Below are 57,671 nucleotides of genomic sequence, written 5' to 3'. Positions count from 1 at the left end.
GAACCATCGCCGATTACACCAATCTCAAGAAACGGCTGCTGCTGCTGTTTGCCTACATCGGCGCGGCGGCGACCATGCTGCTCTTTTTGGTACACGCCGATATGCCGGTTTTAGGGACCAATGGCGCAGTGCTGTTGGGCAGCCTGCTCTTCATCACGGCCAACCTCTCCTTTGGCGCAGCGATCGTCTTCTACAACGCCTATCTACCCGACATTGCTTCGCCGGACAAGCGCGACGAAGTGAGTTCACGCGGGTGGGCGATGGGCTATTTGGGCGGCGGTTTACTGCTGCTGCTGAACCTGATTCTGCTGCAGGTGATGGATGATCTGGCCCTGGCCGTGCGCATCAGTCTGGCCAGCGCCGGTTTGTGGTGGTTGGTGTTTACCTACTTGTTCCCGCAGAAGCGGCTTATCCGGCGCGAAGCGGCGCGCCGTCTACCGGCGGGCACCAATATGCTGCGACATGGCGTGCAGCAAGTGTGGCAAACCCTGCGCGAGATGTGGCACACCTACCCCATGACGCTGCGTTATCTGGTGGCTTACCTGATCTATAACGACGGCATTCAGACAGTCATCGTCGTTTCGTCCACGTTTGCGGCTATTGAGTTGGGCATGGCCAGCGATTCGCTGCTGCTGCTGGTGCTGATGATTCAGTTTGTGGCCTTTGGCGGGGCGCTGCTGTTTGGTTGGCTGGCGACGCGCATCGGGGCCAAACGGTCCATTATGCTTAGCCTGTTCATCTGGTCGGGCATTGTTATTTACGCCTATGCCCTGGTTTACACGGAGACGCAGTTGTTTGTGGCCGGGGTGGTGATTGCCATTGTCCTGGGTGGGTCGCAGGCGCTTAGCCGTTCGCTCTTTTCGCAGATGATTCCGGCGGAGAAAGAAGCGCAATATTTTGGCTTTTATGAGATTAGCGAACGGGGTACATCGTGGATTGGGCCGCTGGCTTTTGCTGCGGCCGTGCAAATCACCGGTTCACAACGCATTGCCATTGTGCTGCTGATTGTCTTTTTTGTGGTGGGGCTGATTCTGCTCAGCGGCGTCAACGTGCGCAAGGCAATGTTGGATTCTGGTAATGACCCGGCGGGAGTGGTGTTGTAAGCGGTGACGATTGGCGATTGATCATTCCCATTGTTGGCCGCGTTCTTTTTTGACCTGGCTGCGCTGCTTTTTCTCGGCGAGGCGTTTTTCGACGGCGGCGCGATGGGGTTTGGTGACGCGGCGGCGTTTTGGCTCTTTGAGGGCGTCAGCCAGCAGCAGTTGCAGACGGCCGATAGCAATCTCCCGGTTTTGATGCTGGCTGCGGGTGTCCTGGACGTGAATTGGCAGCACGCCATCTTTATCGAGGCGCTGGGCTAACCGGGTGAGCAGGCGGGCGCGGGTGGCGTCGTCCAGGCTGGGGGATTGGGCGACGTCGAACAGCAGCGTCACCCGCGTTTCGGAACGGTTGACATGCTGGCCGCCTGGCCCGCTGCTGGTGGAAAAACGAAATTGCAGCTCGGCCGCCGGAATACTTAAACGCTCGTTGATGATGAGCAGGTTTTCGTCCATTATTCCCTAACCTGGATAAGCCAGAACCAAAAAGGGTTATCAAAGATTACACAGATTTCACAGATTGAAGATAAAAATCTGCGTAATCCTTCGCCAGACGCAGGACAAGTTCTGGGCAATCTTTGACTATATTCTTGTTGGCTGTACAAGAATTTGATTCGTGAAGTACTAAAGGTAATTCACTCTGTGGTAATTGGCAAGCGCCACATTCAAAGTATAAGAGTCACTATCCAGCCCTGCTGGGATTGCGCTGCGGAGAACAGGGATAATTTACAGGTTCAATCTCCGTGCCCTCCGTGCCTCCGTGGTGAATGGTGACGCAGAAGCTATGACGCAACTGGCCGATAAGCATGTACTCATCTTCTTTTTGGATGGGGTGGGATTGGGCGCCGCAGACGCGGCGGTGAATCCGTTTGTCACGGCCGTTCTCCCCTACCTCACCACCCTCTTTGGCCCAGACTGGTACCTGGCCGGTCCAGGCGAGACCATCCTCACCAACAAGGCCAGTCTGATTCCCACAGACGCCAATCTGGGGCGGCCTGGCCGACCGCAAAGCGCCACCGGCCAGGCCGCCATCCTTACCGGGCGCAACGTGCCGCAGCTAATCGGCGAACATTATGGTCCCAAACCCAATACGGCCGTTGCCGCCATCATCCACCAGGGCACACTATTCCACGAAGTGGTGCAGGCCGGGGGCCAGGCCGCCCTGCTGACTCCCTACCCGCCTGGCTTTTTTGCCGACGTAGACAGCGGTCGGCGGCTGCTGTCGGCTGTGCCGCTGGCGGCCGTTAGCGCCGGGCTGCCCTTAATGACGGCCGACGATCTGGTACACGGCCGGGCCATCAGCCCTGATTTTACCGCTCAGGGTTGGCGTGACCACCTGGGCTACCCCGACGTGCCTTTGTTGAGCCTGGCGCAGGCTGGGGCGCGGCTGGCCGCCCTGGCCCAAACGCGCCACTTTAGTTTTTTCGAGCATTGGCCCACCGATGTGCGCGGGCATCGCGGCACGTTGGCCGAGGCGGTGGCCCACCTGGAGATGGTAGACGCCGTGTTGGGCAGCCTGCTAGACGCCTGGGACGAGGAACACGGGCTGCTCATCGTCACCAGCGACCACGGCAACATCGAAGACAAAAGCAGCCGCAGCCACACGCGCAACCCGGCGCTGACGATTTTGGCCGGGGCGGGGCAGGCGGAATTGGCCGGCCGCATTCATGACCTGACAGATGTGGCAACGGCCGTTCGCGTTACGTTGGGTTTACCGCTAAAATAGAGATGGTTAGGAGCCGTGAACCATGCAGACAATCAAGGGGATTTGATCACCATGAGTATTACATCTGAGCAATATCGCAATGCGCTGCGCCATTTTCCGGCCGGCGTCACCATTGTCACCATCAAAGCACCGGGCCACAATACGCCGCACGGCCTGACGGTTTCGGCCTTTGCCTCCATTTCGCCGGAGCCGCCGATTATCATGGTGGCGATTGATCATCGCACCCTGGGGCGGGAAATGTTGCAAATTGAGGGCGCGGTGTTTGCCGTTAACATCTTGCCGCAGGATAAAACCGAGCTGTCTAATCGGTTTGCCTGGATTAAGGATGAGGATCGGTTTGCCGAGGGGAATTGGGGCACGGCCGTTACCGGCGCACCAGTTTTGCAAGATGCCTTAGCCTGGCTAGACTGCACCATCAACAACCGCTATGAAGCGGGAACCCACACCATCTACCTGGGTCTGGTCCAGGCCAGCAGTACCCCCCGCCTGGATGAGGCGCCATTGATCTATTGGAACCGGGGCTATCGCCGCCTGGCTTTAGAAAATCCAGGCGATTAGCGCCAGACCGGAAGGGTTTCGCCAAACGCTTGGGGCCTTTACAGTTCAGCGCGGGTCTAGCAGTTCGTCTATGTGCAGCCAGATGACCCGCGCATAAATAAAAACGGGGACGGCCAACAGCACGGCCAGCGTGCCCAGCAAGGCAAACAGGGTCATGGGTGGCAATTTCTGCCAATAAAGAAAAAAGCTCAACGGCCCCAGCACCACAAAATAGATCACATAGCCGACAAACACAGACATCATCCAATACCCTTGCTCCCGCTCGAACTGAATGCCGCAGTGGGGGCAAGTCTCGTTCATACGCAAGAAACGGCGATATACCGGCCCCTGGCGGCAGTGAGAACAACGTAAACGTAAGATAGAAAGAAACCAGTTCATGGATAGTTGTTAGTGGATAGTTGGGAGTAGTTAGTGGGGAGATGTTAAGGGGTCGTCGGTGGGGTCTTGGAGGCCGGCGGCCATGAGGTAGCCAATGGCGCGTTCGGTGAGGGGGTATTGGTTGACAAGCTGCCAGAAGCGACGGCCGTGATTGGCTTCTTCCAGATGGGCTAATTCATGGACAATCACGTAGTCGCGCACCCAGCCGGGCATCTCGGCCAGGCGGTCGCTCAGGCGGATGGTTCCGGTGGTCGGCGTGCAGCTGCCATACCGCTTGTGCTGGTTGCTAACATAACGTATGGACTGCCAGCGGAGACGGCCGTTAAAATACAACTGGTTTAACTGCTGCGCCCGCTGCGCCAACGCCGCGTCGCTCTGCGGGCTGGGGCGCAGCCGGCCAGCCAGTTGGCGGCGAAACTTCTCGATAATTGGGGCCAACGTCGCTTCATCCAGTCCGGCCGGCGCGCGCACCACCAACACCCCATTCTTCAACTCCGCGCTGACCGTCTTTTGTCGTTTGGCGCTGTATACCACCTTCACCGGCCAATCCGGCGCATTTGTGTCTGCTTGTGTAGCCATAAGGCACAAAGTATATGCCAACTACGCCTCTTCCGCGAAAAACGGTTAGAAGCGTGATAGAGAACGTATGGACAGGTCCCAAAACGCTGTGCCCTCCCCGTTGGCTTTGTTATACTGGCAAAAATAGTTGACCAATCGTTGAACCATATACAGTAGCAGCAGGGGCGTATGGCTATACGCACCTACTTGCAAATCGAAGGACACAACTTATGGACGATCAACTGCTCGATTTTCAGGAGATTCCTGTCGCCGCCAATATGGTGATGATTACCGGCTGGCGGCAGTGGGCCGACGCCGGTACGATTTCCTCGGAACTACCTGCCTACCTGATCCAAAAAACAGGTGCGCGCAAAATCGGCGAGCTGCGACCTGAAGGCTTTTACTTGTTTCAGATACCGGGAACCCACCATTTGTTACGGCCGTCGGTACAAATTGAGGACGGCGTGGTACAAGAATTGGAACAAAAGCGCAACGAGTTTTACTACAGCGGCGACGAACAACAAGGGCTGATCATCTTTCTGGGCGACGAACCGCACCTGAACGTGGAACGGTATGGCGAGGCATTGTTCAACGCCGCCGCCGCCCTAGGCGTGCGCCGCATCGCCGGCGTAGCCGGCGTCTTTGGCCCCACCCCATATGACAAAGACCGCCAGGTATCCTGCATCTACAGCCTGCCAGAGATGCGCGACGAACTGGAAGGGTACGCCGTGCGTTTCTCCAACTATGGGGGCGGTTCCAGCATAGATTCCTACCTGGTGGCGATGGCCGGCCGCAAAGGCATTGCCTATCTCACCTTTTACGCCTTTGTGCCTGCCTACGACTTCTCCCAATCCGCCTTGCAGCCGCGTGGCATTCAGATCGAGCGTGATTACCGTGCCTGGTTCAACGTGATGCAGCGGTTGAACCACATGCTAAACCTGGGGCTAGATTTGAAAGAACTGGAGAAAAACAGCATCGAAATGATGACGGCCGTTGACGCCAAAATTGAGGAACTAATCGAAGAACTGCCCGAGTTTAACATCCGCGACTACCTGGATAAGCTCGACGCCGACTTTGACGAGCTGTCCTTTGTGCCGCTGGACGACCTGTGGGAACAAGAACTGCGCGATATTTTTAAAGATATGGATGAATAACCGGTAAAAAACGGACGGATTTCAGAAACCCATCCGCTCTTTGCTGCGAAAGGTTTTTGCGATGAAATTACGAACCATCTTCTGGCTGGCGCTGCTCGCGGGTGGCATCGGCCTTTACCAACCGGCGCTGGCGCAAACGGCCGTTCCCCCCGCCAATTATCGCCAACTGCCCGACCTGCCCGTTTTTGCCGCTGAACCCTACGGCCAATGGGCCGGTTCCGGCGGCGATTCCACCCTGGAAGTGATCGGCGAAGGCGGCTATGCCGCCCTGCCGGTGGACGAAACCGAGCGTTACAACGACCTGCCCTCCTACCGCGTCCGCGTCAGCGGCGAATATGGCTGGTGGGCCTTCATCCTGGCCGGAAACAATTGGGAGTCTTACAGCCTGTCCCCCTACTACGCCAACGGCGCGTTGGAGTTTTACGTCAAGGGAGCCAGCGGCGGCGAAGATTTTCAGGTGTCCATCAGCGACATCGTACACGGCCGTGATCCCCTCAACGTCACCTCCGACCAAATCACCATCTCCAGCCTGCTCACCGTCACCGACCAGTGGCAGCGCGTGCGCATCCCCCTGACTACCCTGCTGCCCTATCCCGATGGCTTCAACCTGGACCAGATCAACACCATTGATTTTTCCGGCGTAGACGGCCGCAGCCAAACCTTCTGGCTCAGCGACATCAAATTCACCTCGCCCGACGCCGAACCGGGCCACCCGCCCATCAAAGTCAACCAGTTGGGCTATTTGCCTGACGCACCTAAAATCGCCCTCGTCACGGGCTTTGCCGAAGAGTTGGCCGCCCAGCCCGGCGACGCCTTTCAGGTGCGCGACCTGTTGGGCAGCCGGGTGGTCTACGAAGGGCAGCTTACCCTGCAAACCGATTATGACCCGGTGGTCTCGGGCGAACGGCTGCTGGCGGCCGATTTCAGCCCGCTGACCACGCCTGGCAGCTATTACATCACCCTGGCCGCCGAACGGGCCGAAGATTCGCCCCCCTTCACCATTGGCGTCGCTGATTACGGCCGTCTCCTGGCCGACGCCCAACGTTACTTCTACTTGCAGCGTTCTGGCCTGGCTCTGGAACCACAATACGCGGGCCAATTTGCCCGCGGCGCCGGTCATTTGCAAGACGCGGCCGCCGAATTTCGCTCTGGCGCCCAGTCGGCGCGCAACGTGTCTGGCGGCTGGTACGACGCCGGCGATTTTGGCAAATATGTGAACGCAGGGGCAACTGCCGTGTCTGACCTGCTCTGGGCTTACGAACTCTTCCCCAATCAGTTCCCCGACGGCCAGCTCAACATCCCCGAAAGCGGCAACGGCCTGCCCGATTTGCTCGACGAAGTGCGCTGGGAGTTGGACTGGCTGCTGAAAATGCAAGACCGCAACTCCGGCGGTTTTTACCACATGGTCCAGCCCACCGAAGACGGCGTGATCACCGCGGCGCGAGGCGGGCGCTACATCGAAGATATGCGCGACGATTTGGTGAACGTGCGGCCGACCAGCACCAGCGGCAGCGCCGTGGCTGCCCTGGCCCACGCCGCCCTGGTCTATGCGCCCTACGACGCCGCCTATGCTGCCATCTTGCAGTCGGCGGCCGAGTTTGGCTGGCAATATCTGGTGGCTAACCCGGCCGGCGTGCCGGCCGTGCCCGGCCCGTACAGCGACGACGACGACCGCGACGACCGCTTTTGGGCTGCCGCCGCTCTCTACCGCCTCACCGGCGATGCGCTTTACCATGACCACATCAAAGAAGTCTACCGCGACGTGCCGACGTTTTTTACATCCGAGACAGACAACGCTTACGGCGTCAGCATCATGGACATGATAGGCTGGCTGACTTATGCCCACAGCGCCAACCCTGACCCAGAGGTGATGGCCTATTTTGCCAACATGTTCACCGGCTGGTCGGCGCGTATGGTGGAACGGTGGCAGGCGTCGCCCTGGAAGCTGGCGATGTTGGATGAAGACTTTTACTGGGGCAGCAACTACGTCACCCTGACCACGCCGTTGGTGATGTTGGTGGGGGCGCGGGCGTTAGGGCTGGAGGAGGAGACGGCCGTCTCCATCTCTCTGGACGCGCTCAATTATCTCCTGGGGACCAATCCACTGCGCTTTAGCTATGTGTCTGGCTATGGCCTGGACAGCCTGCGCAACCCCTTTTCACAGCAGTGGAGCAACGATGGTCTGCCCGACGTGCCGCCCGGCATCCTCTCCGGCGGCTCCAACGCTTACACCAATCCGCTGCTCTATTCCAACTTCGCCGCCAAGAAGTTCGTAGACAGCCAGGCGGCCTGGTCCACCAACGAACACACCGTTTACTGGAACTCGGCGTTGGTTTTCCACGCGGCGCTGGCGGCGCAGTTGGGCAACCCGGAAGGCATCGCCCCGGCGCGGCCGGCCGGCAGTGTGCAGGCAACGGCCGTCGCCGCCATCCCCACCACCTCTGCCGCGACGGCCGTGCCTCAGACGAATGCAGGGAATACGGCCGTTCCCCCGGCTGAAACCACCGCCGCGCCAACAGCCACAAGCAACAGCGTCGTCCTCTACGCGCTCATTGGGCTAATCGCTCTGGCGCTGATCAGTCTGACAGCTCTGCTCGTCGCCATAAGCTACCTGCGGCGCATCCTGGCCCGGCTGCCCGGTCCACCCACCGGATAAGCGGCTATGAAACCATTGCCCAAACTGCTGCTCGTTACGGCCGTCCTGGTCATCAGCGTCGGCTGCGACCAGGTGACCAAAAGCGCTGCCCGAACCTATCTGGCCGAAACGCCAACCATCTCGCTGTTCGGCGACCTGTTTCGTTTCTACTACACCGAAAATGCCGGGGCATTTCTCGGTCTGGGGGCTAATCTGCCGGATGTGGTGCGCGTTTGGGGATTGGTTGGTTTCACCGGAGCGGCGCTGCTGGGGATGCTGTTGTACATCCTGCTGACCCGCGACCTCAAACCGGCCGAACTTCTCGGCTGGTCGCTGGTGATTGGCGGTGGGTTTGGCAACCTGATTGATCGGGCGCTTTATCAGGGTTGGGTGGTGGATTTCATGAATGTGGGTGTGGGGCGGCTGCGCACCGGCATCTTCAACGTCGCCGATGTGGCGATTATGGTGGGGTTGGGCATTGTACTGGCGACGCAGTTGTCTGGACATTTATCGTTGACCAATTCCAGCCCAACGCCCCCACCGGCGTGATTATCTGTTCTGTTTTACGAAACCAATCAACAATGCTCCGCCCGCTGTCTCGCCCGGCACAGGTGTTTATCGGGCGAGATGGTGTGAGAAGATGTCTGGCAAAGGTTCATAATCTGACATTTTTGTCACCTTGTCACCTTACCACTCCTTAATCGCGCCGGCCGCCCAAAATCGCCACGTAATACAACAATTGCCCAATGGCCGACACAGCCGCCGCCACGTAAGTCAGCGCCGCCGCATCCAGTACCTTGTTGACGCCTTGCATCTCTTCATCAAACAGGATGCCATTGCTAACCAACAACTTCTTGGCCCGCTTGCTGGCGTCGAATTCCACCGGCAGCGTGACCAGCGTGAAGAAAACAGCCACGCCAAACAACAGCACACCGAGCAAAGAAATGTAATAGCCAATCTCCGTGCCACGAACCAGGACATCCAGGAACAGACCAGCCATAAAAATCAGCGGCGCCAGGCCGCTGCCGAAGCTGGCCGCCGGAACCAGGGCGCTGCGCAGGTTAAGGGCAGCATATCCGCTGGCGTCTTGCAGGGCGTGGCCCATTTCGTGGGCGGCTACACCGGCGGCGGCGACGCTGGGTTCATCATGGACAACCTGACTCAGACGCAGCACCTTGCTGCGCGGGTCATAATGGTCGCTTAAGGAACCGGCGACACGCTCGATTTTGACATCGTAGAGGCCCTGAGCGTCTAACAAAGCGCGGGCAACCTGCGCCCCGGTGACGTTGCGGTGGGTACGGACTTTTGAATATTTGTTGAAGGCTCCCTTCACTCTGGATTGGGCAAAAAGCCCTAAAACCAGACCAGGCAGGGCGAAGACCCAGAAAAGTGGGCTAAAAAAGATAGGCATTTCTTTTTCTAATCTCCGTTCTTTGGCAACTGCTTAGCACGGGGGCACGGAGGTACTGAGGCTGGACGTGCAAATACTCCGTTTTCCTTCGGCTGCGCTCAGGACAAGCCCCCGTTTAGATTGGACCAATCTTAGAGATTGGTCCAATCTAGGCCGTGTAATTTCTAGATGATCACTTAGTAGTTATGTTTTTTGCGAGCAGGAACCGGTACTCGCGCCTTCTTGGCTTTTGCTTCGGCGAGTTGTTTCGCCCGACGCAGTAAAATGATGCCGGTGATGCCGGTTGGGAGTAAGATTAGCCAGAGTTCAGGGTGTAAGAGTACCATTATAAGCTCCTTGCAGGTATAAATTGAACCTGGCTAGATTCTTACATATTCAAGGGTAGGTCGTCAAGGGGACGGCCGTCTTTCCAATACATATCTTATTTTCATCATCAGGGTCATCATTACCCACTCATATTTTGGAGGCATACAGCAATGGCAGCACATCTAAACTTACCACGCAGCTTAGGCAGTGGCTTAATACTGCGCTGGGCAACCCCGGCCGATACCGAAGAACTGGCCGCCTTTAACCTACACATTCACAGCGACAACCCGGAAGAACCGGAGGAATTTCTGGTTCATTGGGTTCGGGATTTGATGCGCGGCGACCATCCTACCACCCAGGCCAGCGATTTTACGGTGGTGGTGGATGAAAACGCCAATGACAAAATCGTCTCCAGCCTGAACTTAATTGGGCAGACCTGGACCTATGAGGGCATTCCTTTTGGCGTCGGCCGGCCGGAACTGGTGGGGACCGATGAGGCGTATCGGCGGCGCGGGCTGGTGCGGGCGCAGTTTGAGGCGATACACGCCCTCAGCGCGGCGCGGGGGCACATCGTCCAGGCGATCACCGGCATTCCCTGGTATTACCGTCAGTTTGGCTATGAGATGACCGTAAATCTGGGCGGCGGGCGGCTGTATCATTTGAATCTGGATAAAACGCCAGAAGCGGCCGACAAGGAGCCGTATCAGGTGCGGCCGGCGGTGGCCGAAGATATGCCGGTATTAGCGGCTCTATACGAAGAGTTTTGCGCTGGCAGTTTGCTGGCGCGGCCACGAGATGAGCAGTTGTGGCAGTACGAGATGTTTACGGCGCACCGCGAGTCGGAGTATGCGCGGCATGTGTATATGGTGGAAACGGCCGTTACCCCGCCGCAGCCCGTCGCCTATATCGAATACGGCACCCACAACGACAGCTTTGTACTGCGCGAGATAAGCGTGCAGGCCGGCCACTCCTGGCGCGCCGTGGGGCTGTTTCTTATTCGCTATTTCAGCCGCGAGGCGCTGCGCCTGAACCTGGAACGCCAGAAACCGTTACGAAAAATTGTCTTTCGCTTTGGCAGCGCCCACCGCATTTACGACGCCCTGCCGCGTGAACTGCCATCCAGCTATCCGTCCTACGCCTGGTATATTCGCACGCCAGACCTGCCCGGCTTTTTGCGCCACATCACGCCGGTCCTGGAAAGGCGCCTGGCCGCCAGCGTGATGGCCGGCCATACCGGCGAGGTGAAGGTGACGTTGTATCGAGAGCGCCTGACGTTGGGCTTCGAGAACGGCCGTCTCACCACCATCGGCAGCTACGAATCCAAACGAGTCGAAGAAGGCGACGCTGCCTTCCCGGAACACACCTTCTTGCACATGCTCTTCGGCCATCGCAGCCTGGAAGAGCTGCGCCACGTGTCTGTGGACTGTTGGGCCAACGAAGAAGCCACCGTGCTGCTGCCGATATTGTTCCCCAAACGGCCGTCTTATCTGGTTGAGTTAGGTTAAGAAGATTGGTTGGGTGGGTTGGCCGGTTTGCCGACCAACCCACCCAACCAAAGCAACTACCATGCACAACCCCATCCTCACTTTCATCCAGCAAAATGGCGCGTTTATTCTGGATGGTGGGCTGGCGACCGAGCTGGAAGCGTGGGGCTGCGACCTGAGCGGCGCTCTCTGGTCGGCGCGGCTGCTGCGCACCGACCCGGACATCATCCGGCGGGTCCACCTGGCCTATTTTCACGCCGGGGCAGATTGCGCCATCAGCGCCAGCTACCAGGCGAGCATCCCCGGTTTTATGGCCCAGGGCATGGCCGAAGATGAGGCGGCGCGTCTGCTGCGGCTCTCTGTCGAACTGGCGGTGTTGGGGCGGGAGGCGTTTTGGGCGGATGAGGGAAACCGGGTGGGGCGGATACGGCCGTTAATCGCCGCCAGCATTGGTCCCTATGGCGCCTACCTGGCCGATGGCTCTGAATACCGGGGCGACTATGACCTGGACGAAGCCGGTTTATACGAATGGCACAAAGAACGGTGGCGCTTACTTGCCAGCACCGAGGCCGATTTGCTCGCCTGCGAGACGCTGCCCTCACTGGTCGAGGCCAGGGCGCTGGCCCAACTCTTGCAAGAGACGCCGGGGCGGATGGCCTGGTTCAGCTTTAGCTGCCGCGATGGGCAGCATATCAGCGACGGCACGCCCATTGCCGAATGCGCCGCTTATCTGGAGCGGCTGCCACAGGTGGCCGCTGTCGGCGTCAACTGCACGTCTCCCCGCTTCATCCCCGACCTGATCCGCGAACTGTTCGCCGTGACACGGAAGCCCATTGTGGTCTATCCCAATTCCGGCGAAACCTATGACTCGGCCACCGGGCAATGGCTAGGCGAATCGGTTCCAGCCGAGTTTGGCACGTTTAGCAAGGAGTGGCGCAAATTGGGGGCGTCTTGTTTGGGTGGCTGCTGCCGCACGCGCCCGGCGCACATTCGGCAAATTCGGGACCGGTTTCGGGTGACGTATGTGGGGTGAACTGGCGGCGATTGGCACGGCCGTTTGTTGGTCGTTAACGGCCGTATTTTTCAGCTACAGCGGCCGAATTGTCGGCTCCGGCGTGGTCAACCGCAGCCGCCTGCTGTTTGCCCTGTTCTTCCTGTCCATCGCCCATTACCTGCTAGAGGGCGCTTTTTTCCCCACTGGCGTGGAACTATTTCGCTGGCAGTGGTTGGCGCTGAGCGCCGTGTTGGGTCTGGCGTTGGGCGATACCTTTCTTTTTCATGCCTACGTCCTGGTGGGGCCGCGCTTGTCCATGCTGATGATGTCCAGCGTGCCCATTTTCAGCCTGCTGTTTGGCTGGCTCTTATTCGGCGAAGTGGTCAGCCTGGCCGAGCTGGTGGGCGTGCTGCTGGCGGTGGGCGGCATGGCCTGGGTGGTTACAGAAAAGCATACCGGGCTGACAGTGGTAGAAAACAAGCAGTATTGGCGCGGGCTGGGCTTCGCCCTGGCCGGGGCGTTGGGCCAGGTCGCCAATCTGGTCACCGCCCGCTATGGACTGGTGGGCGGTTTCCCGACCATTTCAGCGACGATGATTCGCATTTTGGTGGCGGCCGTGCTGCTGTGGGGGGTGGCCGCTTTTCGCGGCGAAATCCGGTCTACACTGGGTCAATGGCGCAACCGGCAGGCATTACCGGCGATGATCGGCGGGTCGTTTGTGGGGCCATTTTTAGGCATCTGGCTGTCGCTGACGGCCGTGCAGTTAACCCGCCTGGGCATTGCCTCCACTCTCATGGCCCTGCCGCCGGTGCTGCTCATTCCGGTGGAATACCTTGTCTATCGCCGGCCGGTGAGTGCGCGGGGCATGGTGGGAACGGCCGTTGCCTTCATCGGCGTCGCCCTCATTTTTTCCAGCGTTGGGTAGAGCAGCCAGTCGCGGGGCTGCCAGCGACTTTTTGGCTGCACAGACGTACAGTTTAACGATATAATGAGGCCATCAAAGACGCAGCACATCCCCAACGTGAAGCAAATTGGCGGATCATGTATCTGGTATTCAGGTCGTTTTATAAGCAACCATCGGTGTACCGCACTCCTGCCTTAGGAGACGGCCGACCGTTGCCCAAAGGAGATAACAAGCATGGATTTACTAACCGGTTTTTTGCCTATTTTGTGCATCCTCATCGTCGGTCTGGTTGTGCTGTTTGGCGCTTCCATTCGGGTGGTGCAGGAGTATGAGCGCGGCGTTATTTTCCGGCTTGGCCGGGTGATGGGCGCGCGCGGCCCTGGCCTGTTCCTGCTAATCCCCTTTATCGAGCGCATGATCAAGGTGGATTTACGCACCATCACCCTGGACGTGCCGGCGCAAGAGGCCATCACCACCGACAATGTTACCGTCAAGGTGAACGCTGTGGTTTATTTCCGGGTGGTGGACCCCACAGCGGCGGTGGTGCAAATTGAAGATTATCGTCGGGCGACGTGGCTGATTGCCCAAACGAGCCTGCGCAACGTCATCGGCCAATCTATGATGGACCAACTGCTGCAAGACCGTGAATCCATCAACCAGCAGCTGCAGCACATCATAGACGAGGCGACCGAGCCGTGGGGTATCAAGGTGAGCATCGTTGAGATTAAGGACGTGGAACTCAATTCGCAGATGATCCGGGCGATGGCGCGTCAGGCGGAAGCGGAACGGGAACGCCGCGCCAAGGTCATCCACGCTGAAGGTGAATTGCAGGCGTCGCAGCAGTTGGCCGAGGCGGCCCGCGTGATGGGGCAGGAGCCAGGCGCGATGACACTGCGTTATTTGCAAACGTTGTTGGAAATTGGCGTGGAGCAGAACACCACCACCATCTTCCCGGTTCCGGTGGAGATGTTGTCGTTGTTCATGCCCAAGAATGAAGACAAGAACAAGTAAGGCTTAAACGGCCAGACAACGGCCGTTCCCAACCTACCGTCACCAGATTGGTCCAATCTCGGAGATTGGACCAATCTTTGGTCGTTGCCATCCCCACCACCTGGATAAATCGAGTAAGTTGTGCGGGGGAACGGCCGTTTCCACCCCACCACCAACCACTAACCGTGAAGGGATGACGACCGTTCCCCACCAACCACGAACAGGGAGCGAGAAACGGCCGTTCCCCAACACCAACCGCTAGCAAGGAACGGGCAACGGCCGTTCACCCCCCTGCTGTGGCCGGTCTTCCAGACCGAGCCACACCACCTTGGCCCACCGGAACCTCTTTGCTCACAACACCACCTCCGTCAATATCACATCCGTCTCGCCCGGCGGGTCCAGCAACCAATAGGCTGCCGACGAAAATCGCCAGGCCGTTGCTTCCCGCACCAGCCCCTTGCGCACCGGGTTGTCATGGATATACCGCACTTTTGTCTGCCAGAATTCGGCCGTCCAAGCTGCAAGGTGAACGGCCGTTCCCTCCTCATCACCTGGATAATTTTCGTAAGCAGCGGGCAGAACGGCCGTTCCCTCTCCATCTCCTGCCCCTGCTCCGGCGCGGTCTTCCTCTGACTGCTGTGGCAGGTCTCCAGACCTAGCCACACCCCACTTGCCATACTCCAACCCACCAGCCAAATGATCCCGGTATTGAATCACGCTCATCCCCATCACCAAACCACCTCAGATAACACTACATCCGTCTCCCCTGGCGGCTCACCCAGCCAATACCCCGCCGACGAAAACCGCCACGCCACCACATCCGTCACCAATCCCTTTCGCCGTGGGTTATCATGCAAATACGTCACCTTCGTCTGCCAAAACCCCGCCGACCAAATCGCCACCGGATGCTTGCTTTGCTGCCAAAACTGCCGCGCTCTATCCGTGCGCTGAGTCTGCCGAATCGTTTGTCCAAATGCGGCTGGCATCCGCTTTTCACAAACATCAGCCAGCATACGCCCCGTGTACTGACGCATATCCCGCAGCGTTTGCTTTAAACGCTCATTATTAAAATCGGCATCAAACACAATAAGATGCACATGCGTGGGCATAATCACAAACGCATTGATACATAAATGTTTGTATTGGTGACAATAGTTGAGGCTGTTTGTCATGATGAAACATGTTTCTTCCATGATAAAAACAGGCAGCCACTCAACCACCGTAAACGTGAGATAATAAATCCCTGCCCCCTCAACAATCTGGTACGTTTCCATGGCGTGATTTTAAACTAACTGGGAGCGCAAAGCGAAACGCCGTTGATAATGTCATGCGGCGACTAACGCCAGAAAGCAGCCCCATGGGTTGGAGATTGGCAAGCGGGGTGTGGCTAGGTCTGGAGACCTGCCACAGCGACCAGTGGGGCGCCGCTGGCATTGCCGGTGAAGGTTCGCTGCACGGTGGTTGTGCCGTTGAAGTTGGCCGGGTTTTGCCAGAGCAGGGTTTCGCCATTGTCATGCATCGCTACAATCCGCCCTCCTTGCCCCAAAGAGGCAGCCAGCGCTCCGGTCACCTGCCCCGTAAACTGGTACACGCCCCCGGCCATGACGGGGAACGCCGCGCTGCAAGCGGTCAGCGTCACGTTGGTCAGCCATCTTCCACGTCATTGTCCACGCTGGCGGCAATGCCCACGCGCAGGCTGGCGTCCGTCACGGCCGTGCGTAAATGTTACCCTTCATGGTGTAAGTATGGTTTCCATCATCTCGGGTGTTTTAAAAGGCGAGAACATCAGTATGCCAAAACTTTGTCGATCATACCCGACATAAGCCAGAGCCCGAATAGATGGGGAATATCCCCCTAACCAAGCACCATAAGAATTACTTGGATAATAGGGTATTTGTGCAGCAATGATCGTTTCATTGCCTGATTCACTTGCCGTGTCTATGTGGTATAACGTTACTTCCTGCATATTTGTGGGTTCCCCATATGGATCTACCGGATAATAGCCTCCATCAAGTACATATAACCCGCTACTATTGGCAGACCACTGAAACAACCCAATATGGTCTGAGATTTGTTGACTTTCTAGACTCTCCAGAGCAAGTACAAACAAATGGTAATTGTTTTTGTCAAAGGATTCATAAACAGTTGAGCCAATATAGGCCAATCTTGTTCCATCCGGGCTGAACTGGGGAAATAAGCCGTTCAGTCGGAACAAGTCATGACCAGTAAGCGCACTGAACTCGGTTTCATACGAGCCATCAGCGCGGACTAAATAATGTGTCATCTGACCTGGCATACCGGGAAAATGAACGCTGAGAAGGATCCAGCGACCATCTGACGACCATTGAGCGTGGGAAGGGGTATCAACAGGGGTCTCTAGCTTGACTAGGTCTGTACCATTAATATTTCCCAACCATGTGTCACCTCCATTAGAACTTAACGGGGAAAATATAATCCGATCACGGGTTGATGATTCCAGCAATATCGAGTGTCCCGAACAATCGGGTTGCGTTTCCAGGGGTTCCTGTTTAGTTGGACAAAGGTTTAATTGATGTCTGATCTCCTGAGTTACTCTGCTAGCCACTGGACGAACCGACTCCTTATCACCCGTTTCTATGTTATAACGCCACCAAGCCCAATCTTTAGGTTCGGCAGAACGAACATCGGGTCGCGTTAGCGCATAAACAAGCCTCGTTCCATTTATCTCCCAAGCAACGTATCGAAGCTCTATATTCATTGAAAGCGGTTCTAATTCTAAATAGCGATAAGGAGGAGTGAGCGCCATGGTTCTTGTCGGCGTGATAAATGGTTCTGAAGGTAGCGTTGAGGTTGGTGTTTGAGCAACCAACGTCGTCGCAGCAACCGTCGGATTAGTCAAATTGGCTGATAAAGATGCATCAGTTGTTGGTGTTCTGATTGATGTAGAGGAAACTTCGGTTGGTAAAGATGACGGAACGACCTCAACTTCAGGAATAGGTGTACTCATTCCTTGGTTGCTTCCACATCCGCAGCTGATGAACACTAGAACAATTAGTAAAAGATAGAACATGTTACTCCATTTTCTCATGATGACCTCTTTTTACTCAATCCAGTATCTAGGCAAAGTACCAATCCAATATTTACCGAATTCACCATTCTGCTTCGACGTATAACCGTAAAAGCTCCATTCGTTGTAAAAATTCCTATACCCCCCTGCTGTGGCCGGTCTTCCAGACCGAGCCACACCACCTTGGCCCACCGGAACCTCTTTGCTCACAACACCACCTCCGTCAATATCACATCCGTCTCGCCCGGCGGGTCCAGCAACCAATAGGCTGCCGACGAAAATCGCCAGGCCGTTGCTTCCCGCACCAGCCCCTTGCGCACCGGGTTGTCATGGATATACCGCACTTTTGTCTGCCAGAATTCGGCCGTCCAAATGGCCACGGGGTGTTTGCTCTGTTGCCAGAACTGCCGGGCGCGGTCGGTGCGGGCTGTGCCTTGCATCACCTGGGCAAAGGCAGCCGGTAAATGCTTTTCACTGTAATCAGCCAGTTGTCGCCCGGTGAATTGGCGCATATCGCGTATGGTGTGGCGCAGTCGTTCGTTGTCAAAGTCAGCGTCAAACAGCATGACGTGGGCATGGGTGGGCATGAGGACAAAAGCGTTGACGCGCAACGATTTGTGGTGGTGGCAGTAATTCAGGCTGTCGGTGAGGATTTTGCACGGTTCTTCGGCCACAAAGACGGGCAGCCATTCGATGACGGTGAAGGTGAGGTAGTAGAGGACGGCCCCCTCCTGAATCTGGTACGTTTCCATGCCGCGAATTGTACGCCAGGGAGTAAGGCCGCGCGAAAAATCGTGCCGCAACTGATGAAAAACGGGCTGGTGACTGGCAAGCAAATGCGGCGCGGTGGGGACACCGGCCGCAGCGACCGGGGAAGAACTCGCCACAGCTGGGGAGTCAATCAGGGTTGACTAGAATACTTGATTCGCCTAAGGGTGTGTAAATGATATTTACAATCGTAGCCAGCTTTGATTTTGAGTCATTTTATTGACATAAAAATTAAAACTCGGATGCTATCACCAATATTTTGCTTTGAAAGGTTGCTGCTTAGATTGACATAATAAAATTATTTTGTTTGATTTTACCCAGAAATCCATGAATCTGCTCCCACAAAATATGAATTACACACCCATTGCCTAACGTGTATTCGCTTTTGCATCATATGCTTCCACTGTTTAATGAATGTGTTTCTCTTGCTCTGTCAAATCAGTCGGATATGATTGTCGTGTTATCTGTATGATCATACTCGTAATTTGAATCCCAATTGCGAGTATGATCAATTTTCAAACACGCTCTGAGAGAACTCGAAGCCATATTTTTATTGACACAAAACGGTGCGTACGACATGGCTTTACTTTCGTCTTTCCAAGTGCTTTAAAGTGTTTTCGTTTAGTACAAGTTGATTCTCATGAGTTTTGTCAGTCAATCAACTGCTAAGGTAGTGTACTCATTGCCCCGACCACTTCTGATTTTTGTTGGTTTGCTGCTGTTCACCGGTCTGGCCTGCTCTTTACTACAAGGGCCGCAGCAGCCGGTGATCCCTACTCCACCCCCACCCCCTTTGGCTCTGCCAACGGCCGTCGGCGTTTCCGTTTTTGCGGGCGACTTACCGGCCAATGTCATTGTCAATCCGGTGAGCAATGTTGTGCCGGGGCGCGACCCGGAAATTCAGGCGCTGCTAGACGCGGTATCGCCGCAGCAGTTGGTAGGCTACGTGCAGACGTTGGAAGGATTTGGCACGCGCAACACGTTCAGCCTGACAGACCGGCCCGATTTTGGCATTGGCGCGGCGCGGTTGTGGATTTATAACGAATTTTTGCGGGTGGGTAACGGCCGTCTCCAGGTTGAATTCGACAGTTTCCCGCTGACCCTGGACGGCCTGACCACCGACCAGCAGAACGTCATCGCCACCCTGCCCGGCAGCGGCGCCGCACCGGGAGCCATCATCCTGGTGGCCCATTACGATTCCCGCGCCATTAATCCCAACGACGGCAGCAGCCGCGCCCCAGGGGCCAACGACAACGGCTCCGGCGTGGCCGCCATGTTAGAAATCGCCCGCCTGCTTAGTTCACAAACCTGGAACCAGGACATCATCTTCATCGCCTTTGCCGCCGAAGAGCAGGGGCGGCACGGCAGCCGCCACTACGTCACCAATCGGCTGGTAGACCGCGCCGGGGTAGACGCCGTGCTGGACCTGGACATTGTCGGCGGCCGGCCGGGCATCCCTCAGTCGGTGCGCGTTTTTTCGCCCGGCCCGGATACGTCTCTGCCACGGCAGTTGGGGCGTTACCTGGATTTTGTGGGGGGATTGTATTTGCCCACGTTTGATGTGACGCTGGTGGACGCCGTGGACCGCGAAGGGCGGTACAGCGACCACATCTCCTTTCTGGAAGTGGGCATTCCGGCGCTGCGCCTGACCGAATCCATTGAGGACCCTAACCGCAACCACACCGCGCTGGATACGTCTGAAGCGCTGGATTACAGCTATTTGCGCCAGATCAGCCAACTGAGTCTGGCCGCCATCGCCAACATGGCCGGCGCGCCACCGCAGCCGGCCCCACCGGCCGTATCGCCGCTGGCCGAGCCAGGGGCGTTTGTCCTGAGTTGGCCGGTGGACCCATTGGCCGATGGGTATGTGCTGTCGTTCCGGCCGGTAGGCACAGCCGATTATGCGCCGTTCCGCTTTGTGGCGGCCAGAGATGCGGGGCAGGTCGCCATCACCGACCTGGTTCCGGGCACAACCTATGCCTTGAGTATGGCGGCGTTGACGGCAAACGGCCGTGTCTCCCTCTTCTCCCCCGAAGTTCTGCTGCAACCTTAGACCCGAAGGGCTTCAGAAAACCCTTCGGGCCTGCAAACGATTAGGTTAGCTGCCGGTTTCGTACAAAATGGCGACCGAGGTAACGCCATTGCTGTCGCTAATGGTCACGCTGACAGCGCCGCTGCTGCCGTCAAAGGTCAGGCTGGCCGCGCTGTCGGTGATGAAGGATTGCCCCTCGGCATAGGTATATCCAGCGTCGGCCATCGCTTCCTGATAAAAAGCGATGACATCAGCAGGGGGCAGCGTCGTCGAATAGCCAATGACGCCGGGGAAATTGATCACGTCTGTGGCATTTTCAACCACCGGGAAGGGCAGTTCCGCGTCCGGTCCCTGGCCTTCACAGCCGGCCGGCGGGATAATCTCAAAGGGCTGGTTGATGTCTGTCACGTTGAATTCCATGCGCATGACGGCATCTTTAATCTCTTCAAAGCCCTCCATAAACAGAGCATCCCCGTTCATATCGGCCGCCAGACGCACCAGATACCCACCATCTTTGGCAATAAATAGGTCGCCGTTCGCCGCCATCAACCCCTGGGCGTCCTCGGTGGTGATGTCGGACTCGTCGAAGGTGTAGTGCAAGACCCGAATGCCGTTGATGGTGTCTTCGCCGACCAACGTCAGGTCATCCAGGCTGCGGAACATCGTTTCCGGGTTGAATTCTTGGGCCAGGTCGTTCTGCAGCAAGTCTTCTTCTTCGGCGGGAAAAGCGACGCAGCCCATTTCTGGAAAGACCATGTAGCTGGTACTGCCGATTTGCACAATTTCGATGGAAGAAGCCTCTTCCATGCCAGGAATGCCGTCGCCAGATACCGAAATTGAAGAGGCCTGGGGATCATTGGTGAAGGCCATCTGCATCGTCATCGTCTTACTCGTCGGCGTGCCGCTCTCGTCGGTCCCGCTGACGGTCATCACCATTTCGTAACGATAGCTGCTCAGCGCTTCCATTTTGTTGCCGAAGTTGAGATCGGCGAAGGCAACGCTGGCTTGTTCCGGCTCAGAGGTGGCGGTGGGCACAGCCGTTGGCGGCACAGCCGTTGGCGGCGCGGCCGTTGGCGGCGCGGCCGTTGGCGGCGCACTTTCATTGCTTTCGGTGACGGGGGCTGTTTCCGCGACGGCCGTCGCCGCCGGTTCTTCGCCACCGCCACAGGCAGCCAAAGCCAGACTCATGATCACTACCAATATAAGAAGCCAATGGATACGTTTCATACAAAAATATCTCCTTTACAATAGACAATATCGGGTCTCTCAGATTTGTCGGGTCCTATACAACCAAAAGTGCAGAGAGCGCTGCGTCTCTCTGCACTTTGTAAACATGGACAACTGTACGGTATCAGACCGAATAGGTTTCGTCAATTGCCAAGATGATGGGGCGGGCGGAGGTTTGGCCGGCGACGGCGTTGCCCCAGGCATGAACATCTATGGCGATGGGCGGCCAGGTGTTGTAGTGGCACGGAATGACTACTTTGGGTTTCAGGAGATGAATGGCTTCAAGCGAATCTTCCGGCCCCATGGTGAAATTGTCGCCCACCGGCAGCACGGCCACATCCAGCCCCATCTTGCCGATCAGCGCCATGTCGGAGAAGAGCGCGGTGTCCCCGGCGATGTAGATGTTTTTGCCCTCAGCGCTGATGACGTAGCCGCCGGGGTTGCCACCGTAGCTGCCATCAGGCAGGCCAGAACTGTGCTGGGCATAGGTCATTCTGACGCGGCCAAAGGGGAAATTCCAGCCGCCGCCGGTGTTCATGGCGTGGTTGTTGCCGTGCCCCTGGGCGGCCAACCAGTTACAAATCTCAAAATTGGCGACCACCATCGCGCCGGTGCGCTTCGCCAGCGGCAGCGTGTCGGCGATGTGGTCGCCGTGGCCGTGGGTTTGCAGGATGAAATCGGCGGCCACATCGCCGACTTTGGTCTGGGCTGCAGGGCTGTTACCGGCGAAAAATGGGTCTACGACAACGGCCGTACCGCCGATATTCAACGAGAATGTGGCATGACCATGCCAGGTGATGGTAATGGACATGAAAAACCTCCTTGTGTTGATGGGGAATTGGAAATGATAGACAACTGCGCGGCCTGTGCCGCGTCGGCTTTTTTCAGTATAAGCGGAGGCGGCGATCACGTCAATGATTTCAGGGTGGCGGCGAAGGGGAAACGGCCGTTTCCCCTCCACCCACCACCGATGCTTAATTTCTCGTCACGGCCGGCAGATAGGCAAAATCGCTGGCCGAATCATCGTTGAGAATACGGCCGGTGCTGCTGGCCGTCCCCATCGTCACCGGGTTGGAATTGCTCAGGAGGACGTTGAAGGTTTCATCGGCTTCAAATAGGGTATCGCCGTATACCGTAACGGCGATGGTTTTGGCCGTCTGCCCGGCGCTAAACGTCAGCGAACCAGACGCCGACGCATAATCTACCCCGGCTGTCGCCGGGTTAAGGCTGCCATTCGCGCTGGCATAATTGACGGTAACGGCAAAAGCGGCCGGGGTAGACAGGCTGACATTAAACACGGCCGTCACGCTGCCCACATCTCCCTCCAACACCGATGGGCCGGAGGCGATGCTTAACTGCGCCGTGTCGTCGTCCTGAATGGTCCCCACCGCCTGGCCGTCGGCGATGGCTGCGCCGCTGGCGCTGCTCAGGTTGAAGGTGAAGGTCTCGCTGTTCCCCTCGTCCACCACATCGCCCAGGATGGGGACCTGGACGGTTTTGCTGGTCTGGCCGGGAGTGAAGGTGAGCGTGCCGCTGACGGCCGTATAATCGCTGCCTGCCTGGGCCGTGCCATCAGCCGTCGCATAATCCACCGTAACGGTTGATGCGCTGGCCGATGAGAGCGAAACAGTGAAGGTGGCGCTGCTGGTTCCACTGTTGCCTTCGGGCACAGACCTGTCGGCCACGCCCAGTCCGGCGGGGGCCTGATCCACGCCCAGGCGCAGCAGCGTGACCGAATAGGGGGCAAAGGAATAAGCCAGCGGATTGCTCAGATTGCTCAAGACCGTAGAGGGGGCGTTGGACAGGCTGTTGTTGGGGTTGCCCACGCCGTTAAACGTGACGCTCTGGCTGCCCAACGACGTGGCTGCGGCCACATCGGCCAGCCCACTGCTGATTTGCGTCGTACCATCCACCTGGATGGTGGCGGCGATGGCATTGCCCGTTTTGTTGATGGCTAACAGCGACACCGTCGCGTCGTCTATGCGTCCGGCGTAGACACTGAGGGTGGTGGCGGCGTTGTAAGACGACGCCACCGGCAGCAGCGTGCCGCCAAAGCGCGACCAGAGCGGAAAGACGTAATACTGTGGGCTGCGGTCATAGGTTTCGGCGTCTAACAGGCCGTAATCGGTGCCATTGGCAGGACGGCCGTTGGCCAGGTCCCATTGATTCGCCATGTCAAATTCATACGTCGCCATCTGGCCCAGGGTATCGGCCATAAACAACATGTTGACGGCGCGGGTCATCCATTGGCCGTTGTCCATTTCCTGAACCGAGAAGAGATTGTGTTCGGTGATGGCGACGGGGATGGCACGGCCGTTGGCGTACTGGGCCAGGGCGTCATCATAATCCTCCCGAATCCAGTCCCAACCCGACTGCGGTTGGGCCAGCGCATCCTGGTAGGAACCAGGCGGCTCATAATAAGCGTATTGATGGATGACGTAAAAATCCAGCACGTCACTCGCCTCGTCAATGACTTCATTGCCCCAATTGGTCCAGCCATCCTGCGGGGCAACGCCGACCGCGCCCACCTGAATGGTGGGGTCTACCAACCGCATGGCGCTGCGAAATTCCAGGTAGCCCTCGTGCCGATTGGAACCAGAGCCGATGCCGTTAATATATTCACGGCCGTCGCACGTCCACACATCCTCCCAACCCCACGGCAGGCAATCTTTGCCCGACTGCCCGCCATAAATCTCGTTGCCCACTTCCCAGTAGGTGATGGGATGCGGCGCGGGATTGCCATGGCTGCTGCGAAGCTGCGCCCATTGGCCCACTGTGCCCCAATTGCGCCCCTTCACATCCACACCGATCACTCTGGTATCGTTGACAGAACCGTTGAAAAAGGCCACCAGCGCGGCCGCTTCTTTGGCCGTACCGTTGGGATTGACGGTATACATCAGGTCTGCGCCGGTGGCTTGGCTAAAGTTAATGAAGTCGGTCGGCGTCAGGACGCCCCAATCCCAGGGGCATTCGTTGTTCTCTTCACAGTTGGACCAATCGTAATAATTGCTCCAACTGCCGCCAGGAACCCGCACCATCGTGATGCCGGCGGCGATGGTGCGAGCGATAAAAGTGCTGTTTTCACTGCGCCAGGCGCCCAACCAGGCCGGTAAATTTGTGCCTAACACATATGGGTTGATGGGCGCGCCATTGGCGGCGGCGTTGATGGTGATGTTGGCGGTGGGCTGTGTGGGGGTGTCTGGCTGATGGGGATTTGTATAGGATGGCGCAGCCTGTGAATTGAGGACAACGACGCTAAACAGCGCCAGTAACACAAACGAAACAATGGCAGAACGTTTCCGGTGCATGGGTATACCTCCATAGTCTGGCTAAATTAAGGGCGTGGCTCGGTGGGGATTCGGCCTGAGGTTCGGAGAAAGGCGAGGGGAGTGATGAGAACAAGACGGCCGTGTGGCGCAGTGAGTCTAAGTCACAACAGCCGGTATTCTAGCAGAAGAATCAGCCTACCCAGCGCCAATAGGACTATTGGCCTACGGTAATCTTAAACAGAGATGAGGAAGATTTGTCCAGTCTAAAGTATCTTCTCAATATCTTGGGGTCATCGGTAGCATAGAAGTGAAAGCCGGGTTTACCCGGCGTTGTTTTATAGACCGGCGCTTTAGCGCTGGTCGTCGCCGGTGGTCCGCTGCGCCTGGAGCTAAAGCCCCAGGCTAAAAAACGACGCTCCGTAAACGGGGCTAAAGACGACCGTGGCGGCTCTCGTAGGCTCCCCCAATTTATTGGAATGTTACAATCTAAACGTGTAAAAATTATTTAAATCTCGTTTCTAACCTGGACAAGCCAGAACCAAGAAGGGTTGTCAAAGATTACGCAGATTTCGGCATGGTTCATTCCAGGCGATATTGTGCTTTACAAATTTGGCAAGAAAGCGCGTCATGCTGAGGTCCCCCGAAGCATCCCCCTCCTCTGGCGGGAGCGGGATGCTTCGCTCCGAAGACTCCGCTCAGCATGACAACGCAGCGCAAATTTGTAAAGAAGATGTCTTGCTTGATGAACCATGCCCAGATTTCACAGATTGAAGATAAAGATCTGCGTAATCTTTGACAATACTCTTGTTCGCTGCGCAAACAAGTTGGCTCGTAAGGTACTCATCGGGCTGGTTATGGCTCCAGCCGCAGCAGGGTAATGGAATAAGGAGGGAAGGTATAGCTAAACGGGTTGCTCAATTCGGCCAAGGGGGTAGAGGGCGCGTCGGACAGGTCATCGGCGGGATCGCTGACGCCGTTAAATGTCACAATCTGGCTGTCCAGCGCCGGGGCGACGGCTACGTCGGCCAATCCGCTGCGAAAGGCTGGCGGGCCGCCGTTGACGGCGACATCGGTGGTGATCGGTTCGCCGGTTTTGTTGATGACCAGCAGGGAGAAACGGCCGTCACCCATCAGCCCACCATAGGCGCTCAACGTCGTATCAGCCGCGAAGGAAGAATTGACGGGCAGCAGCCGCGAACCAAACCGCGCCCACAGCGGAAAGACATAATACTGCGGCGACCGCGCCAGGGTGTCTACATTCATCAGCCCGTAATCTGTGCCATTGCCCGCCTGCCCGTTGGCTAAATCCCACTGGTTCGCCAGGCTAAACCCATGCGTCGCCATCTGGCCGATGGTATCGGCCATAAACAACATGTTGACGGCGCGGGTCATCCACTGCGCGTTATCCTGGTCTTGAACCGAGAACAAATTGTATTCGGTGACGGCGATAGGCAGGCGACGGCCGTTGGCATACCGGTCAAACGCCCGCTGCACGTCGGCCATCATCGGCTGCCAGACCGCCTGGGGTTGGGCCAGAGCCGCCTCATAACTGCGCGGCGGCTCAAAATAGGCGTATTGGTGGATGATGTAAAAGTCCATCACCGCGCCGGCCTCTTCGATGACCTCATTGCCCCAATTGCTCCAATCGCTCTGCACCGGCACGCCCACCGCGCCCACTTTGATGGAGCGGTCCACGGCGCGCATCGCTTCGCGGAATTCCAGGAAACCAGCCTGCCGCTCGGCGCCGCTGCCGAGGCCCTGGATGTATTCACGGCCGTCACAAGTCCATACATCTTCCCAGCCCCAGGACAGACACTCTGTGCCCTCTTTCCCGCCGTACACTTCGTTGCCAAACTCCCAATAGGTGATGGACAGCGGCTCCGGGTTGCCGTTGTCGCGGCGGAGCTGTGCCCACTGCCCCACCGTGCCCCAATCACGGCCGCGCACATCGGGACCAATCACCGTCTCATCGTCGGCTGCGCCGTTAAAAAAAGCCACCAGCGCCGCCGCTTCTTGCGGCGTGCCGTTAGGATTCACAATATACATCGCCGGGACGCCCGCCGCTCGGACAAAGTTGATGAAGTCGGTGGGCCGCAAAACACCCCAGTCCCAGGGGCATAGGTTGTCTATCTCGCAGGCGGCCCAATCGTAATAATTGCTCCAACTGCCGCCGGGAATGCGCATCAGGCTGACGCCAGAGGCGATGGTACGGTTGATAAAAGCGGGGTCTTCGACGCGCCCGGTTCCCAGCCAGGCCGGCAGATTGCTCCCCAGCAGGCGGGCGTCGAAGGGATGGAAATCGTCGGTTAGTTCGATGGTCAGGCCGTCAGCGACGGGTGGGGGTGGCAGGGGCGTGGGCACGGCCGTTTCTGGCGGGCTGGTGGGTTGGCTGGTTGGGGCGGCGCTGGCGGGGTTGGGAACGGCCGTAACCTCCGGCGCGCCACCACAAGCCACCAACACAATTAATCCACATAACAGGCTGAACAAAGAGATGAATTTGCACATAGGGCAGATTATACGCCAGGCGCCGAACAAACGGAAACCGGGCGCCGGGCGAATCGCTTGTTACCACCTGAGGCGCATGATAAAATGCGCTGACTTTAACAGGGCGCGATGAATTGCGCCCTGATTCGTGAGGAAGGAAATTATGCTCAAAACACATTCATGTGGCGAACTACGCGCCGAACAAATTGGACAAACCGTTACCCTGGCCGGTTGGGTTAACCGCCGCCGCGACATGGGCGGCGTTATTTTTATTGACTTGCGCGACCGCGACGGCAAAACGCAGGTCGTTGTCAATTCCGGCCGTTCCCAGGAAGCCTTCAACGTGGCCGAACAGGTACGCGGCGAATACGTGCTGCAAATTACCGGCGAAGTCTCCCACCGGCCGGCCGGGCTGGAAAACCCCGGCCTCGTCACCGGCGACATCGAAGTGCTGGCCGACAGCGTGACCATCCTCAATCCGGCCAAAACGCCCCCCTTCCTCATTGACCGCGACGAAGTGGTAGACGAAACCCTGCGCCTGAAATTCCGCTACCTCGATTTGCGCCGCGAAAAAATGCAGCGCAACCTGATGATCCGCCACCGCGCCGTCAAGTTCATCCGCGATTATCTGGACGAACGTGGCTTCATTGAGATTGAAACCCCTATCCTGTTCAAATCCACGCCGGAGGGAGCGCGCGACTATCTGGTTCCCAGCCGCGTGCATCCCGGCAAATTTTACGCCCTGCCGCAAAGCCCGCAGCAGCTTAAGCAGCTCCTCATGGTCGCCGGCTACGAGCGCTATTTCCAGATCGCCCGCTGTTTCCGCGATGAAGACCTGCGCGCCGACCGCCAGCCGGAGTTCACCCAGTTAGACATGGAAATGAGCTTTGTGGAGCGCGACGACATCTTGGACCTGATCGAAGGGCTGATGGTGGGCATGGTCAAACACACCAGCCTGGTTCCCCTAGCCCACGACGTTTTCCCGCGCCTCAGCCACTGCGAGGCGATGGAACGCTTCGGCACAGACCGCCCAGACATTCGCTATGGCCTGGAACTGGTAGACGTGTCCGACATTGCCGGGGCCAGCGCCTTCAAGGTCTTCGCCGAAAATGTGGCCGCCGGTCATCCGGTGAAGGCGATTTGCGTGCCGGGCGCGGGCAGCTACAGCCGCAAAGACATTGGCGAATTAGAAGAGATCGCCAAAGCCAACGGCGCGAAGGGGCTGGCGACGATGGCCCTGGACCCGGACAGCGGCGAGATGAAGGGCTTTATCACCAAGTTCTTCACCGTAGACCAACTGGTCGCCCTGACGGAGCGGCTGAACGCCCAACCGGGCGACTTGCTGCTGTTTGCCAGCGACCAGAAGTATGTGGTTTACAGTGTGTTAGGCGCGCTGCGCGACGAGTTGGGCACGCGCCTGGGCCTGAAGAACAGCAATACCCTGGCTTTTTGTTGGGTGATTGATTTTCCGCTCTTTGAGGAGCATCTGGAGGATGGGCATTACGCGCCCAGCCACCACATGTTCACTGCGCCCAAACGAGAACAGATTCCGCTGTTGGATACAAACCCTGGCGCGGTGTTGAGCGAGCAGTATGACCTGGTGTGTAATGGCTTTGAAGTGGCTGGCGGAAGTATTAGAATCCATGAACGGCCGTTACAACGCAAAATCATGGAACTCATCGGTTTCTCCTTTGAGGAAGCGATGGACCAGTTCGGCCACATGCTGGAAGCGTTTGAGTATGGCGCGCCGCCCCACGGCGGCATCGCCCCTGGCATAGACCGCCTGGTAGCCCTGATGGCCGGCGAACCCAACATCCGCGAAGTGATGGCCTTCCCCAAAACCGCCCAGGCCACCGACCTGATGTCGGACACGCCTTCGACAGTGGCGCAAAAACAGCTAGACGAGCTGCAAATTGCCCTGGCGCTGCGGGACAAACCGAAGGGCTAGAGCGAGAGCGAGAGCGAGAGGAAAGGCCCGGCAAACATAATCTGCCGGGCCTTTTTTGGTCCTGTTTTCAGGCGAAAAGTCAGGCGGATCAGGCAAATATCTCTTGGACGGGGACGGAAAAGCCGGGCAGAAGTTTTTCGCAGTCCAGATTGTCGTTGATGGTCAGGGTGCGCACGGCCGTAAGGGAATGATAGATGGTGATGGTGCGCGTGGTGGGGTAGACAATCCACACAACCTGCACGCCGTTTTCCAGGTAGTCCAGCAATTTGCCCTCAATTTCCGCCAGCGTTTCGCTGGGCGACACAACTTCCACCGCCAGGTCTGGCGGCCCATCAAAAAAGCCGGTGGGCGGCGTCGCCGCGCTCAACCGCTCTGCCCGCACAAAGGCCACGTCTGGCGCGCGCACGGTGTCTGGCTGGCGCTTGAGGACGAAGCCAGTTTCGGCAGCGTACACCCTGCCGAGTTTTTGTCGGCGGGTAAACTGCCCAAGCATGATCAAAATTGTGGCTGCAATTTCTCCGTGCATCTGTCCTGCTGGTGACATGGCAACAAATTCCCCCTCAATGAGTTCGCCGCGACTGGCTTCGGGCGAAAGTTGGGCCAGTTGTTCGGCCGTCATGGTGCGTTTTTTGCTTTTTTCCGCCAACATGCGTCTTTACCTCCCGGCGTTTGCCTGTCCTGCATTGTAGTGGGGCAGGCACAGGTGTGTCAAATTTTGCAGATAGGGCCTTAATGTTTAGTTTTCTGTAATGGTCATAGGTTAGTCAAACTCATCAAGTTAAGGACATCGCCTCGCATTGTCATTCTGAGCAGAGTCTGCGGAGCGAAGAATCCCTATCGGTTGACGGGAAAGGGATTCTTCCTCGAAGACTCGTCAGAATGACAACGATTCTACTAACGCTTGATCATTACAGAATCTTTAGTTTTCGGTCTCTGGTTTGAGAGTGAGGGCAATGAGCCAGGCCAGGGTGATGAGGAGCGCGGAAACAAGAAACGTCTCGGCCAGGACAGCGACGGTGACTTGGGTGAGGCCATCCACGATGGCTTGCTGGTAGCCGGGGTCGGTCAGCGGCAGGTCGGGCAGGGTGATCTGGCGGCGCAGCACGTCGAAGCGGCGCAGGCCCCAGGCTGTCAGGGCGGACAGACCCACGCTCATGCCCATGAGCCGCATCACAATGACCAAACTGGAGGCGATGCCGCGCTGGTCGGGTGGGGCGGCGTTGATGACGGCCGTGCCCACCGGCGCGATCACTAGCCCAAACCCCATGCCCAAAATGACCAACTGCCAGGCCATTTGCCCGTATGGGGTGTGGACGCCAACGGCCGTTGCCTGCCAACTGCTGCCCATCAACGCAAAAGCCACGGCGCACAATACCAAGCCGGCCAATGTCACCGGCCGATAGCTCCAGCGTTCAGTCAGACGGCCGCCCACGTAGGCCAGCAGGGCCATCGCCAACGTCATGCCGCTGAGCAGCCCCCCGCTGATCAGGGCCGCTTCGGCCACGTCTATCGCCAGCACGTTGATGATCAGCGGCACATTGACCATAACAATGATCAGCACACTGCCGATGAGGAAGTTGATGCCGACAGCCGGACTGAAATTGCGGCGACGGAAAAGGGAGAGGGGAAGAAGGGGAGAGGGGGAGCGGGGGAGAGCGGGAGAGAGGTGCGTTTCGCTGAAGAGAAAGAGGGCAAAGCTGAGGGCGGCGACCAGGAAGTAGGGCCAGGTGGGGGTCGGCGGATTGGCGTTCAGACTGGCGAAACCACCGGCGCTGCCCACGTCGCCGCTGTTGAGCAGGCCCAGGTTCAGGCTGAGCAGGGCGATGGAGAGGGTGACGACGCCCCACCAATCCATGCGCTCTTGGCGCACCGGGCGGGGCAAGTCGGCCAGCGCCCACCAGGCGGCGGCCATACCCAACAGCGCCAGGGGGATGTTCAGGTAAAACTGCCACTGCCAGCTCAAATAGCGGATGAGCAGCGCGCCGTACAGCGGCCCCCACACCCAACCGGCCGTGTCTATGGCGCCCAATGTCCCTAACGCCGCGGCGCGCTTTTCCTGCCGATATACATCACCGATTACGGCCATAGCCACCGGGACCATGGCGCCGCCGCCAACGGCCGTTAACACCCGCCCCGCCAAAAAGCTGTTAAAACTGCCCGCCAACGGGACCCAAATCGAACCGACCAGAAACAAGGCCAGCGCGCCGACATACACCACCCGCCGCCCCACAATGTCGCTCAGCCGCCCTACAAAAGGCATCACGACGACATAGGCGATGAGGTAGGCGTTGACAATCCAAGCGGCCTGGTCCAGCCCGGCCGGCAGTGGGATTCCCAGGTCGAATACGATCTGCCGCAGCATGGTGGAGACCACCGTCAGATCATCGGCGGCCACAAAGACGCCAAAGGCGACGACGGCGAGGATGGCGGTGGGGGAGGGTTTGCGGCGCATGGGTGAGGTGGGATGATTAGTTGGTTAGTCAGTTGGTTGGTTGGTTAAGTGATCATCTAGAAATTACATGGCCCAGATTGGACCAATCTAAAAAACAGGAAGTTATTCTTGGACCATTACTAACCAACTCTCTTCCTACAAGAAAAAGTCTTTGAGCGCCGCCGACAGGTCGGCGACGAGGTGATGCCAGGGGGTTTCGGGGGCGCGGATGAGGGTGAGGGCACGGCCGTTTAACGTCAGGTGGGCAATACCATCAATCGCCGATAGAGCCTGGGCCAACGGCGAACCTTCTTCCATTTCCTCCAGAGAAGCATAGGTTTCCATCACCCCGTCGGTAAGGCTCTGATTGGTGGTGACAAAAAGGGAACGGCCGTCATCGCCAAATTCCGTTTCAATCTCAATATACTCTGACATAGTCTTCTCGTGTGTACTTATCTATTTCGTAAGCCGTGTTCCGTAATCCGTAATCCGTTTACGGATTACGGGTCAAGGCTTACCATTATAACATCCCTACACACGGCCGTAACGGTCAAATTGCGATGCCTATTTGGGCATGTTATAATCCCTGCACGATTGTGAAGGTGCGATACAGTGCAAAAGCGTGTCGCGCCTGAGGCTAGAAGTAACGCGGCCCCCAAAAGGTACCCAATGCCACTAGAGCTATGGGGTGCGGCAGGCGAGATAGCCCTGGCACTGCCCAACCACCCACTCGAATACCTTTTGCTGCTCATTTATGTCGGGTTACTGGCGTATATCCTATACGCTTACCACAACGAAAGCCGCAAATTCGACCGACGGGAATGGAGCCTATTTGTCCTGCTGTCGGTCGCCGGATTCCTCACCAGCCAGTTGTTTCCCATCCGTCTGGCATTTGAAAACCAGTTGGCCCCGGCCGCCGTCGCCCAGAACCCGATGACGGTGCTGGTTCCATTTGCGGCCGTTCCCCTTCTCCTGGCTGCCGCCAGCCTGAATCCCCTGGCGGCGCTGGGCGTGGGACTGTTCACCGGGCTGGGCACGGCATTGGGCCAAACCCACCAGTTGTATGCTGTGTTTCATGGGGGATTCACGGCCGTCATCGCCACCTTCTTCTTGCGACAACATTACCAGGGCCGCCTGTTTCGTTGGCTGCGTCTGCCGGTAATGGCCGGACCACTCAGCCTGCTGCCGATGGCCGTACCGGTTGGTCTGGCAGCGTTTGTCGGCGCGGTGGGCGTAGTCAGCACGTTAACGGCCGTAGACCTGGCCATTTCCACCGCTACCGCCCATCTGCTGCCCCTGCTGCTGCAAGGGCTGCTGGGCGGGGTTATCGTCATGCTCATTTTGCTCGGCGTGCCCCAACTTGTTGCCCCAAGCCGCCCGCTCATTCCCACCCCCTGGCAGCGCAGCCTCCGTTATCGGCTGCTGACCAATTTTGTCCTGTTTGTTGGCCTGGTACTTATCTTGATGGTGTTTGTCGTCTACAACGTCGCCGTCAACGTCTCCACCCGCCTGGTGGTCAATCAGATGGCTCACGACGCCCAAACCGTCTCGACCCAAATCCCCAATTTTCGCGCCAATCTACAAAATCTGCTCACCCTCTACAACGACGATGAGCAGCTATTGGCGACCGATACAGCCGAATCCCAGAAAGTATTACAGCAGTTATTCCGCGTCAATCCCTTTTACCGCCGCATCTTGCTGGTGAACCAGGACCAAACCATCTCCGCCTTTTACCCGGAAGACGTGACCCAGGTAGCGCTGTCTGATCGGGAAAAGGTGGCAATCGCCGCCGCCCTCAACAGCAACCGGGCTGAAACCACCACCGCCCCCTCCGCCAACGATGAGTACGTGCTGAGTTTTGTCGCCCCGGTGTTAGCGGCCAACGGCGAACCGGTGGCGGCGCTGGTGGGGCGTGTGCCCTATTTATCGTTGAATGGGCTGATTGTGGGCATGGAAGGCGCTGTGGGGCGCGGAACCGGTTTCATTCTGGACGAAAACGAGCAAATTGTAGCCCACGCCGACGCCCGGCAGCTTTTGCAGACCTGGCGGCTGCCGGAAGAGATCGGCCGCGAAATTATCACCGGCGAGACCACGCCCGGCGTAGCCTACCAGGGACGTGAAGGGCAAACCAATGCCCGCGAACTGGTCTATTTTGTGCGCGGCGAGAGCCATCCCTGGACGGTGGTGATGACGGCGCCGTATGAGACGGTGCTGGAACTGGCGGTGAGCATTGGCGTGCCGCTGGCGATGGTGATGGTGTTGATTACGGCCGTCTTTTACGCCATCTTCGCCCTGATAGGCCGCGACATCACCCGGCCGATCACCGAACTGGTCAACGCCTCGGAGACACTGGCCGCCGGCGGCGCCTGGCGGCCAGAAACAGTGGAGCAGCGCGACGACGAAATCGGCCAGCTTACCAAAGCGTTCGCCCACATGCAGCGCTCCATCCGCCAACGACTGAATGAACTGTCGCTGCTGCTGGGCGTCAGCCACGATGTGTCGGCCAGCATAGACATGAACCAGGGGATGCCGGCCATCTTGCGCGGCGCGGTGCGCGGGACCGGCGCCGCCGGAGCGCGCGCCGTAATTACCAGCCCCACCGGCGGTTATCCGGTGACGTATGGCGAAGGGGCCGCCGCCAGCGAGATGGCCAGTTTGGATAGGCTGATTCGCAAGGCGCTGCGGCACAAGTCCGAACTACTGCTGGAGACGCCCCAGGAAATTCGGGCCGCGCTGCAACTAGATGAAACGGTCAATCTGCCGGTGACGGCGCTATTGGCGCTGCCGTTGGCGGCCAAAGAACGCTTTCAGGGGGTCGTGTGGCTGGGCTATCGTTCACCCCACGCCTTTGATTCGACGGAGCATAATTTGCTCAAAACGTTGGCCGGGCAGGCGGCCGTGTTGGTGGACAATGCCCGCCTCTATGCAACGGCCGAAAGCGGTCGGCGGCGTCTATCGGCGGTTCTGGAAAGCACTGCCGATGCGGTGATTGTGACCGACCGCACGCAGCGGATTGTGCTGATAAACCGGGCGACGGAGCAGCTTTTTAACCTGAAGACCAGCGAGGTTTACGGCCGTCCGGCGGCCGACGTATTAACCATCACGCCGCTGATTGAAGCGCTGACCAGCCCCAACGAACAGCAGCCCAACCGGGAAATTCCACTGGATGACGGCCGTGTCTTCTACACCAGCACCTCCACCATCATCGGCAGCGACAGCCAGATAATGGGGCGCGTCGCCGTGCTGCACGACATCAGCCACCTGAAAGAAATAGACGCCATGAAGTCCGACTTCGTCAGCACCGTCTCCCATGATCTGCGCAGTCCACTCACTTTCATGCGCGGCTACGCCACCATGCTGCCAATGGTTGGCGAGCTAAACGAGAAGCAGCAAGATTATGTGGACAAAATCATGGGCGGCATAGACCAGATGGCCAAGCTGGTCAACGACTTGCTGGACCTGGGCCGGATTGAATCGGGCGTAAAGCTGCGCAACCAGGCCATCGAAGTGGAGCCGCTGCTGGCCGACCTGTCCACAGAATTCTGGCAGCACGCCCACCTCAGCGGCATTAAACTAGAAATCGGTGTCCAGCCGGCAGAACTGGTACTCATCGCCGATAAACCCCTGCTGCGCCAGGCATTGACTAATTTGCTGACCAACGCCATCAAATACGCCCCAGGCAGCGGCCCGCTGAAGCTCTGCGCCGAACGCAAAAACAGCGAGGTCATCTTCAGCGTCACCGATCACGGCCCCGGCATCCCAGAACAAGACCAGATGCGTCTCTTTGAGCGTTTTTACCGGGTGAAAGAACGGGGCACAGAACGAGTAAAAGGGTCTGGCCTGGGCCTGGCAATCGTCAAATCTATTGCCGAACGGCACGGCGGCCGGGCCTGGGTTCAAAGCAAACGCGGCGAAGGCAGCACCTTTTACCTCGCCATTCCGCTCAATCTGAACGGGTACGACGAGTAAGATACGCGCGACCTTCGATTCCATTTCCCACAATCCTCAAACCTTCTCTCGCCCACTACCGGGCAAATCATCGCCAGACTTCGACAAGTAATGTCACAAATACAGAGCTGATTATTGACATGATAGAACGGGTGTGCTATAAAACATATGTTCTAATTATTCGGTCATCGGCGTAATCTGGCAGCGATAATAGAACAAATTGCACACTGTGATGAAGGAGAAGACAGACAAGACCGACCCTGGAGAAGGCGCTTGCTGTCATGGAGGAAGAATAATGCAAAACACACATGCGCGCAGTTCGTCTAACCCTTTTGGCCTGAGCTTGGACCAACAAAGGCTGCGCCTACCGCGTAAAGCAATGATCGGCGTTATCTTGATTGTGGCGCTGCTGGCGTTTGAGATTTTCAATTTTGATACGACCCGCTATGCGCTGCAAAATTTATTGGGTGAGGTGCAGTTCATTGGCCTGCAATGGGCGGCCATCCTGGCGGTTGCTTTCTGCGCCATTGACTTCGCCGGGCTGGTACGACTGTTCACGCCAGAGCAGGGCAGCGCCGAACCGAAAGAGGTGTGGTACCTAATGGGCGCCTGGTTGTTGGGCGCAACCATGAACGCCGTCATGACCTGGTGGGCCGTTTCGTTGACGCTGCTGAATCATGATTTTGGCAACGAAGTGTTGAGCCGGGGACAACTGCTGAAATACGTGCCTATTTTTGTGGCCGTGTTGGTATGGCTAACGCGCATTTTGTTTATCGGCGCGTTTACGGTGGCCGGCGAACACATTTTTGACTTTGGCAGCGCCGGGCAGACGGCGGCGAAGGCTGCGCCCTCGGCTCAGGTTCCCGCGCCGCGTCCGCTGCGGGCGGGCGGGCAGCCGGTACAGGCGGCTCCACCGCGACCACGCATGGCGACCAAACCGGCACAGGCCGCGCCGCGACCGACCGAGGTCCCGACATTTCTGGATGAATATGAACCGGTTCCGGCGCAGCCCACACGAGTGAATCCGGCGGTAAACAATGGCGGTGGAAATTCGCGTGTGCGCCAACGCCCGCCCGCGCCCAACCCGGGAATGCGCCGGGTGCCTATGAGCGGCGTCCAGGCACGGAGCCAGAATCAGCGTTAACGAGGTTGGCGATTTTATTAGTCGCTCTACATAGTCCGTACAGACGTGGCAGGTTTCCATGAGCCTGCCACGTCTTATCCGAGGAGGTTGCCGAAATGACTGTTTACGAGATCGTTGAAACGCCATTTACATCTGATTACGAGGGCGATGCGGGCTATGGCTATGACCCATTTATTGAAGCCCATTATGAATGGCAGAACCAGCGATTTGTTTACGGCCGTTCTCCCCTCGAACAGCCCTTTCTCATGGTTCCTATCTTGGTAGTCACGGTATTGGCGTTGATGGCGCTGTTTGTTTTTCCACGGCTGTTGGCCGGAATTGTGGTGGAAGCGAGTCCGGTGGTGACTGGTGAGACGTTGGGGGAAACGGCCGTTTCTACCACCCAAACCGAAGCGGTCGCCGACGCGCCCGCGGCCGCAGCTTCCGGCGCAATCGCCTCCCTATTTTCGCCGGAAATTCAGCATTGGGCGCCACAGATTGTCGCCTGGTCGGCCGAATTTGGGCTGGACCCAGACATCACGGCTACCATTATGCAAATTGAGTCCTGCGGCGATCCCAATGCCGTCTCCAGCGCCGGGGCGCAGGGCCTGTTCCAGGTGATGCCCTTCCACTTTACGGCCGGCGAAGTAATGCAAAACCCAGACACCAACGCCTTTCGTGGCCTGAAGTTCTACGCCACCATGCTGCAACATACCGGCGGCGACGTTTATCTCTCCTTTGCCGGCTATAATGGCGGCTACCGCGCCTCCGACAACCCATACGACAGTTGGCCGAACGAAACCAAACGTTATTTCTATTGGGCCAAAGGCATTTATGACGACGCCAAAGCGGGCAAACCCGACAGCGAACGTCTGAACGAATGGATGGCGGCCGGCGGCAGCGGCCTCTGCCGTCAGGCGTCTGCCCGGCTTGGCCTTTAGCTGCTGCTTCGTCCTCCCTCTCCATCGGAACGCCAAAAAAGTGTAATGGTCACGATTTGGTTGGAAGCACTGTCATTCTGACGAGTCTTCGAGGAAGAATCCCCTTTCTGCCGACAAATAGGGATTCTTCGCTCCGAAGACTCCGCTCAGAATGACACTGACCAAATCGTGACCATTACATGAACGCCAAAAAGCCTACTCACGTAGGCTTTTTGGCGTTCTGCCGTGCCAATTAGCCATCATTCGCTATACTACAGGGGAACTGTTTGTGCAGCTCAAAAACAGTTCCTCGTACTTCCCATTGACGATTTTTAGGTTTTATTAAAGAGGCGACGATGACATACAAAATTCTGATTTCCGACAAATTGGGCCAGGCTGGTCTGGATCGGCTGGCGGCTCTGAGTGACATTTCTTACGACATGATAGTGGGCATGAGTAAAGAAGAACTTATCGCCACAATTCCCGACTACGATGCGCTGATCATCCGCAGCGACACACGGCCGGACGCCGACGTGATTGCCGCCGGAAAGAAGCTCAAGGTAATTGGCCGGGCGGGCATTGGCGTAGACAACGTAGATGTGGACGCGGCTACCGCCCAGGGCGTGTTGGTCATGAACACACCACGGTCTAACAGTGTGGCCACGGCTGAGCAAACAATGGCCCTCATGCTGGCGATCAGCCGCCACACGGTGACCGCTCATAATTCTGTGGCCGCGGGCAAGTGGGAGCGCGCCCAGTTCATGGGCATGGAACTAGATAGCAAGACATTGGGCGTGATTGGCCTGGGCTACATCGGCCGGTTGGTGGCCCGGCGCGCGCTGGCGTTTGGCATGAAGATCGTGGCTTACGACCCCTACGTGTCTGGGGAACTGGAGGTGCAGATGGTGTCGCTGCCAGATTTGCTGGCCCAGGCGGACATTATCACCCTGCACAGCGTGGTGACACCGGAAACGCGCAACATCATCAATGCCGAGGCCATCGCCCAGATGAAGGATGGTGTGGTGATTGTCAATGTGGCGCGCGGCAAGTTGATTGACGAGCAGGCGTTGGCCGACGCTTTGCAAAGTGGCAAAGTAGCCGCGGCGGCGTTAGACGTCTACCAGCAAGAGCCGCCCACAGACAGCCCGCTCATTGGTTTACCCAATGTGATTCACACGCCGCATTTGGGTGCCAGTTCCAAAGAGGCGCAGCGGCGTGTGGGGGTGGAAATTGTGGAGCAGGTGGTAGATGCGCTGCGGGGCAAAGAATTACGCAATGTCGTGAACCCGCTGCCGGCGTAGTACCCGTAAGCGGTAATCCGTTATCGCTAGTCCGTAGGGCGCTACCTCTGGAAAACGCCATCGCATAACGGGATACGGACTTCGGCCTACGGATAGTGGGCATCGGTCCAACCATACCTTTCACCGAAGGTTGCCAGCAGTTGCAAGACGCAAAAGGAGACGCACATGGCGGTTATTTCTCAGTATGTGGCCAAAGGAACTTACGCCGGCCAAAAAGTTGTCGTGAAAGCCAAGAAATTTATCTGGATTCCGGTGGGTCAGGGAATGATCAAGAGTTATTCTGAATTTGATGTGGACATTGCTGGAACGTTGAGCTTTCTTGGGTATAACGGCGACCTCAACATTCAATTGGAACTGCTAGATAAAGATCCGGCGGCCCCATCAGGGAGCTGCGCCTTGCAGCTTAATTCGCACCGGGACCCGGCAGCCGGTTATGTGGCAAATAATGGGGTACTGAAGGTAACGGCCGTTCTCAGCGGCAAAAAACAAACCATCAGCATCCTCCGCAGCGACAATGGCACGCAAACTGAATGCAAATTAGTTGGTCATGTCAACCAGACGGTCCACCTGGACCCGGCAACTTAATCGGCAGCAACAAACCGGCCAGGTTTTCAAAAACCTGGCCGGTCTAATTTTAACCCAGCGCCGCCATGCCCAGGGCCATCGCCCCTAACACCCCGGCACGATTGCCGAGCCCCGGCGGCACAATATAGGAATCCACCTGCTGCAAAACAACCGGCGACTGCACGTAGCCGTTCAGATATTCAATGGTCTTTTGCCGCACCAGGGGAAACAACTGCGGCTGCTCCATCACCCCGCCGCCCATGATAATGCGCTGCGGCGACAGCGTGCAGATGAAGCTGCGCAGGGCCAACGCCAGGTAATGGGCTTCCAGCGCCCAGGCGGGATGGTCGGCCGGCAGTTCAAAGGCTGGCTGCCCCCACCGGTCGCCGATGGCTGGGCCAGCGGCCATGCCTTCCAGACAGTCGCCGTGATACGGGCAGCGCCCTATGTATGGGTCTTGCGCCCAATCGTGGGGCAGGCTGATGTGGCCGAGTTCGGGGTGAATAAGGCCATGCAGAAGACGGCCGTTCACCATCACCCCACCGCCTATGCCCGTGCCAATCGTTAGATAGATAAAGGTGTCCACGCCCTGCGCCGCGCCCCAGCGATGTTCGCCCAGGGCCGCGCCGTTGACGTCTGTATCAAAGCCCACCAACACACCCAGCCCCCCCTGAATCGCCCCCACCACGTCGGTGTTGGCCCAACCCGGTTTGGGTGTGGTCGTAATGTGGCCGAAGGTGGGTGAGTGGGGATTGGGGTCCAGCGGGCCAAAAGCGGCGATGCCAACAGCGGCGATACGGCCGTTAATCTCTTCCTGCTCCTGAAAAAAGGCTATCGCCTGCCCCAACGTCTCTGCTGGCGTCGTCGTCGGAAAACGATGCTCAGCGCGGATGTCGTCTGGTCCTGTGCCTACGGCGCACACAAATTTTGTGCCGCCCGCTTCAATGCCGCCAAACAATGCAGCCATGGCTTCCTCTCCAAAGGTTGCACCACGAAGACACCGAAGACACAGAGATAAGATAGAGGCCCGACAGGTTTCCGAAAACCTGTCGGGCCTGATTCACGAACGCCAAGACTCGCTGTACTCTGCCTGCCTCCGTGGTGGTAAACGGCTATTTACCGTTTTACGGCTTCTGAATAACCGGCAGGTAGAGCGTGTACGTTGTCACTGTCACCGTGGCGCTGGCGCTGGCCGATGCGCTGACTGTCGCGTCGTTGTAGGCGGTCCACACGGCCGTGTTCGTCGTCGTCCGGTGATGGTGGCGCTGTGGTTAACCCGGCCGCCACCGTGTCTACGCTCGCTCCCGGCGCCAGGTTGTAGGCCAGGCTGCTGAAGAGTACACAACTGGTCGTCTTCCAGGTCGTGCAGCGCCAAAGCTTCGTCGCCGGTGTTGGTGACGGTGTAGCAGTAGTACACCACCGTGTCCGCCTCTACCTCAATGGCGTTACCCGTCGCGCAGACGCCGGGGTTGTGCCCACCGTCTTGCTCAGGCTGATGCCCAGGTTGATGACGTTGACCGTGGCGCTGTCGTTGGCTGACCGTTGTCGCGCCGCCGTCCGTGGCTACCCACACGGCCGTGTTCGTCACCGTCGCCGTTACCACCGCATCGGCCGTAATCATCGTCCATCGCCCGGCGCCAGGTCATAGGCAAAGTCTGGTCCCAGCACCGTGCCCAATTGACTGTCGTTCAGCGTGTGCAGCGGCAGCGTGATGGTTCCCGTGTTTTCGACCACGTAGAAGTAAGTCACCGTCACCCCGCTCGTCACCGTGATGACGTCGGTCGTCGGGTACACCTGCGGGTCCGTGCCCACTGTCTTGGTCAGCGCAATACTCGCCGCGCCGCCGGCGAGCGTGCGACTGCACCATCACATCATCCACATCCCAACCGGGGCGGCTGACGGAGTATCCGTACCCAGACGCATACGGAACTGCGCCGTCTGTCCGGCGTAAGCGCTCACATCGGCAATGGTCTGGTAGTACGGCTGCGGGTTTGTGCCGCACCAGCCGCTTAACCCACCAACGGATTGCTAAAGCCGCTGGAAATCGTCAGGTGTAACCACCCCGCCAGCAGGCTGCTGTCTGGCACTTGCGTCCAGGTCGTGCCGCCATTGGTCGTCACTTCAGAATACCGCCATCATAACAAGCCGTTGCCCCCGTTTGCCTCCAGGTTGGGCGCGTGCCAGAACTTCAACACCACCGGGTCTTCTCCGGCGGGCGGCACCACTGGCGGCGAGATGAGCCGCTGGTCACTCACCGCCGCCGGGGCGTTGCCGTGGTAATTGGGACGCGCCACTGTGCGGATTGCTCGCCGCAATAGCCCACGTATTGCCTGTTCCTTCGGATGTCAGCCGGATGCGCCGCTCTCAAAGCCATAGTCGTAGAGAACGTTGGCGACGCTGCCGGGACCGCAGTCGCCGGGCGCGGCAACGGTGGTGAAGTAGAAGACAGCCGAGTAACTGCCGCTGCCACAGGTGTTGCTGCCCTGGACGCGCCAAGTAAGTGCTGCTGGTGTTCAAGGTTGCGCCGGCCGTGTGGCTGGTTCCGTTGACGTTGGCCGTGTAGACGATGTTGTTGAAGTTAACATCGGTGTCTACCTCCAGGAGGTAGCTGGTGGCGCCTGCATCGCTCCAGGTGAAGGTGGGGCAGCCGGCGTTGATGGTCCCGTTGCCAGGCGCGGTCAGACTGGGGGCAGCCGGTGCATTGGTAAACAAGTTCAACTGCACCGTCGTCGTATGCGTACTGGTGGGGGCCACGCCGACCACATCTATGGCGTAGCTGCCAGCCACCGCCGCCCCGGTATTGCCGATGGTCAGCACGCTGTTTCCTGGCGGCGTCACTGGATTGACGCTAAAGCCAGTTGTCGTTCCGGCCGGATTACCGCTGGCGCTTAGCGCAACCGGGTCCACAAAGCCGAGGATAGAGCCAACGCTGACGTTGTAAACGGCGTCGTTGGGCGCGCAAACATTCTGGCTGGACGGCGTCGCAGTTAGGGAGAAATCGGTCCCCAAAGCGCAGTTGGAGCAGACCAAAGCAAAACTCTGGTCGGTGGGGTCGCCATTGTAGAGGATAGCGTCGCCAGCGATGTTGGCGGCGTTGATGGTGATGGTGGCGCTGCCGGCCGGATTCTGGACATAGACGTTTTCCAGGTTGTTGCGGGTATCGGCTGCGCCACCGGTGGCCGACCAGCCGCCGCTGAATACGTTACCCAGGTAGGTATTGGCCCCATTGACTACGCTGAGGTTCAGGTTATTCACCAGAGCCGGGTTGGCGCCGACCGCGCCGGGAGCGTCGGACCAGGCCAGGGTGATGCGCAGCGGTTGACTGGGGTCGGGCACACCCACGTCAATGCTCCACTGCTCGCCGGTGTTGCTAAAGATGGTGGGCTGGTCAAAATAAATGACCATAGCCGTGGGACTGATGATGTTGGTGACATTGACGCGCCCCCACCCTTCGTTGGCGTTGGGGATGTCGGCCGTGCCCATATCTACTGCGCCGTTGACCAGCAGGGCTTTGGCCATGTCTGGGCTGGGGTCTGCCCCGGCATTAAAGTTACGCCACCATTCCGTCACCAGAACCACCGCGCCGGCGGCATGGGGGGAAGCCATGCTGGTTCCAGAACAAAAAGCATACAAGTTATTGGTTCCAGGGATAGCCGTCGAGCAGCTGCCGCCCAGATCATTTCTGGCTGAGGCAATTTGCTCGCCGGGGGCGGTGATGGTGGGGACCCAACGGCCGTCCGCAGCCGGACCACGACTGCTAAAACTGGAAATCGTGTTGATATTGCCAGCGCGAAAATTCACGCTGCTGGCGGTAATGATCAGGTTTTTGGCTTCTTTGGGCGCTGTCAGCGTGTTGGCCCCTGGGCCGGAGTTTCCGGCCGAAAAGACCTCGATGAAGGGTTCAGCCACGTTTGCCGTGTCAAAATTGCCATCCAGGACCATGATGTCGTGGGTGCGTTCCGAGGCCTGGTAGCCGTGATTGGTGCCTTCACCGGTGGTCCAGGAATTGTTGCCACCGATTGCGCCGCCCAGAACCGCTCGTTTGCTGTGTTCTTGCCAGCCACCGGCCGGAGGCCAGGCGGCCGCCGACAGGGAGTTCATGGCGAAGATGCTGTAACCGGGGGCGACGCCCAGGCCGTACAGGAAACCATTGGCGTCGGCAAATCCGGCCGCGGCCGTACCGCCGACGATACCGGCCACATGTGTGCCATGCCCGCCGCCGGCGCAATCGCTGCCTGGCTGCCCGGCGAAGCTGCACGCGCCAGGGAAGTCATAACCGCCAACGATATTTGGCCCCAGGTCTGGGTGATCGTAATCTACGCCGGTGTCTACGATGGCCCAGACAACCCCCGCGCCAGTGACGCCCAGGTTGGACAGATGGGCTGTGTAACCGGTCACAGGAGTGCCGCCGGGGTGGTTACCCGCCTGAATCTGGGAGGACATTTCGTCATCTAAAATGGGGGTCGGGCTGAGATGCCCCAGCCAAAGGACGGTATTGAGTTGGGTGACGGCCGTTACTGCTTCGGCCGGCAGTTTCACCACCGCGTTGTAGAAGGCTTTGTCTGGCTGCGATGGGTACGATTGCAATATCTGTCCGCCCAGATCGGTAATGGCGTCCAGGGTGGCTTCGAGACGGCCGTCGTTGTAGAACATCACATCCACGTTTTCGATCAGCCCACTCATTTGCGCCAGCGCCGGGTCTGGTTTATACGCCGGATGAATCACCCCTTGCCAGCGCACAAACGACTGGTTGGCAAAAGCGGCCGCCTCGGCTTCTGTGGCCCAGGTTAGGAACGCATTGCTGGGGTAATACTGCAATACCGGCAGCCCGGCGGCTGTCATGGCGTCCAGCCAGACATCGTTGGCCGGACCGACAAATTGCACCAGGCGCAAAGCTGGCCCTGTTGTGGTGGCGCGCTGCCCCGCGTCCAGCGTCGGCTCACCATCGGTAATGGGGTCGAAGGTGTAGGCTACCACCTGCACCTGCCCGGCGTCCGGGACAGACGTGAACGCGACGCCGCTGGACGCCAGCCGATCATAGTCGGCCTGGTTGAGTTCTAACCATTGGAACGAGCCATATTCTACGGCTACTAAGGGGTTTAAACCCAAACGAGCGGCTGTCGGAACTTGCGCTGCGGGGATGGTTACAAAATACCCTCCTGGCGCACTGCTAACCGTCGCCGACGCCTGAGACGAAGGCGCACCGGAAACCAAAAGCAGCAAAGCCACCATAATGGCCGCAACCAACCAGATTTTACGTAAATTCATGTTACCTCCTAAAAATATGCTTGCTGATAGATGAGACCCTGAGGGTTTGGGAAGCCCTCAGGGTCTGTACTTACCGTTTTATGGCTTCATAAAAACCGGCAGGTAGAACGTGTACGTTGTCACTGTCACCGTGGCGCTGGCGCTGGCCGATGCGCTGACTGTCGCGTCGTTGTAGGCGGTCCACACGGCCGTATTCGTCGTCGTCCCGGTGATGGTGGCGCTGATGGTTAACCCGGCCGCCACCGTGTCTACGCTCGCTCCCGGCGCCAGGTTGTAGGCCAGGCTGCTGAAGAGTACACCCAACTGGTCGTCTTCCAGGTCGTGCAGCGCCAAAGCTTCGTCGCCGGTGTTGGTGACGGTGTAGCAGTAGTACACCACCGTGTCCGCCTCTACCTCAATGGCGTTACCCGTCGCGCAGACGCCGGGGGTTGTGCCCACCGTCTTGCTCAGGCTGATGCCCAGGTTGATGACGTTGACCGTGGCGCTGTCGTTGGCCACAGCCGTTGTCGCGCCGCCGTCCGTGGCTACCCACACGGCCGTGTTCGTCACCGTCGCCGTTACCACCGCATCGGCCGTAATCGTCACCAACTCGCCCGGCGCCAGGTCATAGGCAAAGTCTGGTCCCAGCACCGTGCCCAATTGACTGTCGTTCAGCGTGTGCAGCGGCAGCGTGATGGTTCCCGTGTTTTCGACCACGTAGAAGTAAGTCACCGTCACCCCGCTCGTCACCGTGATGACGTCGGTCGTCGGGTACACCAGCGGGTCTGTGCCCACTGTCTTGGTCAGCGCAATACTCGCCGCGCCGCCGGCGGGCGTGCACGACTGCACCATCACATCATCCACATCCCAACCGGGGCGGCTGACGAAGGTATCCGTACCCAGACGCATACGGAACTGCGCCGTCTGTCCGGCGTAAGCGCTCACATCGGCAATGGTCTGGTAGTACGGCTGCGGGTTTGTGCCGCACCAGCCGCTTAACCCACCCAACGGATTGCTAAAGCCGCTGGAAATCGTCCCGGTGTAACCACCCGCCAGCAGGCTGCTGTCTGGCACTTGCGTCCAGGTCGTGCCGCCATTGGTCGTCACTTCCAGAATACCGCCATCATAACAAGCCGTTGCCCCGTTTGCCTCCAGGTTGGGCGCGTGCCAGAACTTCAACACCACTGGGTCTTCTCCGGCAGGCAGCACCACTGGCGGCGAGATGAGCCGCTGGTCACTCACCGCCGCCGGGGCGTTGCCGTGGTAGTGGGACGCGCCACTGTGCGGATTGCTCGCCGCAATAGCCCACGTATTGCCTGTTCCTTCGGATGTCCAGCCGGATGCGCCGCTCTCAAAGCCATAGTCGTAGAGAACGTTGGCGACGCTGCCGGGACCGCAGTCGCCGGGCGCGGCAACAGTGGTGAAGTAGAAGACAGCCGAGTAACTGCCGCTGCCACAGGTGTTGCTGCCCTGGACGCGCCAGAAGTAAGTGCTGCTGGTGTTCAAGGTTGCGCCGGCCGTGTGGCTGGTTCCGTTGACGTTGGCCGTGTAGACGATGTTGTTGAAGTTAACATCGGTGGCTACCTCCAGGAGGTAGCTGGTGGCGCCTGCATCGCTCCAGGTGAAGGTGGGGGCAGCCGGCACGTTGATGGTCCCGTTGCCAGGCGCGGTCAGACTGGGGGCAGCCGGTGCATTGGTAAACAGGTTCAACTGCACCGTCGTCGTATGCGTACTGGTGGGGGCCACGCCGACCACATCTATGGCGTAGCTGCCAGCCACCGCCGCCCCGGTATTGCCGATGGTCAGGGTGCTGGTATAGGGCGCTGGCTGTCCGTTTAGGCTGAAGGTAGCTGTCGTTCCGGCCGGATTGCCGCTGGCGCTCAGCGTAACCGGGTCGGTATAAGACTGCACTTGCCCAACCGTCACATTGTAAACGGCATCGGTCGCCGCACAAACGTCTTGCGATGCTGGGGTGGCCGACAAAGTGAAATCTTCCGTGCCACAGGCATCGAATTTAAACGCGCCAATGCGTGTTTTCCATTGACTGGCGTCGTTCCATTGGCCGGTAAACCAGAAGGTACAATCGTCAATGGGGTCAACGGACATGGCAGAATAATCGCCATACCGGTTGCTGCCATTGTTTGCCGAGCCATTCACCAGGGTGTATTCGCCCTGCGGCATAGTCCCCAATGGATCGGTGACCAGACGGCCGGTGTAACGGATGGAGGGGTAAATTGTCTGGCTGGAAACATTATAGCCCAGGGCAATGTTGCCGGAACCGTCCATAGCAATGCCGCCCATCCAACGATTGTCGCTGGTAGTGGGGGCATACGTGCCTTCCTGGTGCAGCGCCCAGGCGCCGGCGCCAACCTTACGCAGCTCGAACCAGCGAATGCCACCGATATTGCTGCCAATGTCGGTGACAAAGTTGCCCACCAATGTTTGGTGGTCGCCAAAGTTACGGTAGGCCAGCCGGTTCATGATAACCTCACGCAGCGGGTCCAGCGACGAGGTGGCCCCCTGAGCGACGCCCGGCATGCCCATGCAGTAGAACGAGGTCAGACCGCAAAGGGTAGAGTCGAATTCGGCCGTGAGGATGTCGGCGATTTTGGTGAAGGTGGAGCTGGCCGGGGTGGTCCAATTCACCGAGAAGGCCCAGACCTCCAGAATATCGTTGGTTGGATATCCGGGCACGCTGTGCGCTTCTGTGTCAACATGGCGCATGATGTAGTTGGGCGTACCGGCCGGTGGCGGGGTCATGCCATCCAGGTCGGCCGGGGTGAGCGCCTCAAAACTAAAACCAGCCAGGCCGGGCGCGGTGAAGCGCTGCGAGGTGGCCGGCGCGCCGGTTAACATGGCCGCCCGATTGAGGGCATAAATGGATGGGCTGCTCTCGTTGGCCGTGGCGTAATAGGCGTCGGACCAGACGCCATACTTGGGATAGTCGGGAAAACTGGGGGTGGTGAATTGATAGGAATAATATGTGCCTGTGGGGTCTGGTGTGGTAGAGATATAGATGCACAACGAGTTGCCAGAACCAAATTCACTCAGGAACCAACGGTCGGCCAATTGATCGTACAGCACGATAGGGTCGCCACTGCCGGTGGCGCAACCAGGCAGCGAAGTCAGAGCAAAGGATTGGATGAGTGCCCCGGTGGTTTTGTTGTAGATGCTCACCGGTGTCCCGCTGCCATTGACCATCTGGATGTAATGGTCTTTGCCGACATCCCCGACGGTATCGGGTGGGTTGGCGCCGGTGAAGATTCGGCCGTTGAAATTGAATATGGGTGTGTCAAAGCCCTCAGCTGATGCTTCAGGGGCGGCTTCTTGCAGGCCCAACAGCGGATCAGGCCCACTGGGAGGATCGAAATTTGGATTGCCCGGATTAAGGGTGAGCCGAGGGTTGACTTCACGTTCGAGATAATATTCTAAGGTTAATGGAGGCAAATCTCGGACAGGGCCGGTGAGGGTAGGGATTACCGGATCGCTCACGATGACAGTTGGTGTGTCGTCGCCCTTCTGCGCCGCCGCCGAGGAACCGGCAGGCCCGCGCTGCGCGCCGCTTCCTGTCTGTGCGCTGCCTGAAGGGGATAGGGTAAGCACCCAAACGAGCAGCGAGACGGCCAGAATCCCGCTTGCAATTTTCCAGACTGTTTTCATCTTATTTCTCCTTGTTGTTTGGGGGTGCAACTCGCGTGTAGATGAAAACCAGCAGGCAAAGATGTGGGGTCTTTGAGAATTCTAATACCCGTAAGCGGTAATCCGTTATCAGTAATCCGTAGGGTGCTAACTCTGGAAAATGTCATCGGATAACGGGATACGGACTTCGGCCTACGGATAGTAATGACATAGGGAAGAGGCGCTGAGGAGGCGGATTGGGTTGAAGTCGCAAATGTCAAATTCTGAATCTTAACGAACCGGTAGGGCTTGTGCCAGGTAAACAACTACACTGCGAAGAGACGTGTCACATTTTAACTGCTTTTCACGATTCGCCAATAAACTTGTTTACGAAGTGAGCTTTGTCGTTTGGAGCGATTCAGAAGCGCCAGGCATCTGCATGATGACGCCCAATTGTCAGTTTTCTGGTTGCAGCCAGAGGGATTGGTAGGGTTCCAGAAGCAAGTCGGTGGCGGGATAGACGAACTGCGCCGTTAGCTGGTCGCGCAGAGCGCCGCTGAAACCGAGGTCGTGCAGGCGGTAGGCGGGCACGGTTTGCGGCTGGCGGCTGAAATTACCTAGAATTAGCAATTTGCCGCGTGGGCTTTGGCGCAGGAGACCAAAGATGTGGATGTTGTGGGTCCAGACGGGCAGGGCAGCGGCCTGGGCGTGAAGGGCGGGGGTTTGTTGGCGCGTGTGGATAAGATGGCGGAGGGATTGGAAGAGACGGCCGTTCACGCTCAACCAATCTTGTCGTTTTTCCGCCAGTTCCCAATCCATGGTCGGCCGATGCAGCCAACGGTTGTCCGTCGCCAGGTCGGGGTCTTCCAGGTAGCGCGGGTCGTTCAGCAGGCCGATTTCATCACCCATGTAGAGCAAGGGGAGGCCGCCAAAGGCCAACATCAAGCTGTGGAGCAGCAAAATGCGGCGTACTGCCAGGTCTAGTTCGGCCCAATCTTGCTTTTCCAGGGCCACTTCCAGGCCGGCCAGCGAAGCGCACGAGCCGCTGATGCGCCGGTCGTTGGTGCGCGGATTAAATTGGAAGGTAGCGCCGCGAGCGAAGGTGTTGGGAAAACGGCCGCTGTAAAAATCGCTCAAAAAAGAACGGTGCAGGTAGCCGTTCAGGCCCACGGCCGCGGCGTTTTCTTCGGTCACAGCCCAGCCAATGTCGTCGTGGCAGCGCACATAAGCCAGCCAGGACGCGCCGGAGGGGATGGCTGGCATTTGCTGCAAAGCGTGGGTCATCAGGGCCACCTGCCCCTCGGCCAGACTGCTCCACAACATGACCATAAAGACATTATGGTAAGCAATTTCGCACTCTTTGTTGGTCGCTTCACCCAGACCCAAATAGGGCATAAGCTGCGGCGGCGGCACGATGGCCTCCGCTTTCAGCAGCAGGCCGGGGGCGGCAATGCGGCTGAGGGCGCGGAAGGCCTGCAAAATGGCATGGGCTTCGGGTTGATTTTCGCAGTCCGTGCCCAGGCGCTTCCACATAAAGGCCACCGCGTCCAGGCGCAGCACCTCGACGCCCTGATTCGCCAGGAAGAGCATAATGTCCAGCAGTTCGCCAAAGACAGCCGGATTGGCGTAGTTGAGGTCCCACTGAAATTCGTTGAAGGTGGTCCAGACCCATTTGTCAAACGTTTCGTAATAGGTAAAGCTGCCCGATTTAAATTCAGGGAAAATTTCGCGCACGGTGCGTTCGTATTGATCGGGCAGCAGGCGGTCGGGGAACATGAGGTAGTAATTTTGGTAAGTGGGGTCGCCGGCGGCCGCTTTTTGCGCCCATTCATGCTCTTTGGCGGTGTGGTTACAGACCAGGTCTATGCACAGGCTGATGTTTTCCTGGCGCAGGTGGGCGGCCAGTTCAGACAAATCGGCCATTGCGCCCAGATCGTCGCGCACGGCGCGGTAATCCATCACGGCGTAGCCGCCGTCGCTGGCGCCGGGGCGCGGTTTGAGCAAGGGCATGAGGTGGAGGTAGGTGATACCGAGTTCTTTGAGGTAGGGGATTTTGTCGGCGACGCCGCGCAGGGTTCCGGCGAAGCGGTCGGCGTAAGCGACGTAACCCATCATGCCGGACTGCTGGAACCAATCGGGTTGGTGCACACGCTTCAGGTCTAGCTGGCGCAGTTCGGCCGGGCGGTTGGCGTAGGCGTGGGCGGCGAGGCTGATGAATTTTTCTAGCCACTCGTCGAAGTTGGGGAGATGGGCGTAGAGTTGGCGTAACGGCCGTTCCACATCCCCTAACTGCTGCTCTAACCGCAGGCGAAAAATATCCTGCTCCAAGGGTTCCAGGTCGCGCAGTGGGCCTTGTTGTAAATCATGGAAGAGTAATTTGCTATTCATTGTCGGTTAACCGGTGTAGAAATTGCGAAAAATTGGTCAAATCAGCCAATGAGCCGCATAGGGCTTCAAGATTAGCTCACCTGTCGGTATTGTATCAATGTTAGCCAGCAAATCTTGTCGTTCACGGTGCAGGGTGAAGGTTTGCGACTGGTCGCTGAGGTTGAAGAGGCAGAGAACGCCTTCGCTTTGATCGGGCATAAAGCGGCGATAGGCAAGAACGGCGCTATTATCTGTTTCGACCCATTCCATCTCCCCCCGCCGCAGCGCTGCCTGGTTTTGCCGGGCACGAATCAGATAGCGCGTCAGATTCAGGTAGGAATCGGGGGCGGTTTCCTGGGCGGCCACGTTTACGTGCGGATGTTCGGCGTGGACGGGGAAATAGGTTTTGTCGGCCGTAGAAAAGCCAGCATTTTTACTGGCGTCCCACTGCATCGGCGTGCGGCAGCCATGACGGTCTGGCAGCCAGATATTTTCGCCCATGCCAATCTCATCGCCGTAATAGATAATGGGCGTGCCCGGCAGCGACAAAAACAGCGCGTGCAGCAAAAACCATTTGCGTTTGTCATAGTCCAGCAGCGGCAGCAGCCGCCGTCGAATGCCCATATTCAGCCGCATCCGCGGCTCTGGCGCATATTGTTCCCACATCCACTGGCGCACTTCCGGCGTCACCATCTCCAACGTCAATTCATCGTGATTACGGAGAAAGGTCATCCATTGGGTTCCGGCCGGTTTAGGCGGTGTGTCGTTAAGAATGTCTACGATGGGCGTCCTGTCGCCAGCCTTCACCGCCTGATACAGGCGGGGCATAATCGGGAAATGGAAACAAACCTGAAATTCCGGCTCAGTCTCTGTGCCAAAGTAAGGCAGCAAATCTTGCGGCCATTGGTTGGCCTCAGCAATAAGCAGCGTGCCGGGGTATTCTGTGTCCACCATGTGGCGGAGTTTGCGCAAAAATTGGTGCGTTTCCGGCAGATTTTCGCAGTTGGTCCCCTCGCGTTCGTACAGGTAAGGAATGGCGTCTACGCGAAAGCCATCAATGCCCATGTCCAGCCAGAAGCGCAGGGCGTTGAACATTTCATTATGAACCTGCGGGTTGTCGTAATTGAGGTCTGGCTGGCTGCTGTAAAACCGGTGCCAGAAATACTGCCCGGCCACCGCGTCATACGTCCAGTTAGAGGGTTCTGTGTCCAAAAAAATGATGCGGGCATCGGCATACTCCGCGCCTTTATCACTCCAGACATAATAGTCGCGGTAAGGAGAATTTTTATCCCGCCGCGCCGCCTGAAACCAGGGATGTTGATCAGACGTGTGGTTCATGACCATGTCTGTCACCACTTTCAGGCCGCGAGCATGGGCCGCATCCAGAAAGGCTTTGAAATCAGCCAGCGTGCCGTAGTCGGGATGAATGCCCAGGTAATCAGCCACGTCATAGCCATCATCCAGCAGCGGCGAGGGATACATAGGCATCACCCAGATGCAGTCCACCCCCAACGATTGGATGTGGTCCAGCTTTTCAATGGCCCCGCGAAAATCGCCATTGCCATCGCCGCTGCTGTCGCGGTAAGCGCGAATGTATAGTTCGTAAAATACAGCGTCTTGATACCAATCGGTTGGTTTGTCTGCGGGCATGGTCCAGGTCTCCTGAAAAAGAATGTAATACGAAGGGGCAAAGGAACGTAAGCAACAAAGGATTCAGAAAAAGAAACCCTGGGAGTTTGGCTGTTTTGTGACGACCAAATTCCCAAGGTTTCTGTAAATACACACCACGACGATAAAGCAAAGTAAAAACTCTGTGTTCTCTCTGTCTCCGTGGTGATTTTCCGTCAGATTTACCCTTTCACAGAACCGGCCATTAACCCGCGCACAAAGTAACGTTGCAGCGAGAAGAACACAATCAGCGGCAGAATCATAGACACAAACGCTCCGGCCGTTAACAAATGCCATTCACTACCCCGCGAACCGACGATGGCCGCCATACGCTGGGTCACCAGCTCAAACTCTGGGTTGCCACCTAAGAAGATCAAAGCCACCAGGTAGTCATTCCACACCCACAGAAATTGGAAGATGGCAAAAGAGGCCAAAGCCGGAACTGAAAGCGGCAGCACCAACCGGATAAATACCGTAAAGTGCGACGCGCCATCAATAAAAGCAGACTCAAGCATTTCGCGTGGCAGTTGGCTGATGTAGTTGTAGAGCAAATAAATTGCCAAAGCCAGACCAAAACCGGTATGCGCCAACCAAATTGCTAGAAACGTGCCATTGAGCTGCAATTTGGTGTAATCACGCAAAATGGGCAGCAAAGCAATCTGGAGTGGAACCACCAGCAAGGCGACCACAGTAATGAACATCACGCGCCGCCCGGGGAAATTCATCCAGGCAAAGCCGTATGCGGCAAAAGCGGCAATCAGAATAGGAATAACGGTCGAAGGAACGGCAACAGCCAGACTATTCAAGAAGGCCCGTGTCATATTGTCACCAGGGACGACCGATACGGTGCCATCAGGCCTGGTGAACTCGAAACTCTGGCCGCCCAAGACCTGCCGATAGTTGTCCAAAGAGAAATTCCAATCCACCGACCAGCCAGGTTTTTGGACTTCAATTCGCCCTAAACGACGGTTGCCAATCCAAATAACGCGTGTGTCGCCATTTTGCACACCATTCCGCAGTTCCTCAAACGTGCCGCGCACACCCTCAATGTCCATCACGCCGCTGGGATCTAAATTCAGTTCAGTGGGGCTGAATGTGGCTACAGTTTCCCAGGTTCGATGCGGCAGCACATTCCACCAGGGCGTGTTAGAAATGGCATCCCGATTACGAAAGGAGGAGACAAATATCCCCAGAGTTGGAACGGTCCAGGCAATCACTAGAATGAAGAGCGTCCCATTTACAAAAAGGCTGCCTAACTGTCGCTGTCTTTTGGCGCTACGCATCTTAAAATGCCTCCTGTTCCCTGAACTGTTTCAGGTTGTAAAACATCACCGGAATAACGGCAATTAGCAGCACAATGGCGATGGCCGAACCAAAGCCAGAATTGCGGTTGGTAAAGGACTGCCTGTAGAACTGGGTGGCAATCACGTGCGTGCCAAATTGCCCCCCAGTCATCACCCAAACGACGTCGAATATCTTCAGAGTAAAGATGACCACAGTGGTCCAGACCGTGATAATGGTTCCCTGAATGTAGGGGATCATAATCCGGAAGAAGATTTGGAATTCGTTGGCCCCGTCTACCCGACTGGCTTCCATTAACTCTTCAGGGATGCCTTTCAGCGCGGCCGAGAACAACACCATCGCATATCCGGCTTGCAGCCAGATGACGATGACGATGAGGAACAGGTTGTTCCAGGGGCTAATGTCTACCCATTGCGCCCAGGCGCGGGGCAGGCCTCCCAAAGAAACGACGATAGAATTAAGCAAACCGATTTGTTGTTGATTGATGGGGCGATATTCATAAATGAAATTCCAGATGATGCTGGCCCCAACAAAAGAGATAGCCATCGGCAGGAAGATGAGTGATTTGGCTAATTTTTCAAAACGGCTGCGGTCAGCCAATACCGCGATGACAAGACCAAACACAACCGAGAATGTGCTGCCGAAGATGATCCACATCAGGTTGTTACGAAAGGCTTCAATCATCAACCGCTCGGTGAATACGGCCAAATAGTTGCTAAGACCCACAAAAGCGTCACTGGTCAGTTGTTGTATCGGGTTTAGACCTTCTGGTGGACCATTGCGGCTGAAAAGGCTGATCCAAAACGTGCGCACAGTGGGAATCGCCAGATACCAGGCCAAAATCGCCATCGCCGGGCCAACAAAGACAAAGGGTTGGAGCCTGGCCGTCCAATCGTCTGGTAATTTTTCAACCAGATTGTTGAAGACCCAGTACAGAAGCGCAACGCCGCCCACACCCCAAACAATGGCTACCAGAACCACAAGACCTCGTGGCGCGTCGCTGTCCCGTAGAAACAAGAAACCCAGGTAAAGGACGTAAAAAGCGATTAATGGAATACTGACAGCCAGCAGCACACGACCAATGAAGGATAGAATTCTTGCTCCTGGCGACTGAACTGCGTCTTTTGTTACGCTTGGGAGGCTCATAAGCATTCTCCTCGACTCTCAACGACGTCGTGCCTGTGGGCAGGTTGGCACAAGCGCCAATTGCTGGAAGGCGCCGGCCGGATCGGCCGGCGCCTCATCTCTCATTTCATTACAAGCTCAAAAAACTAGCGCGGCCAGGAAGCGTCAATTTCCGCTGTCGCGGTGTCCAGGTCAATGGACCCGGCGACGTAACTGGAGATTTGTTCCCAGAAGGAACCAGCGCCTACTTCACCCGGCATGAGGTCGGAGCCATCGAAGCGGAAGCTGGTGGCGTCGGCTACAAGTTGGGAGACGCTCCAATCCAGGTCAGAGCCGTACAAGTCGCGTGTGGCCGTCTGGTGGGCGGCAATCGCCCCGCCACCTTCCAACCAACCACTCACCGATTCTGGCGTGGTGAAGTATTCCATCAACGCCCGCACTTCGGGTCGGTCGTTGAACATGGCCATCAAATCACCGGCGACCAGGAACGGCCGTCCGTAAGCCTCGTCCACTGGCGGCAGATAGAAGAAGTCGTAATCTACGCCGTAGGTCAGGCCTTCGGGGAAGAAGCTGGTGATGAAGTTGGCCTGACGGTGCAGCCAGCACTGCGGCGGGTCTTGGAACATCGGTCCCGGCGCATCACCAAAGAAGGTGGAGACAATGGAGGAACGGCCGCCAAAGACATTGTCATCGTTGAACCACAACGCGCTCCAGGTCTCAATCGCCTTCTGCACTTCTGGGGAACTGAACGGCAGTTCACCAGCCACCCATGCATCGTAGTTTTCCAACGAGGTGGTGCGCAGCATCATGTCTTCCGTCCAGTCGGTGGCAACCCAACCGGTGGCCGCACCAGATTCGATGCCGATACACCAGGCAGTGTCGCCATCGGCAGCGATGTCTTCTGTCAGGGTAATCAGTTCGTCCCAGGTTTCAGGAATCTCATAACCGGCGGCGTCCCAGGCTACCTTCGGATACCACACCAGGCTTTTGCCAGAGTAGCGGTGCATCACGCCAGATTCAACGCCATCTACGGTGTTGAATTCGCGCCAACCGGGGTTGTACTGCTGCGCCAGCCATTCATCGCTGATGAAGTCGGTCACCGGCACAATCTTGCCCTGGCGGACAAAATCGGCGAACAGGCCAGGCTGCGGGAAGTCCACAATGTCCGGCGCATCGCCGGCGCCAACGCGAATGGCGATGGAACCTTCAAATTCTTTGCTGCCGATGTAGTTCACAGTTATGCCTGTGGCTTCTTCAAAGGCGCGCACCGATTCCTTGAATTTCACGCCGTCCACGTCGTTGCCTTCAAAAGCGCCGTCTACGGTGACAGTTGTGCCCGAAAAAGCGCCGTTTAAGGCTTCTTCCAAAGCGCCACCGGGCAGCACCGCCAAACCAGTGCTCGTGGGCGCTCCTTCGGTGACGGATGTAACGCCGCTGACGCCGGCCGGCCAGGAAGCGTCAATTTCCGCTGTCGCGGTGTCCAGGTCAATGGACCCGGCGACGTAGCTGGAGATTTGTTCCCAGAAGGAACCAGAGCCTACTTCACCCGGCATGAGGTCGGAGCCATCGAAGCGGAAGCTGGTGGCGTCGGCTACAAGTTGGGAAACGCTCCAATCTAGGTCAGAGCCGTACAATTCGCGTGTGGCCGTCTGGTGGGCGGCAATCGCCCCGCCACCTTCCAACCAACCGCTGACGGATTGCGGTGTGGTGAAGTATTCCATCAACGCCCGCACTTCGGGTCGGTCGTTGAACATGGCTACCAGGTCGCCGGCGACCAGGAACGGCCGTCCGTAAGCCTCGTCCACTGGCGGCAGATAGAAGAAGTCGTAATCTACGCCGTAGGTCAAGCCTTCGGGGAAGAAGCTGGTGATGAAGTTGGCCTGACGGTGCAGCCAGCACTGCGGCGGGTCTTGGAACATCGGTCCCGGCGCATCACCAAAGAAGGTGGAGACAATGGAGGAACGGCCGCCAAAGACATTGTCATCGTTGAACCACAACGCGCTCCAGGTCTCAATCGCCTTCTGCACTTCTGGGGAACTGAACGGCAGTTCACCAGCCACCCATGCATCGTAGTTTTCCAACGAGGTGGTGCGCAGCATCATGTCTTCCGTCCAGTCGGTGGCAACCCAACCGGTGGCCGCACCAGATTCGATGCCGATACACCAGGCAGTGTCGCCATCGGCAGCGATGTCTTCTGTCAGGGTAATCAGTTCGTCCCAGGTTTCAGGAATCTCATAACCGGCGGCGTCCCAGGCTACCTTCGGATACCACACCAGGCTTTTGCCAGAATAGCGGTGCATCACGCCAGATTCAACGCCATCTACGGTGTTGAATTCGCGCCAACCGGGGTTGTACTGCTGCGCCAGCCATTCATCGCTGATGAAGTCGGTCACCGGCACAATCTTGCCCTGGCGGACAAAATCGGCGAACAAGCCAGGCTGCGGGAAGTCCACAATGTCCGGCGCATCGCCGGCGCCAACGCGAATGGCGATGGAACCTTCAAATTCTTTGCTGCCGATGTAGTTCACAGTTATGCCTGTGGCTTCTTCAAAGGCGCGCACCGATTCCTTGAATTTCACGCCGTCCACGTCGTTGCCTTCAAAAGCGCCGTCTACGGTGACAGTTGTGCCCGAAAAAGCGCCGCTTAAGGCTTCTTCCAAAGCGCCGCCGGGCATGACGGCAAAGTCAACAGCCATTGGTTCGGCCGGGGCGGTTTCTTCAACCGGGGCCGTTTCCTCGACCGGCGCAGGAGCTGTCGTAGCGACTGCTTCTGGGGTCGTTTGGGTGGCGCCGCCACCGCAGGCTGCCAGAGCCAATGCGAGGATCAACACCAGACCGATTACCATCCATAATTTTTTGTTTAACATTGGTTTTTCTTTTCCTCCCAGTTAATAGATAACTAGATTGTTTGTAAAGTTTTGGATACAAAGAGATTTATTGTGATAGACGCTAGAATCACCTCCTTTCATAGCAAGTCAGAAAACAACGACCCTTTCTCACATACATCCATGACGTTTTTACGACAAGGGCCTTGTTCATTGGAGCGGAGGAGGCGCAGTGCTGCTGCGCTCCACCAGTTCGATGGGGA

46 protein-coding genes (2 of these 46 running past the window's edge) are annotated in these 57,671 nt (G+C 57.7%); 17 read left to right on the top strand and 29 right to left on the bottom strand.

Annotated features, from left to right (window positions below; genetic code table 11):
• Positions 1-1,103 carry the 3' portion of an MFS transporter gene (locus tag IPM39_13885; GenBank protein MBK8987146.1) on the top strand. The gene continues 226 nt to the left of window position 1, outside the view, so 1,103 of the gene's 1,329 nt are visible here — the last part of the coding sequence; the start codon falls outside the window, past its left edge; it ends in the stop codon at positions 1,101-1,103.
• 21 nt (positions 1,104-1,124) lie between these two features.
• On the opposite strand, the gene arfB is transcribed toward IPM39_13885, so the two are convergent.
• Positions 1,125-1,553: an aminoacyl-tRNA hydrolase gene (gene arfB, locus IPM39_13880; protein ID MBK8987145.1), complete on the bottom strand. Its 429-nt coding sequence runs from the start codon at positions 1,551-1,553 to the stop codon at positions 1,125-1,127.
• Between the two features lie 328 nt (positions 1,554-1,881).
• Between arfB and IPM39_13875 the strand changes: the two genes are divergently transcribed.
• Both IPM39_13875 and IPM39_13870 read left to right on the top strand, forming a co-directional pair.
• Positions 1,882-2,823 carry a metalloenzyme domain-containing protein gene (locus IPM39_13875; GenBank protein ID MBK8987144.1) on the top strand — a complete coding sequence of 314 codons (942 nt, stop codon included), beginning with the start codon at positions 1,882-1,884 and terminating at the stop codon, positions 2,821-2,823.
• A gap of 51 nt (positions 2,824-2,874) precedes the next feature.
• Positions 2,875-3,381, top strand: a complete 507-nt coding sequence (locus tag IPM39_13870) for a flavin reductase family protein (GenBank protein MBK8987143.1) — start codon at positions 2,875-2,877, stop codon at positions 3,379-3,381.
• A gap of 45 nt (positions 3,382-3,426) precedes the next feature.
• Here the strand turns inward: IPM39_13870 and IPM39_13865 are convergent, their stop codons facing one another.
• Both IPM39_13865 and IPM39_13860 read right to left on the bottom strand, forming a co-directional pair.
• Positions 3,427-3,681 carry a DUF983 domain-containing protein gene (locus IPM39_13865; GenBank protein ID MBK8987142.1) on the bottom strand — a complete coding sequence of 85 codons (255 nt, stop codon included), beginning with the start codon at positions 3,679-3,681 and terminating at the stop codon, positions 3,427-3,429.
• 108 nt (positions 3,682-3,789) lie between these two features.
• Positions 3,790-4,338, bottom strand: coding sequence for a M48 family metallopeptidase (locus IPM39_13860; protein ID MBK8987141.1), 549 nt, complete (start codon positions 4,336-4,338; stop codon positions 3,790-3,792).
• A gap of 209 nt (positions 4,339-4,547) precedes the next feature.
• Between IPM39_13860 and IPM39_13855 the strand changes: the two genes are divergently transcribed.
• The 3 genes from IPM39_13855 (at position 4,548) to lspA (ending at position 8,655) form a co-directional block, all read left to right on the top strand.
• On the top strand, positions 4,548-5,471 hold the full coding sequence (locus tag IPM39_13855; GenBank protein MBK8987140.1) for a PAC2 family protein: 924 nt from the start codon (positions 4,548-4,550) through the stop codon (positions 5,469-5,471).
• A 61-nt stretch (positions 5,472-5,532) separates the two neighbouring features.
• Positions 5,533-8,127: a glycoside hydrolase family 9 protein gene (locus IPM39_13850; protein ID MBK8987139.1), complete on the top strand. Its 2,595-nt coding sequence runs from the start codon at positions 5,533-5,535 to the stop codon at positions 8,125-8,127.
• 6 nt (positions 8,128-8,133) lie between these two features.
• Complete coding sequence (gene lspA / locus IPM39_13845) at positions 8,134-8,655, top strand: signal peptidase II (GenBank protein ID MBK8987138.1); 522 nt, start codon at positions 8,134-8,136, stop codon at positions 8,653-8,655.
• Between the two features lie 148 nt (positions 8,656-8,803).
• Here the strand turns inward: lspA and IPM39_13840 are convergent, their stop codons facing one another.
• Positions 8,804-9,511 (bottom strand): zinc metallopeptidase, encoded by a 708-nt coding sequence (locus tag IPM39_13840; protein MBK8987137.1) that lies wholly within the window; start codon positions 9,509-9,511, stop codon positions 8,804-8,806.
• A 182-nt stretch (positions 9,512-9,693) separates the two neighbouring features.
• Positions 9,694-9,843 (bottom strand): hypothetical protein, encoded by a 150-nt coding sequence (locus IPM39_13835; GenBank protein ID MBK8987136.1) that lies wholly within the window; start codon positions 9,841-9,843, stop codon positions 9,694-9,696.
• A gap of 150 nt (positions 9,844-9,993) precedes the next feature.
• Here IPM39_13835 and IPM39_13830 point away from each other — a divergent pair, with 150 nt between their 5' ends.
• From IPM39_13830 to IPM39_13815, 4 genes are all read left to right on the top strand, one after another.
• Positions 9,994-11,328, top strand: coding sequence for a GNAT family N-acetyltransferase (locus tag IPM39_13830; protein MBK8987135.1), 1,335 nt, complete (start codon positions 9,994-9,996; stop codon positions 11,326-11,328).
• Positions 11,329-11,389: 61 nt separating this feature from the next.
• Positions 11,390-12,340, top strand: coding sequence for a homocysteine S-methyltransferase (gene mmuM / locus IPM39_13825; protein ID MBK8987134.1), 951 nt, complete (start codon positions 11,390-11,392; stop codon positions 12,338-12,340).
• Entirely contained in the window at positions 12,330-13,226 is an 897-nt protein-coding gene (locus tag IPM39_13820; protein MBK8987133.1) for a DMT family transporter, read from the top strand. Before mmuM ends, IPM39_13820 begins: the two co-directional genes overlap by 11 nt.
• Before the next feature lie 213 nt (positions 13,227-13,439).
• Positions 13,440-14,216 carry a slipin family protein gene (locus tag IPM39_13815; GenBank protein MBK8987132.1) on the top strand — a complete coding sequence of 259 codons (777 nt, stop codon included), beginning with the start codon at positions 13,440-13,442 and terminating at the stop codon, positions 14,214-14,216.
• Between the two features lie 330 nt (positions 14,217-14,546).
• Here IPM39_13815 and IPM39_13810 read toward each other — a convergent pair whose 3' ends face one another.
• The 5 genes from IPM39_13810 to IPM39_13790 all read right to left on the bottom strand — a co-directional run bounded on the left by IPM39_13810 (position 14,547) and on the right by IPM39_13790 (position 18,128).
• A complete protein-coding gene (locus IPM39_13810) occupies positions 14,547-14,918 on the bottom strand; it encodes a hypothetical protein (protein MBK8987131.1) in 372 nt (123 codons plus the stop codon).
• A gap of 5 nt (positions 14,919-14,923) precedes the next feature.
• The gene (locus IPM39_13805; GenBank protein ID MBK8987130.1) at positions 14,924-15,469 is read right to left on the bottom strand and encodes a hypothetical protein; all 546 of its coding nucleotides are present in this window, start codon (positions 15,467-15,469) and stop codon (positions 14,924-14,926) included.
• Positions 15,470-15,582: 113 nt separating this feature from the next.
• Positions 15,583-15,834 carry a hypothetical protein gene (locus tag IPM39_13800; GenBank protein MBK8987129.1) on the bottom strand — a complete coding sequence of 84 codons (252 nt, stop codon included), beginning with the start codon at positions 15,832-15,834 and terminating at the stop codon, positions 15,583-15,585.
• A gap of 93 nt (positions 15,835-15,927) precedes the next feature.
• Positions 15,928-17,181, bottom strand: coding sequence for a hypothetical protein (locus IPM39_13795; protein MBK8987128.1), 1,254 nt, complete (start codon positions 17,179-17,181; stop codon positions 15,928-15,930).
• A gap of 266 nt (positions 17,182-17,447) precedes the next feature.
• A complete protein-coding gene (locus IPM39_13790) occupies positions 17,448-18,128 on the bottom strand; it encodes a hypothetical protein (protein ID MBK8987127.1) in 681 nt (226 codons plus the stop codon).
• Between the two features lie 563 nt (positions 18,129-18,691).
• On the opposite strand from IPM39_13790, the gene IPM39_13785 reads away from it, so the two are divergent.
• Positions 18,692-20,062, top strand: a complete 1,371-nt coding sequence (locus IPM39_13785) for a M20/M25/M40 family metallo-hydrolase (GenBank protein ID MBK8987126.1) — start codon at positions 18,692-18,694, stop codon at positions 20,060-20,062.
• A gap of 45 nt (positions 20,063-20,107) precedes the next feature.
• On the opposite strand, the gene IPM39_13780 is transcribed toward IPM39_13785, so the two are convergent.
• From IPM39_13780 to IPM39_13765, 4 genes are all read right to left on the bottom strand, one after another.
• Positions 20,108-21,268 carry a hypothetical protein gene (locus IPM39_13780; protein MBK8987125.1) on the bottom strand — a complete coding sequence of 387 codons (1,161 nt, stop codon included), beginning with the start codon at positions 21,266-21,268 and terminating at the stop codon, positions 20,108-20,110.
• A gap of 124 nt (positions 21,269-21,392) precedes the next feature.
• On the bottom strand, positions 21,393-22,079 hold the full coding sequence (locus tag IPM39_13775; protein ID MBK8987124.1) for a metal-dependent hydrolase: 687 nt from the start codon (positions 22,077-22,079) through the stop codon (positions 21,393-21,395).
• 163 nt (positions 22,080-22,242) lie between these two features.
• Positions 22,243-24,576, bottom strand: a complete 2,334-nt coding sequence (locus IPM39_13770) for a hypothetical protein (protein ID MBK8987123.1) — start codon at positions 24,574-24,576, stop codon at positions 22,243-22,245.
• A gap of 813 nt (positions 24,577-25,389) precedes the next feature.
• Entirely contained in the window at positions 25,390-27,042 is a 1,653-nt protein-coding gene (locus IPM39_13765; protein MBK8987122.1) for an alpha-L-arabinofuranosidase, read from the bottom strand.
• Between the two features lie 142 nt (positions 27,043-27,184).
• On the opposite strand from IPM39_13765, the gene aspS reads away from it, so the two are divergent.
• Positions 27,185-28,969, top strand: a complete 1,785-nt coding sequence (gene aspS, locus IPM39_13760) for an aspartate--tRNA ligase (protein MBK8987121.1) — start codon at positions 27,185-27,187, stop codon at positions 28,967-28,969.
• 88 nt (positions 28,970-29,057) lie between these two features.
• Here the strand turns inward: aspS and IPM39_13755 are convergent, their stop codons facing one another.
• The 3 genes from IPM39_13755 to IPM39_13745 form a co-directional block, all read right to left on the bottom strand.
• Positions 29,058-29,618: a Uma2 family endonuclease gene (locus IPM39_13755; GenBank protein MBK8987120.1), complete on the bottom strand. Its 561-nt coding sequence runs from the start codon at positions 29,616-29,618 to the stop codon at positions 29,058-29,060.
• 270 nt (positions 29,619-29,888) lie between these two features.
• On the bottom strand, positions 29,889-31,421 hold the full coding sequence (locus IPM39_13750) for an MFS transporter (protein MBK8987119.1): 1,533 nt from the start codon (positions 31,419-31,421) through the stop codon (positions 29,889-29,891).
• Between the two features lie 135 nt (positions 31,422-31,556).
• Positions 31,557-31,835, bottom strand: a complete 279-nt coding sequence (locus tag IPM39_13745) for a NifU N-terminal domain-containing protein (GenBank protein ID MBK8987118.1) — start codon at positions 31,833-31,835, stop codon at positions 31,557-31,559.
• Positions 31,836-32,069: 234 nt separating this feature from the next.
• Here IPM39_13745 and IPM39_13740 point away from each other — a divergent pair, with 234 nt between their 5' ends.
• The 5 genes from IPM39_13740 to IPM39_13720 all read left to right on the top strand — a co-directional run bounded on the left by IPM39_13740 (position 32,070) and on the right by IPM39_13720 (position 39,277).
• Positions 32,070-35,369 (top strand): PAS domain S-box protein, encoded by a 3,300-nt coding sequence (locus IPM39_13740; protein ID MBK8987117.1) that lies wholly within the window; start codon positions 32,070-32,072, stop codon positions 35,367-35,369.
• A gap of 274 nt (positions 35,370-35,643) precedes the next feature.
• A complete protein-coding gene (locus IPM39_13735) occupies positions 35,644-36,492 on the top strand; it encodes a hypothetical protein (GenBank protein MBK8987116.1) in 849 nt (282 codons plus the stop codon).
• A 95-nt stretch (positions 36,493-36,587) separates the two neighbouring features.
• Entirely contained in the window at positions 36,588-37,412 is an 825-nt protein-coding gene (locus IPM39_13730) for a transglycosylase SLT domain-containing protein (GenBank protein ID MBK8987115.1), read from the top strand.
• A gap of 335 nt (positions 37,413-37,747) precedes the next feature.
• Complete coding sequence (locus IPM39_13725) at positions 37,748-38,692, top strand: phosphoglycerate dehydrogenase (protein MBK8987114.1); 945 nt, start codon at positions 37,748-37,750, stop codon at positions 38,690-38,692.
• A 165-nt stretch (positions 38,693-38,857) separates the two neighbouring features.
• Positions 38,858-39,277, top strand: a complete 420-nt coding sequence (locus IPM39_13720; GenBank protein MBK8987113.1) for a hypothetical protein — start codon at positions 38,858-38,860, stop codon at positions 39,275-39,277.
• Between the two features lie 49 nt (positions 39,278-39,326).
• Here the strand turns inward: IPM39_13720 and IPM39_13715 are convergent, their stop codons facing one another.
• The 12 genes from IPM39_13715 to IPM39_13660 all read right to left on the bottom strand — a co-directional run.
• The gene (locus IPM39_13715) at positions 39,327-40,223 is read right to left on the bottom strand and encodes an ROK family protein (GenBank protein MBK8987112.1); all 897 of its coding nucleotides are present in this window, start codon (positions 40,221-40,223) and stop codon (positions 39,327-39,329) included.
• Positions 40,224-40,427: 204 nt separating this feature from the next.
• Complete coding sequence (locus IPM39_13710; GenBank protein ID MBK8987111.1) at positions 40,428-40,877, bottom strand: hypothetical protein; 450 nt, start codon at positions 40,875-40,877, stop codon at positions 40,428-40,430.
• Entirely contained in the window at positions 40,874-41,068 is a 195-nt protein-coding gene (locus IPM39_13705; protein MBK8987110.1) for a hypothetical protein, read from the bottom strand. Before IPM39_13705 ends, IPM39_13710 begins: the two co-directional genes overlap by 4 nt.
• A gap of 323 nt (positions 41,069-41,391) precedes the next feature.
• On the bottom strand, positions 41,392-41,571 hold the full coding sequence (locus tag IPM39_13700) for a hypothetical protein (protein MBK8987109.1): 180 nt from the start codon (positions 41,569-41,571) through the stop codon (positions 41,392-41,394).
• A 49-nt stretch (positions 41,572-41,620) separates the two neighbouring features.
• Positions 41,621-44,524: a S8 family serine peptidase gene (locus IPM39_13695; protein MBK8987108.1), complete on the bottom strand. Its 2,904-nt coding sequence runs from the start codon at positions 44,522-44,524 to the stop codon at positions 41,621-41,623.
• Between the two features lie 78 nt (positions 44,525-44,602).
• Positions 44,603-48,163 (bottom strand): hypothetical protein, encoded by a 3,561-nt coding sequence (locus IPM39_13690; GenBank protein MBK8987107.1) that lies wholly within the window; start codon positions 48,161-48,163, stop codon positions 44,603-44,605.
• A 414-nt stretch (positions 48,164-48,577) separates the two neighbouring features.
• The gene (locus IPM39_13685) at positions 48,578-50,509 is read right to left on the bottom strand and encodes an alpha-amylase family protein (GenBank protein ID MBK8987106.1); all 1,932 of its coding nucleotides are present in this window, start codon (positions 50,507-50,509) and stop codon (positions 48,578-48,580) included.
• A 36-nt stretch (positions 50,510-50,545) separates the two neighbouring features.
• Entirely contained in the window at positions 50,546-52,138 is a 1,593-nt protein-coding gene (gene treS / locus IPM39_13680; GenBank protein ID MBK8987105.1) for a maltose alpha-D-glucosyltransferase, read from the bottom strand.
• Between the two features lie 200 nt (positions 52,139-52,338).
• Positions 52,339-53,439, bottom strand: a complete 1,101-nt coding sequence (locus tag IPM39_13675) for a carbohydrate ABC transporter permease (GenBank protein MBK8987104.1) — start codon at positions 53,437-53,439, stop codon at positions 52,339-52,341.
• A gap of 1 nt (position 53,440) precedes the next feature.
• A complete protein-coding gene (locus tag IPM39_13670; GenBank protein MBK8987103.1) occupies positions 53,441-54,610 on the bottom strand; it encodes an ABC transporter permease subunit in 1,170 nt (389 codons plus the stop codon).
• Between the two features lie 119 nt (positions 54,611-54,729).
• On the bottom strand, positions 54,730-57,450 hold the full coding sequence (locus IPM39_13665) for a carbohydrate ABC transporter substrate-binding protein (GenBank protein ID MBK8987102.1): 2,721 nt from the start codon (positions 57,448-57,450) through the stop codon (positions 54,730-54,732).
• 168 nt (positions 57,451-57,618) lie between these two features.
• Positions 57,619-57,671, bottom strand: partial view of a LacI family DNA-binding transcriptional regulator gene (locus IPM39_13660; GenBank protein MBK8987101.1) — the final stretch only. 958 nt of this gene lie beyond the right edge of the window; only the last 53 of its 1,011 coding nucleotides appear in the window; its start codon lies off the right edge, out of view — the gene reads right to left on this strand; it ends in the stop codon at positions 57,619-57,621.

Source organism: Candidatus Leptovillus gracilis (genome assembly GCA_016716065.1).
In the GTDB taxonomy this organism is placed as follows: Bacteria; Chloroflexota; Anaerolineae; order Promineifilales; family Promineifilaceae; genus Leptovillus; species Leptovillus gracilis.
Note: the sequence above shows the minus strand (reverse complement) of the source record. Positions and strands in the feature narration are given on the sequence as shown.

What these genes read in the sequence shown, in the direction of transcription:
- IPM39_13805 (MBK8987130.1), bottom strand. Translation starts at nt 15,469, where the DNA reads ATGGAAACGTACCAGATTGTTGAGGGGGCAGGGATTTATTATCTCACG.
- IPM39_13810 (MBK8987131.1), bottom strand. Translation starts at nt 14,918, where the DNA reads ATGAGCGTGATTCAATACCGGGATCATTTGGCTGGTGGGTTGGAGTAT.
- IPM39_13860 (MBK8987141.1), bottom strand. Translation starts at nt 4,338, where the DNA reads ATGGCTACACAAGCAGACACAAATGCGCCGGATTGGCCGGTGAAGGTG.
- treS (MBK8987105.1), bottom strand. Translation starts at nt 52,138, where the DNA reads ATGCCCGCAGACAAACCAACCGATTGGTATCAAGACGCTGTATTTTAC.
- IPM39_13820 (MBK8987133.1), top strand. Translation starts at nt 12,330, where the DNA reads ATGTGGGGTGAACTGGCGGCGATTGGCACGGCCGTTTGTTGGTCGTTA.
- IPM39_13745 (MBK8987118.1), bottom strand. Translation starts at nt 31,835, where the DNA reads ATGTCAGAGTATATTGAGATTGAAACGGAATTTGGCGATGACGGCCGT.
- IPM39_13755 (MBK8987120.1), bottom strand. Translation starts at nt 29,618, where the DNA reads ATGTTGGCGGAAAAAAGCAAAAAACGCACCATGACGGCCGAACAACTG.
- IPM39_13870 (MBK8987143.1), top strand. Translation starts at nt 2,875, where the DNA reads ATGAGTATTACATCTGAGCAATATCGCAATGCGCTGCGCCATTTTCCG.
- IPM39_13795 (MBK8987128.1), bottom strand. Translation starts at nt 17,181, where the DNA reads ATGAGTACACCTATTCCTGAAGTTGAGGTCGTTCCGTCATCTTTACCA.
- IPM39_13735 (MBK8987116.1), top strand. Translation starts at nt 35,644, where the DNA reads ATGCAAAACACACATGCGCGCAGTTCGTCTAACCCTTTTGGCCTGAGC.
- IPM39_13715 (MBK8987112.1), bottom strand. Translation starts at nt 40,223, where the DNA reads ATGGCTGCATTGTTTGGCGGCATTGAAGCGGGCGGCACAAAATTTGTG.
- IPM39_13665 (MBK8987102.1), bottom strand. Translation starts at nt 57,450, where the DNA reads ATGTTAAACAAAAAATTATGGATGGTAATCGGTCTGGTGTTGATCCTC.
- aspS (MBK8987121.1), top strand. Translation starts at nt 27,185, where the DNA reads ATGCTCAAAACACATTCATGTGGCGAACTACGCGCCGAACAAATTGGA.
- IPM39_13750 (MBK8987119.1), bottom strand. Translation starts at nt 31,421, where the DNA reads ATGCGCCGCAAACCCTCCCCCACCGCCATCCTCGCCGTCGTCGCCTTT.
- IPM39_13675 (MBK8987104.1), bottom strand. Translation starts at nt 53,439, where the DNA reads ATGCGTAGCGCCAAAAGACAGCGACAGTTAGGCAGCCTTTTTGTAAAT.
- IPM39_13725 (MBK8987114.1), top strand. Translation starts at nt 37,748, where the DNA reads ATGACATACAAAATTCTGATTTCCGACAAATTGGGCCAGGCTGGTCTG.
- IPM39_13690 (MBK8987107.1), bottom strand. Translation starts at nt 48,163, where the DNA reads ATGAAAACAGTCTGGAAAATTGCAAGCGGGATTCTGGCCGTCTCGCTG.
- IPM39_13850 (MBK8987139.1), top strand. Translation starts at nt 5,533, where the DNA reads ATGAAATTACGAACCATCTTCTGGCTGGCGCTGCTCGCGGGTGGCATC.
- IPM39_13865 (MBK8987142.1), bottom strand. Translation starts at nt 3,681, where the DNA reads ATGAACGAGACTTGCCCCCACTGCGGCATTCAGTTCGAGCGGGAGCAA.
- IPM39_13770 (MBK8987123.1), bottom strand. Translation starts at nt 24,576, where the DNA reads ATGCACCGGAAACGTTCTGCCATTGTTTCGTTTGTGTTACTGGCGCTG.
- IPM39_13720 (MBK8987113.1), top strand. Translation starts at nt 38,858, where the DNA reads ATGGCGGTTATTTCTCAGTATGTGGCCAAAGGAACTTACGCCGGCCAA.
- lspA (MBK8987138.1), top strand. Translation starts at nt 8,134, where the DNA reads ATGAAACCATTGCCCAAACTGCTGCTCGTTACGGCCGTCCTGGTCATC.
- IPM39_13775 (MBK8987124.1), bottom strand. Translation starts at nt 22,079, where the DNA reads ATGTCCATTACCATCACCTGGCATGGTCATGCCACATTCTCGTTGAAT.
- IPM39_13730 (MBK8987115.1), top strand. Translation starts at nt 36,588, where the DNA reads ATGACTGTTTACGAGATCGTTGAAACGCCATTTACATCTGATTACGAG.
- IPM39_13710 (MBK8987111.1), bottom strand. Translation starts at nt 40,877, where the DNA reads ATGATTACGGCCGATGCGGTGGTAACGGCGACGGTGACGAACACGGCC.
- arfB (MBK8987145.1), bottom strand. Translation starts at nt 1,553, where the DNA reads ATGGACGAAAACCTGCTCATCATCAACGAGCGTTTAAGTATTCCGGCG.
- IPM39_13815 (MBK8987132.1), top strand. Translation starts at nt 13,440, where the DNA reads ATGGATTTACTAACCGGTTTTTTGCCTATTTTGTGCATCCTCATCGTC.
- IPM39_13765 (MBK8987122.1), bottom strand. Translation starts at nt 27,042, where the DNA reads ATGTGCAAATTCATCTCTTTGTTCAGCCTGTTATGTGGATTAATTGTG.
- IPM39_13685 (MBK8987106.1), bottom strand. Translation starts at nt 50,509, where the DNA reads ATGAATAGCAAATTACTCTTCCATGATTTACAACAAGGCCCACTGCGC.
- IPM39_13835 (MBK8987136.1), bottom strand. Translation starts at nt 9,843, where the DNA reads ATGGTACTCTTACACCCTGAACTCTGGCTAATCTTACTCCCAACCGGC.
- mmuM (MBK8987134.1), top strand. Translation starts at nt 11,390, where the DNA reads ATGCACAACCCCATCCTCACTTTCATCCAGCAAAATGGCGCGTTTATT.
- IPM39_13780 (MBK8987125.1), bottom strand. Translation starts at nt 21,268, where the DNA reads ATGAAACGTATCCATTGGCTTCTTATATTGGTAGTGATCATGAGTCTG.
- IPM39_13875 (MBK8987144.1), top strand. Translation starts at nt 1,882, where the DNA reads ATGACGCAACTGGCCGATAAGCATGTACTCATCTTCTTTTTGGATGGG.
- IPM39_13695 (MBK8987108.1), bottom strand. Translation starts at nt 44,524, where the DNA reads ATGAATTTACGTAAAATCTGGTTGGTTGCGGCCATTATGGTGGCTTTG.
- IPM39_13830 (MBK8987135.1), top strand. Translation starts at nt 9,994, where the DNA reads ATGGCAGCACATCTAAACTTACCACGCAGCTTAGGCAGTGGCTTAATA.
- IPM39_13670 (MBK8987103.1), bottom strand. Translation starts at nt 54,610, where the DNA reads ATGCTTATGAGCCTCCCAAGCGTAACAAAAGACGCAGTTCAGTCGCCA.
- IPM39_13855 (MBK8987140.1), top strand. Translation starts at nt 4,548, where the DNA reads ATGGACGATCAACTGCTCGATTTTCAGGAGATTCCTGTCGCCGCCAAT.
- IPM39_13740 (MBK8987117.1), top strand. Translation starts at nt 32,070, where the DNA reads ATGCCACTAGAGCTATGGGGTGCGGCAGGCGAGATAGCCCTGGCACTG.